The sequence below is a fragment of the Peribacillus sp. TH14 genome (genome assembly GCF_016651145.1).
Lineage (GTDB): Bacteria > Bacillota > Bacilli > Bacillales > DSM-1321 > Peribacillus > Peribacillus butanolivorans.
Genome location: NZ_JAEKEK010000001.1, coordinates 1,844,241 through 1,901,911, shown reverse-complemented (window position 1 = coordinate 1,901,911; position 57,671 = coordinate 1,844,241). Strand labels below are relative to the sequence as shown.

Below are 57,671 nucleotides of genomic sequence, written 5' to 3'. Positions count from 1 at the left end.
AAAGCTAGCTGGTAAAACCCGAGTTTGGGAAGGAGGTAAAATATAATGGTCATGACAGATCCTATTGCAGATATGCTTACTCGCATCCGTAATGCGAATATGGTTCGTCACGAAAAACTAGAAGTTCCTGCTTCAAAGATCAAGAAAGAAATTGCTGAGATCTTAAAGCGTGAAGGCTTCGTACGTGACTTTGAATTAATCGAAGACAACAAACAAGGTATCATCCGTATCTTCTTAAAATACGGTGCAAACAACGAACGTGTTATCACTGGTCTAAAACGTATCAGCAAACCTGGTTTGCGTGTATATGCAAAAACTGGAGAAGTACCACGCGTTTTAAACGGTTTAGGTATCGCAGTTGTTTCTACTTCTCACGGAGTTTTAACTGACAAGGAAGCTCGCTCTAAACAAGTTGGCGGAGAAGTTTTAGCATACGTTTGGTAATACATTTTCACAAGAATGGAGGTGCACAATATGTCTCGTATAGGTAAAAAACCTATTGAAATCCCTGCAGGTGTAACAGTTACTGTTAACGGAAGTGAAGTAACTGTAAAAGGACCTAAAGGTGAATTATCTAGATCATTTAGTCCTGATCTTACAATCGTTGTTGAAGAGAACGTGGTAACTGTTACACGCCCGTCTGACGAGAAGACTCACCGTTCTTTACACGGTACTACTCGCGCACTTATCTCTAACATGGTTGAAGGTGTATCAAAAGGATTTGTAAAATCACTTGAACTTATTGGGGTTGGGTACCGTGCGCAAAAGCAAGGTACTAAGCTTATCCTTAACGTAGGATATTCTCACCCTGTAGAAATAGAACCAGAAGCTGGTGTTGAAGTCGAAGTTCCTTCTAATACAAAAGTAATTATTAAAGGTGCTAGCAAAGAACGTGTAGGAGCTCTTGCAGCTAATATCCGTGATGTTCGCCCACCTGAACCGTATAAAGGTAAAGGTATTCGTTACGAAGGCGAATTCGTTCGTCGTAAAGAAGGTAAAACTGGTAAGTAATGCCGCATAAGTAAACGAAAGGAGTGACGTAAATGATTACGAAGCTTGATAAAAATGCTACTCGTCAGAAAAGACATGCACGTGTGCGTGCAAAGCTTTCTGGAACAGAAGCTCGTCCTCGTTTAAATGTGTTTCGTTCAAACAAACACATTTACGCACAATTAATTGACGATGCAAAAGGCGTAACATTAGCAAGTGCTTCAACTCTTGATAAAGAGATCGGTATCGAAGCTAGTAGCAATGCTGAAGCAGCTCAAAAAGTTGGCGAACTTATTGCGAAACGTGCTGTTGAAAAAGGTTTCAAAGCTGTGGTATTTGACCGCGGTGGTTACCTCTTCCATGGTCGTGTTAAAGCATTGGCTGACGCTGCTCGTGAAAACGGCTTAGAATTTTAATGGATAAGGAGGGACATAAACAGATGCGTAGCATTGATCCTAATAAATTAGAACTTGAAGAACGCGTAGTTACAGTAAATCGTGTAGCTAAAGTTGTTAAAGGCGGACGTCGTTTCCGTTTCACTGCACTAGTAGTTGTAGGTGATAAAAACGGTCATGTTGGATTTGGTACTGGTAAAGCTCAAGAAGTTCCGGATGCAATCCGTAAAGCTATTGAGGACGCTAAGAAAAATCTAATTACTGTACCAATGGTTGGAACTACAATTCCTCACCTTGTGAACGGACGCTATGGCGCAGGTCACATTCTATTGAAACCAGCTTCTGAAGGTACAGGAGTAATTGCTGGTGGTCCTGTTCGTGCGGTACTTGAATTAGGCGGAGTTAGCGATATCTTGTCTAAATCACTAGGTACTAACACACCTATTAATATGGTTCGCGCAACAATCGAAGGATTGAAGCAATTGAAACGTGCTGAAGACGTAGCTAAGTTACGTGGAAAATCAGTACAAGAACTGTTAGGATAAGGAGGGAAATCAAATTATGGCTAATAAATTAGAAATTACCCTCACTCGCAGCTTGATTGGTCGTCCTGAAGATCAACGTGTTACAGTTAACACTTTGGGTTTACGTAAAATGCATCAAACGGTTGTTCATGATGATAACCCTGCGATTCGCGGTATGATTACCAAAGTTGCTCATCTTGTTACTGTAAAAGAACAATAAAATAATTTTTAACTTAACAAGGAGGTGCCAACATGAAACTTCATGAGTTAAAAGCTGCAGAAGGTTCTCGTAAAGAACGTAAACGTAAAGGTCGCGGTATTGGATCTGGTAACGGTAAAACAGCAGGTAAAGGTCACAAAGGACAAAACGCTCGTTCCGGCGGCGGTGTACGCCTTGGATTTGAAGGGGGACAAACTCCTCTATTCAGACGTTTACCTAAACGTGGATTTACCAACATTAACCGTAAAGACTATGCTATCGTGAATCTTGATACGTTAAATCTTTTCGAAGACGGTACTGAAGTAACACCAGCTCTATTACTTGAGACTGGTATTGTAAGTAAAGAAAAAGCAGGAATCAAAATTCTTGCAAAAGGAAGCATTGAGAAAAAGCTTACTGTTAAAGCTCACAAATTCTCTTCTACTGCTAAAGAAGCTATCGAAGCTGCTGGCGGTAATACAGAGGTGATCTAATGTTTCGCACGATCTCCAATTTTATGCGCGTGGGTGAAATAAGGAATAAGATTATTTTTACCCTTCTAATGTTAATCGTCTATCGCATCGGTACATTTATTCCTGTGCCGCATGTGAATGCCGATTTTCTCGCTGCACAGGACCAGCTAAGCGTCATAGGTCTTTTAAATACCTTTGGCGGCGGGGCACTTCAAAACTTCTCTATTTTAGCGATGGGTATTATGCCGTATATCACGGCATCTATTATCGTTCAACTATTACAGATGGATGTTGTACCAAAGTTCACTGAATGGTCTAAACAAGGAGAAGCAGGGCGCCGTAAATTAGCTCAATTCACGCGGTACTTCACTATTATACTCGGATTTATCCAAGCTTTTGGTATGTCTTATGGGTTCAATAATATGTCAGGTGGCCAATTGATTGAAAATCCTGGAATTGCAACATACTTGCTTATTGCGACTGTCTTAACGGCAGGAACAGCTTTTCTTTTGTGGTTAGGAGAGCTGATCACTGCTAAAGGTGTAGGTAATGGGATTTCTATCATAATCTTTGCTGGTATCGTGGCTAGTTTGCCAAATACGGCAAACCAGATCTACGCACAACAGTTCGAAAATGCTGGAGATCAATTATTTTTACGAATAATAACTATTGTCCTTATTGTTTTAGCAGTATTAGCAATCGTGGTTGCTGTTATTTTTATTCAGCAGGCATTGCGTAAAATTCCTATTCAGTATGCCAAGCGTGCTGCGGTAGGTCGTACACAAATGGGTGGCCAGTCTACACATTTACCATTGAAAGTAAATGCTGCGGGGGTTATTCCGGTAATCTTTGCAATGGCATTTCTTATCACCCCAACTACAATCGCTTCTTTTTTTGGAAAGAACAGTGTTACTAGTTGGATTACAGAACATCTTGTTTATACCAATCCAATTGGTATGATCATATATGTTGCTCTTATCATTGCTTTTGCGTATTTTTATGCATTCATTCAGGTTAATCCTGAACAAATGGCTGAGAATTTGAAAAAGCAAGGTGGCTATGTGCCAGGGATTCGTCCAGGTAAGAGTACACAAGAATATTTAACACGTGTTTTATACCGTCTAACGTTTGTTGGTTCTATATTCTTAGCAGTCATCGCCGTTTTACCGGTATTTTTCATAAAGCTTGCTGATCTTCCTCAATCTGCACAGATTGGTGGAACTAGTTTACTAATCGTTGTAGGGGTAGCCCTTGATACGATGAAACAGCTAGAGTCACAACTTGTGAAAAGACACTATAAAGGTTTTATAAAGTAATGAGTTTTGGGAACAACATGTTCCCTTTACCCATTATAGAGTTTGAGGGGGAAGAAAATTGAATCTAGTGTTAATGGGTCTGCCGGGTGCTGGTAAGGGTACTCAAGCCGAACAAATCGTAGAAAAATATAATATCCCTCATATTTCTACTGGAGATATGTTCCGAACAGCTATCAAAGATGGAACAGAATTAGGTCTAAAGGCAAAATCATTCATGGACAAAGGCGAATTGGTACCTGATGAAGTTACCATCGGCATTGTACGTGAGCGTTTAAGCAAGGAGGACTGCCTAAAAGGATTTTTGCTTGATGGATTCCCACGTACTGTGGCACAAGCAGAAGCACTTGAAAGCATCCTTACTGATTTAGATCGCAAAATAAATTTTGTCATTAATATCGATGTGGATAAAAGCATCTTAATGGAAAGATTGACAGGACGTCGTATTTGCAAATCATGTGGTGCGACATATCATCTTGTATTCAATCCTCCTGCTAAAGATGATGTATGCGACCGCTGTGGCGGAGAATTATATCAACGTGCTGACGATAATGAAGAAACGGTTCAAAATCGCTTAGATGTGAATTTGAAACAAACTAAGCCACTTCTTGATTTCTACGGAGAAAAAGGATACTTGGTAAACATTAACGGACAGCAAGATATTAATAAGGTATTTGAAAACATTGATGTGTTACTTGGTGCTTTGCAAAATTAATCATCGTATTGATTTATGAAATTCATACCATTTTTACAACTTACTAGTTAAACTTGGTGCATTCCTTTAATACAAAGGGTATAATGGATTTCGCTAGAGCATTCTCACATTTATTAATCAGGTTCTTGTACTTGGTATTCCCTGAATTGGGCGATTACTTTATAAGTAATCTTCATGGACATATCCGGTCGGCAAAATTGATGAAGAAATGCAGTGACTCTATTAGGATTCCTAAAGAGTCATGATATAGAGGGTTGAAAGAAGCTATGTCAGGCGTGCGCCTTTCAAACATCTCCCATGCTATTCAAACCTATGTCGAGACTAATTGCTTCTCTATTTTGAGAGTATGTCGGTCACGGAATCGGTCAAGACTTACATGAGGACCCATAAATTCCTCATTTCGGTCCAACTGATAAAGGTCCTCAGTTAAAGCCTGGTTCTACAAAATGGTGAATACTTGATGCAGAATTGTATGACTTTTGAGGATAATTGGACTGGAGTAATGTTGACGGAAAGATGTGTACCTTTAATAGGTTCACGCATAGAGAAGGGAGAATCACTTTAATGGCGAAAGATGATGTAATTGAAGTAGAAGGCACAGTACAAGAGACTTTGCCAAATGCAATGTTTAAGGTAGAATTAGAAAATGGTCATACTGTTTTAGCTCATGTATCCGGTAAAATTCGTATGCACTTTATTCGCATTTTGCCTGGAGATAAAGTTACGGTTGAGCTTTCCCCGTATGATCTAACTCGCGGCAGAATCACATACCGGTTTAAATAATCCGGTTACGCTCCGATCTGTATAAGGAGGTTAGATAGCAATGAAAGTCAGACCATCAGTCAAACCAATCTGCGAAAAGTGTAAAGTTATCCGCAGAAAAGGTAAAGTTATGGTTATTTGCGAAAACCCTAAACATAAACAAAAACAAGGCTAAATAGAAGGAGGTGCACTCAAGCATGGCACGTATTGCTGGAGTAGATATTCCCCGTGACAAACGTATTGTTATCTCATTAACATATATATATGGTATTGGAAAACAAACAGCGATTAAAGTTCTTGCAGAAGCTGGTGTTTCTGAAGAAACTCGCGTTCGTGACTTAACGGAAGACGAATTGAACAAAATTCGTGATATCATTGACAAGTTAAAAGTAGAAGGCGACCTTCGTCGTGAAATTTCCCTTAACATTAAACGTCTAATGGAAATCGGTTCTTACCGTGGTTTACGTCACCGTCGTGGACTTCCTGTTCGTGGACAAAATACAAAAAACAATGCTCGTACGCGTAAAGGACCTCGTCGTACTGTAGCTAACAAGAAAAAATAATTAGTAAAGGAGGTTACTTTTCATGGCACGTAAAACTAATACACGTAAACGTCGTGTGAAAAAGAATATAGAAACTGGTATTGCACATATTCGTTCAACATTCAATAACACAATCGTTACGATCACTGACTCTCATGGTAATGCTATTTCTTGGTCAAGTGCTGGAGCTTTAGGTTTCCGTGGATCTCGTAAATCTACGCCATTCGCTGCACAAATGGCTGCTGAAACAGCTGCTAAAACATCAATTGAACATGGTATGAAAACTCTTGAAGTTACAGTTAAAGGACCTGGTGCTGGACGTGAGGCTGCTATTCGTGCACTTCAAGCTGCTGGCCTAGAAGTAACTGCAATTAAAGATGTAACTCCAGTTCCACATAACGGATGCCGTCCACCAAAACGTCGCCGTGTTTAATTTTTCTGTATAGATTTTGTATTCCTGTCAATAATGGGATATAATACTAAGTTTGCGTTCTTACAGAAGATTAATTTTCAGTTGTTGCGCACAGCGGGAACGTATACATGGGGAATTTCGGTTTAAGTGACATGTTTACTTACCGGGGTTTTGACGTTTTGAAGGAGGGTTTATTGATGATCGAAATAGAAAAACCAAAAATCGAAACGGTTGAAATCAACGACGATACCAAATTCGGTAAATTCGTCGTAGAGCCACTAGAGCGTGGGTATGGTACTACATTGGGTAACTCCTTACGTCGTATCCTTTTATCCTCACTCCCAGGTGCTGCTGTCACAGCTATACAAATTGATGGAGTGCTACATGAGTTCTCAACAATTGAAGGCGTCGTAGAGGATGTTACATCTATCATTCTTAATGTGAAAAAACTAGCTCTAAAGATTTACTCTGATGAAGAGAAGACGCTAGAAATTGACGTTCAAGGTGACGGAGTCATTACGGCTGCTGATATCACTCATGATAGTGATGTAGAAATTCTTAATCCGGATTTATATATTGCTACAATCGGTAAAAACGGTCATATGCGTATGCGTTTATCTGCACGTCGCGGCCGCGGCTACACTCCTGCTGTTCAAAACAAGAGAGAAGATCAGCCAATTGGTGTAATTCCAATCGATGCTCTTTACACTCCAGTTTCACGAGTATCTTTCCAAGTTGAAAATACACGTGTTGGACAGTTGTCTAACTTTGACAAGTTAACGTTCGATGTTTGGACTGATGGCAGTACGGGTCCGCAAGAAGCGGTAGCACTTGGAGCTAAGATTTTAACAGAGCATTTAAATATCTTTGTTGGGTTAACTGACGAAGCTCAAAATGCTGAAATCATGGTTGAAAAAGAAGAGGATCAAAAAGAAAAAGTTCTTGAGATGACGATCGAAGAATTAGACCTTTCTGTTCGTTCTTATAACTGCTTGAAACGTGCTGGAATCAATACCGTTCAAGAGCTTGCTCACAAAACGGAAGAAGATATGATGAAAGTTCGTAATCTAGGCCGTAAATCACTTGAAGAAGTGAAAGCGAAACTAGAAGAATTAGGCTTAGGTCTTCGTAAAGACGACTGATAACATGGCGGAATCATCCATTATGTTGTGAGCCTTGTAATAGACACACAATATAGAACTTCAACAAAGGAGGGAATCTCTAATGGGTTACAGAAAGTTAGGACGCACTAGCGCACAACGTAAAGCATTACTTCGTGATTTAGCTACGGATCTTATTATCCATGAGCGCATTGAAACTACTGAAGCACGTGCAAAAGAATTACGTTCTGTAGTAGATAAAATGATCACTCTTGGTAAACGTGGTGACTTGCATGCACGCCGTCAAGCTGCAGCATTCATCCGTAACGAAATCGCTGACGCTGAGAATGGTACAGATGCCCTTCAAAAGCTATTCAGTGACGTTGCTCCACGTTATGAAGAACGTCAAGGCGGATACACTCGTATCATGAAAGTTGGTCCACGCCGCGGTGACGGTGCACCAGTCGTGGTTATTGAATTAGTTTAATAACAACGATGAAAAAGGGCAGGACAAATGAATATACTCACTTGTTCTTTGCCCTTTTTCTTTTTTTATAGAAATTCTGTTTTTTTAGAAATTCGCATTGAGTGTTACGATGGCTGGCGGAACCTGTTCTACAGGGAGCCTTCACGTCTAGCTCAAGCATCCCTTCCCGCTTTTTATAAGCGATTATAAGATAACCTGTTTTTCGTAACAGGCCCGCTGTAAGTCGCTCTTAATTTACCGAAAATTCTTTCGGTGGAAGGGGTGCGACGTTTTTTTATATTTTCAGAAGAATAAATACTGATATTTCATTGTTTATTTATGTTAATTCAGCAGAGTTAAGATAAGATGAGTGCAGTCGAGGATGAGGAGGGCCACATGGGGAAGAAGCTGGTTTCTTTAGAGAATATTATTTTTAGATATGAGGGTCAGTCTCGAAACGCCTTAGATGATGTTTCTTTTGATATTTATCAAGGGGAGTGGCTTGCGATCGTTGGCCATAATGGTTCCGGCAAGTCGACATTAGCGAAGTTATTGAATGGTCTTCAGTTCGCCCACTCAGGTACGATTATGATTAATGATCAAATATTGACGGAAGAAACCGTTTGGGATGTACGCCAGAAAATTGGCATGGTTTTTCAAAATCCAGATAATCAATTTGTAGGCACTACAGTTCAGGATGATGTGGCTTTTGGTTTAGAAAACGCCGGTGTTTCTCAGCAGGTTATGGTGGAGCGTGTTCATGGTGCGCTGAATAAGGTTAAAATGAATGCCTTTCTTAATCAAGAGCCGCACCATCTATCCGGCGGTCAAAAGCAACGAGTGGCCATAGCAGGTGTCATTGCCTTACAGCCAGATATCATCATCTTAGATGAAGCAACCTCTATGCTTGACCCAAGAGGCCGTGAAGAAGTGCTTGAAACTGTGAGAGAATTAAAACAGGAAAATGAGATTACAGTTATATCGATTACCCATGATCTTGAGGAAGCTGCGAAAGCTGATCGTATGATAGTCATGAATCAAGGTCAGTTATATCGCGAAGGGCCTCCTCAAGATATTTTTGAATTAGAGGAAGAATTAATAGCTCTTGGTCTAGATATTCCCTTTTCGGTAAAACTAACTAAAGAGTTGCAAAAAAATGGTGTTCGTGTTGTGAATGGGCATTTGACAGAGGAAGAGTTGGTGAAGGATTTATGCGAATTACACTCGATGATGTAGAATACCGCTATCAGGTCAATACTCCCTTTGAACATCTAGCCCTTCATGATGTTAATATTTCAATGGAATCGGGAACCTATACTGCAATAATAGGCCATACAGGCTCAGGTAAATCAACGTTACTGCAGCATTTAAATGCTCTTTTAAAACCGACTAAGGGGCGAGTCTTCATTGGAGACCGGACGATAGAAGCCGGAAAAAAAGAAAAGTTATTACGGCCGATTAGACAAAAGGTCGGTATTGTTTTTCAGTTTCCGGAACACCAGCTATTTGATGAAACCGTTGAAAAGGATATATGTTTCGGGCCAATGAATTTTGGGGTTTCTGAAGTAGAAGCTAAGAAATTAGCAAGGAAAGCCATTGTACAAGTTGGACTAAGTGAGGATATCCTGGTAAAATCTCCATTCGACTTATCCGGTGGTCAAATGCGACGGGTAGCCATAGCAGGTGTACTGGCTATGGAACCTGAAGTATTGGTACTAGATGAGCCTACAGCCGGACTTGATCCACGAGGACGGAAAGAGATTATGGATATGTTTTATGATTTGCATAAAGTTCGCGGCATTTCAACGATTCTGGTGACTCATAGCATGGAGGATGCAGCTAAGTATGCGGATGACATCGTTATCATGCACCAGGGTACGGTGTTCAAAAAAGGAACTCCTCAGGAGATTTTTTCCCAACCTGAGCAGTTGCTAGAGCTTGGTCTGGATGTACCTGATACGGTCCGTTTTCAACTCAAGCTTCAGAAGGAACTAGGTGTTCGTTTTGATCACCCTTGTCTTAATATCGGGGATTTAGCGATAGAAATCGATAAAGCGATGAAACGGGGGAACCGCTAATGCTGGATAAAATGATTATCGGGCGTTATGTCCCTTCTGACTCTGTGATGCATAAAATGGACCCGAGGGCTAAGCTACTCTTGGTATTCCTGTTTGTCTGTGTCGTTTTTTTGGCGAATAATGTCGTTTCATACTCTTTGCTTGCTGTATTTACTGTAATGTTGATTAGTCTTTCTAAGATTCCGCTTCGCTATCTTTATAATGGATTAAAACCTATCTTTTTCTTAATCGTCTTTACATTCTTACTGCATATCTTGTTTACGAAAGAAGGAGAAGTCCTTTTTAAATATGGCTGGTTTGAAATTTACGAAGGTGGCTTGATTCAAGGGTTATTTATATCCTTAAGGTTTACCTTACTAATTCTGGTTACGTCTCTATTAACGTTGACGACAACCCCGATATCCATTACTGATGGAATGGAGGAGTTGTTGGGGCCCTTAAAAAAATGGAAGATGCCGGTTCATGAACTAGCATTGATGATGTCCATTGCCCTTCGATTCATTCCAACGCTAATGGAAGAAACCGAAAAAATCATGAAGGCACAAACAGCAAGGGGAGTTGACTTTTCATCAGGTCCAATAAAGGATAGGGTTAAATCGATAGTACCGCTGCTTGTCCCATTATTTGTGAGCTCGTTCAAACGGGCAGAAGAATTGGCAACAGCCATGGAATCCAGAGGATACCGTGGTGGGGAAGGCCGTACAAAATACCGTCAATTAAGTTGGAAGACTAGTGACAGCCTGTTGATGGTCTCTCTATGTGCTCTTGCGGTCATGTTATTTTTATTACGTTCATAATAAGGAAGAGTACTATATGCCAAAATATAAATGTGTGATTGCTTATGATGGCACAGATTTCGCTGGTTATCAGGTGCAACCTGAGAAACGAACGATACAAAGTGAATTTGAGGAAGTCCTAGCCAAAATGCATAAGGGTGAAATTGTAAAAGTGACAGCTTCAGGCCGGACAGATTCAGGGGTTCATGCAAAGGGTCAGGTCATTCATTTTGAATCACCCCTTACATTTCCTACTGAAAATTGGGTAAAGGCGTTCAGCGCCCTTCTTCCAAGCGATATCGTCGTTTTGGAAGTCGATATTGTGTCTGCAGATTTTCATGCAAGGTTCCATACGACTGGCAAGGAGTACCGATATATTATTGCCCGTTCAAAACTGCAGGATCCGTTTCAACGCAATTACGCCTATCATTATCCTTATTCATTAGATGAAAAGGCAATGAGGGAAGCAATTTCCTATTTAATAGGGACCCATGACTTTACAAGTTTTTGTTCGGCAAAAACAGAAGTGGTCGATAAAGTCCGAACTATTCAAGAAATGGATTTTAATGAGACTGATGGATTTATGGTTTTTCGCTTTGTTGGAGAAGGCTTTCTGTATAATATGGTGCGTATCTTAGTTGGGACGCTTCTAGAAGTCGGGAGGGGCAAAATAGCACCTCAAGATATAATTGGGATATTGGACAAGAAAGACCGCAGTTTTGCTGGGAAAACAGCACCAGGTCATGGACTGTATTTATGGAAAGTATTTTACAAATAAAAATATTTTAAGTGTGATACCAGTTTTTTTACAAGTGACAAAATGGTTAAGATCAATAGTAAAGCGGGTTGAGGCGATACTGATCTTTTCGCTGACTTGTAGAAAGTGTTTTATAGACAACTTATCCTAGTGTAACATTCCCTTGACAATGAAACTGGGAGAAGTTAATATAATATGGTATGTATTTTAATCCCACGATAAGCCCCGGAAGTTTATTGTGATTGAAAATAAATATAAAAAATTAAAAAGTTTTTTAGGAGGTTAACCATGCGTACGACATTTATGGCGAAAGCTAATGAAGTAGAACGTAAATGGTATGTGATTGACGCTGAAGGCAAAACTTTGGGTCGCCTTTCTACTGAAGTAGCATCCATCTTACGTGGTAAACATAAACCAACTTTTACACCAAACATTGACACTGGTGATCATGTAATTTTGATCAATGTTGAAAAAATCCATTTGACTGGTAAAAAATTGACTGACAAAATTTATTACCGTCACACTATGCATCCAGGCGGTCTTAAAACTAGAACTGCTCTTGAAATGCGTACAAACTACCCTGAGAGAATGCTTGAACTTGCTATCAAAGGTATGCTTCCAAAGAATTCTCTTGGTCGTCAAATCTATAAAAAATTACACGTATACGCTGGAGCTGAGCACCCACACGCTGCTCAACAACCAGAAGTATACGAATTACGCGGATAATTACTAAGGAGGTTACTATCTTGGCACAAGTTCAATATTATGGTACTGGTCGCCGTAAGAGCTCAGTAGCTCGTGTACGTTTAGTACCAGGCGAAGGTCGCATCGTTATTAACGGTCGTGACATTAATGAATATATTCCTTTCGCAGCATTACGTGAAGTTGTTAACCAACCACTAGTTGCAACAGAAACTACTGGAAATTACGACGTTCTTGTAAACGTTAGCGGTGGTGGATACACTGGTCAAGCTGGAGCAATCCGTCACGGTATCGCTCGTGCATTGCTTCAAGTTGATCCAGAATTCCGTCCAGCTCTTAAATCTGCTGGTTTACTAACTCGTGACCCACGTATGAAAGAACGTAAAAAATACGGTCTTAAAGGCGCACGTCGTGCACCTCAGTTCTCAAAACGTTAATTCTATTACCGTTTCAAAGGCTCTCAACCATTTTGGTTGGGGGTCTTTTTTTTGTATAAAATTTTTTGCCCACACGTATTTCATCACTATCATAGCTCAATGTACCTTTGGGGCTCTCCTGTCTGCTCTATTAAGTAGTCTGTAAGGTGTTTATAGGAGTTCATTGTAATTTGAATATCCAGATGACCTAACCGCTCTTGAGCCTCTTTTATACCTGCACCAGCTTCAAATAAAAGGGAAGCATGTATAGTAATGGGGTAAAGTTCTTTATGCTTTTCAAAAATTACAGATACTTATCATAAAAGTAAGCCAAGCATTGAAATTTTGACTTTAAAATGATATCTCCCCCACTACTCTAAATTTGGGTGCATTGATCTACTCGGCTCTTTTTGTCTTTCTAAAGGTCTTAAACTAAAAAAAATTTGCACTTTCATAAAATATGGATAAATTTTAGATTATATGGAAAAAGCTTATCACTTTCTCTGTGGTGATTGACTATTGATTTGCTGAAACATATCGTTAATGTGAAGAAAAGTAGAAGAAGGCGATTGTACATGAAAACTGGTATAGGCATGATATTGGAGCAACGAATATAGCGATTGACTTTGTACAAGAGGATGGAGACGTCCTACCAGCACATGAATTTCCGACCCAAGTAAAATACCAGGTTATACGCTACCAACTTGAGTGTATCGTGTGTAAAAGAATTCAATGCAACAATTCCTAACCATTACAGGAATCGGTATAGGTGCTCCGGGTCAGCTAGATTCGAAACAAGTGAAGGTACTAAATCCACACAATCTAAATCGTGGCATGGTTATCCTATAGTACAAAATATTGATAGCGCTTTCCTAATGCCGATCTAGCTATTCAAGTATTAAATCCTTAGCTGTTCGTATTAGGTGGTGGTGCCATCATCGAACAGCCAGCATTTTATTAATGGCTAGTAGAAAATAACCAATTACCTTTTACACCAAGATAGCTAATTACTGAAGTTAGAAAAAGCGTCATGGTACATTGACGGGAATAAAGGGTGCTGCGGCTACTATCCTGTCGAAGGATTTGAGATATAGGAGGGAAACAAAATGGAATTTAAGACTACTGCGCATATTATTTCTCACTCCCACTGGGATCGGGAATGGTATATGCCTTTTGAAAAGCATCGGTACCACTTAGTGAAGTTGATGGATACACTTATCGATTTGTTTGAAAAGGGGGAAGATTTTCAGAGCTTTCACTTGGATGGACAAATGATTATTTTAGAAGATTATTTCCAAATTCGTCCTGATAAAAAAGAATTGATTAAGAAGCTAGTACAAGAAAAAAAGCTTCATATCGGTCCTTGGTATGTGTTACAGGACGCATTTTTAACAAGCTCGGAAGCGAATGTCAGAAATATGTTGTATGGGTTACAAGCTGCAAAGGAATACGGTGTTGTGTCAAAGGTAGGGTACTTCCCAGATACATTTGGCATTTACGGTCAAGCACCTCAATTGCTTCAGCAAGCTAATATTAAAACTGCTGCGTTTGGGAGAGGTGTAAAACCAACCGGATTTAATAATATGGTGAGCGATGCGAAAACATTTGAATCGCCATATTCAGAACTTAAGTGGAAGTCGCCAGATGGATCGGCGGTGCTTGGTGTTTTGTTTGCGAATTGGTATTCAAACGGCAATGAAGTACCAGTGGATAGAGAGAGTGCGAAAAAATATTGGGAAACAAAACTAGCTGATGCTAAGAAATATTCTTCAACACCAAATCTTCTTTTCATGAATGGTTGTGATCATCAGCCAATTCAAGTGGATATAGGAGAAGCAATCAAGGTGGCTGAAGAACTTTTTCCAGATATCACGTTTGTACACTCTAATTTTGATGATTATATGGAAGTACTTCAGGAATCATTACCAGAACAACTCCAGACGATTACCGGTGAACTGCGGAATCAACGTACAGATGGGTGGTCAACTCTTGTAAATACAGCCTCTGCCCGCATCTATTTAAAGCAGATGAATCAAAAGTGTCAAACACTTTTAGAAAAAGTGGCTGAGCCACTATCCGTTTTTTCCTATTTTCTTGGTCATGAATATCCACGTGATTATTTACGATATGCATGGAAAACTTTGATGGAAAACCATCCACATGACAGTATTTGCGGTTGTAGTGTAGATGAAGTACATCGAGAAATGGTAACTCGTTTTGAGAAGGTTCAGCAGACTGCATCAACTATTATCGAGGAGAAGGCCAATGAAGTTGTATCTCATATTTCAACGAAACAAAGTGTTGTTGATGAGGATATGATTCCAGTTGTTGTTTTTAACACATCAGGAAATACACGAGATGTGGTTATCGAAAAGGAAGTTGAGCTAGAAAAAGTCTATTTTTCAGATATGCCTTTTTCAGAGATTCCAGATTTCCTTGGTTCGAAGGATTTACTTGATATTAATTTGGTTGATAAAAGTGGTAAGGCACATGTTTGTAAAACAAAGGACATTGGTACCCGTTTTGGATATGAGTTACCAGGAGATGGTTTCCGACGTCCCTATTATGCAAGAATTATCAAATTAACATTCCTAGCTCAATCTCTTCCGGGCTATGGATATAAAACATTTTATATCAAACCGGCCAAGGGAACGAAGTTGAATGAACAGCCATCGATTAATCAATGTGCTCGTGAATTGGAGAATGAATTTGTTCATTTGTTTGTTCATGAAAATGGTTCGTATACATTGACTGACAAACAGACTGGGAAAGTATTCGAAAATCTAGGAATCTATGAAAATAGCGGGGACATTGGTAACGAATATATGTTTAGGAAGCCAAATGGTGAAGTTCCACTTACAACGAAAGATTTGAAAGCGGAGATAAGAGTAGTTGAAGACCATTCATTACGTTCCGTTATAGAACTTGTTCATGAGTGGAAGATTCCAAAAGAGGCTGATGAACAATTTCAACGAGAAAAGGAACTATTAGTTTGGCATAAGGACCGGCTATCAGGTCGATCTTCTGAAAATGTAACAATTCGTTTAACTACTCATATTCAGTTAGATCAAAAAGCGAAGGGGCCTTCTGTTAAGGTTACAATTGAAAACCAAGCAAAGGATCATCGTCTACGTGTTCTTTTTCCAACTAATCTAAGTACGAATGAACACTATGCAGACAGTATTTTTGAAGTGGCAAAACGTCCTAATATACCTGAAAGAGAGTGGGACAATCCTAGTTTCGATCATCACCAACAGGCTTTTGTAAGTGTAACAGATGGAAAGCATGGGATGACAATTGCGAATAAAGGATTACATGAGTATGAAATCCTTGAGGAACAACAAACAATAGCCGTTACGATTCTCCGTTCAACTTCTGAGTTAGGGGATTGGGGTCTATTTTCAACACCAGAGGCTCAATGTATTGGAACGTACCAAGCAGAATGGATGGTTATCCCTCACAAAGGTACAGTGGTTGAGTCAGAAGTATTCAAAGAGGCGTATGACTTCCAAGTGCCTGTGATTGCTGTACAAACAGATGTACATGAAGGGTTACTTCCAACCGAAAAGACATTTTTTACTTGGGAAGGTAAATCATTAGCAATCTCTTCTATCAAATTAGCGGAGGAAAGAGATGATGTAATTGCTCGATGGTTTAACACATCTGAAAAAGAAACAAGGGTAATTGCTCAACCAATGCAAGGTACAAATAGCTATAAGAGTACTATCGTTGAGAATGTGAAAGAGCCGTTTGAAAATTCGCAAATTCAAGAAAAAGTAAAACCGTTTGAAATTATTAGCCTTGGTTGGCAAGTGAAGGAGTGAAGGTAATGAACACTGAGAAAACAATCCCACAATCACTATCTTATTTAATCGAAAAGGTGAAGAAGAATTTCCCTGAAGATAAAAAGCTTCATGAGATGTTTGAACAATGTTTTGTTAATACGTATGAAACAACACTAAAGCCACAAGAAGATGGAACAACATTTGTCATTACAGGTGATATACCAGCTATGTGGTTAAGAGATTCAGCTGCCCAAGTACGTCCATATTTACTTGCTGCTGAAAAGGACGAAGAAATGGCGAAATTAATTGAAGGTGTTGTTCGTCGTCAAATGAGCTATATCGTTCATGACCCATATGCAAATGCATTCAATGAAACCGCTAATGGAAAAGGCCATCAAGATGATAAAACTGATATGTCCCCAATGACATGGGAACGTAAATATGAAATTGACTCACTTTGCTATCCAATTCAGCTTTCTTATCTTTTGTGGAAATCAACTGGAAGAACGTCCTACTTTGATGACACATTTGTAAAAGCATTGAACAAGATTTTGCATGTCTGGAAAGTGGAACAAAATCATGAGGATGAATCACCATATAGCTTTGAAAGAATGGATGTAAGACAATCAGATACTCTGAACAGGGATGGGAAAGGATCTAAAACTGTGAGAACAGGAATGACTTGGAGTGGATTTAGACCAAGTGATGATGCTTGTTTATATGGTTATTTAGTACCTGCAAATATGTTTGCGGTAGTAGTGCTAGGTTATGCATCAGAGATTTGTAGAGAAGTTTTAAAGGATGAAAGTCTTGCAAAGCAATGTGAGCAACTAGCTTCTGAGATAAAAGCAGGAATAGAAGAATATGCAGTGTTAGAACATCCGATTTATGGAGATTTATATGTCTATGAAACGGATGGAATGGGAAGATATCATCTTATGGATGATGCGAACATCCCTAGTTTACTAGCGGCTCCCTATCTGGGCTGGTGCCAATTTGATGATAAAACCTATCAGAATACTCGCGGCTTTTTATTAAGTAGAGATAATCCTTACTTTTATGAAGGAAAAGTGGCCAATGGAATTGGGAGTCCTCATACACCCGATCATTATATATGGCATATTGCATTAGCAATTGAGGGGATGACATCTACAGATGCTTCTGATAAAAAGAGAATTTTGGAAGAGATGAAGCAATCGGATGGCGGAACTGGATTTATGCATGAGGGCTTTAATTCAGACCAACCAGAAGAATTTACGAGAGAGTGGTTCTCATGGGCGAATTCGATGTTTAGTGAATTTGTATTAAGTTTATGTGGTTTTGCAGTTAAAGGTAGTCCGCTTTATAAAAAGCTACAAGAAAACAATATCTAAGTTAAGACACAGTACCGCATCTTGGTTGTTACAGAGGATGGATAAAATGATCTTACTAACAGGGGTGGGAATTTGTTGAAAATAAGCTATGGTCTTGTCACTGCGTTCTTAGGTTTGCTTTTAGTTTGTGTACTTCCGATTACGGGTTTTGCAAAACAGCCGGAATCATCTTATTGGTATCCTGAAACATTATTAAAGTGGAGTCCAGAAAATGATTCTGATGCTGTATATAACAAAAGTACTGTTCCATTAGCTGATAGAGAAGTTGTTTTCAATGTGAATGAAACATCTCAGTCAGAAGCTAAATTGGTTGCATTATCGGCATTAAATTCCAACACAAGCGGGGTTCCATCTCAAGGCGGAAATAAATTTTTTGCAAATACATTTAGCTACTGGCAGTACGTTGATTTAATGGTGTATTGGGCGGGTTCTGCTGGAGAAGGAATTATTACTCCTCCAAGCGCTGATGTGATTGATGCTTCTCATAAAAATGGCGTTCCAATCTTAGGTACTATTTTCTTTCCTCCAATAACGTACGGAGGACAAGCGAAATGGGTAGACCAAATGCTTACACAGCGTGAGGATGGGTCATTTCCTGCTGCTGACAAACTTTTAGAGGTTGCTAAATATTACGGATTTGACGGCTGGTTTATCAACCAAGAAACAGCAGGTGGAAATAATGAGACTGCACAAAAAACGAAAAAGTTTTTAAAATATCTACAAGGCAATAAGCAAGAAGACATGCACATTATGTGGTATGACTCAATGGTAGAAAACGGATCAATTAACTGGCAAAATCACTTAACAGATCGTAATAAAATGTTCTTACAAGATGGTAATGACAGAATTTCCGACAGTATGTTTTTAAATTTCTGGTGGACGAATCAACAATCTTCTCATGATAAGGCATTGGAAATTGGTAGAAGTCCATATGACCTATATACTGGCATTGATGTAGAAGCAAATGGAACTAAGACAAACATTCCTTGGAATGGCATTTTCCCAGAAGGACAAAAACCTTTGACTTCCTTAGGGATTTACCGTCCAGACTGGGCTTTTAAAACAACTGAAACAATGGAAGCGTTCTATCAGAAAGAACAAGAATTCTGGACTGGAAAAGCTGGGGATCCTCGCAAGACTGGTGAAAATGGAAACTGGAAAGGGATGGCTCACTATTTTACTGCAAAAACGGTAATTCAAGAGCTTCCGTTTGTAACACATTTTAATACAGGTAGTGGGAAATTCTTTGCAGTAGGTGGTTCTACACAAAGTATAAAAGAATGGAATAACCGTAGTTTACAAGATATTTTACCAACATGGCGCTGGTTAAAGGATAGCAAAGGGGAGCCTCTAAATGTTGATTTCGATTGGGATACAGCATTTTACGGTGGTAGCTCTTTGAAGGTTTATGGTAACCTAACGAAAAAAAATGCGACACATGTGAAGCTTTATAAAACGAATCTACCAGTTGAAAAGGATACTGAGATTTCTGTAACTTACAAAACTGATGTGAAAAAGCCTAACATGAAGCTTGGTGTAAGCTTTGTGGATCAACCCGATGATTTTGTGTTTTTTGATGTGAAGAAAAAGAGTCGAGATCAATGGATGGAAGAAACATTTAAATTAAACAAATATAAGGGAAAAAAAATTGCAACTATTTCTCTATTCTTCGAGAGTGATGATGCAATAAAAGATTATCAAATCAACATCGGAGAAATTAAAGTTACAAATAAACATAACGATAAAGAGGTCCCAGCTATACCAACGAAAGCTAAGGTGAAAAATCCAACTTTCTCGAAGGGACTATATGCTGATTTAGATTTATCATGGGAGTCAGTGGAAGGTGATATTCAGCATTATGAAATTTATCGCGACCTTCCTAAAGGTAAAAAAGAATTTATCGGAGCAGTTCCAAACGATGCATACTACATTTCGAATTTACGAAGAAGTGGTAAGGAAACAGCAACTACCCTAGAAATCGTAGCTGTAACTACTGATTTTGTTCGAGGTAAAGCTGCGAAGGTAATGTTTAAATGGCCTGCATACCCACAACCAAAGGCAGACTTTAGCGTAAGTCAAACAGTCGCAGCACCAGGTGAAGAAATCCAATTTTTCAACAATTCATCTGAAGCGACAGAAGAAGTTGAATGGCAGATTGAAGGTGGTACACCTTTAGTAAGTACTGAGAAAAATCCAGTTGTAAGGTATGAAGAAGAAGGAGTGTACTCAGTTACCCTAATCGCTAAAAATAGCGAAGGGGAGGATGTCCTTACAAAAGAGGGATTTATTACAATTTCAAAGGATGCAAAAAACATTACTAACGTTGCACTGGACAAAACTGCAACTGCTAGTGGACAATGCGCCCCTTCTGAAGGACCAAAGTACGCGATTGATGGAATCGTGACGAATAATAGTAAATGGTGTGCAATTGGTGCAAATCATTGGTTAGAAGTCGATTTCGGTGAGGCGTTTCATCTATCAAAGTTTGTTGTCAAACATGCTGAAGCGGGTGGAGAGCCAGCCGCCTTTAATACGAGGGCATTCACGATCGAGGTAAGTCTTGACGGTGAAAATTGGACGAACGCAGTAACTGTCACAAATAATACAGATGCTATCTCAGAACATGCCATTACAACGACAGAAGCTCGATATATTCGCTTTTCTGTCCAACAACCAACTCAAGGTGGAGATCAAGCAATTAGAATATTTGAAGTCGAAGCATATGGATATTAAGTAATATGATAATCGGAAAGGGGTTTTTCCCCCTTTCCTTTTATCATATTGGTAGGGGATGAAAAACATGGGGAGAATGTTACAAGAAGTAAGTGAATGGATCGTTAGGTTAGTATGGACGAATATTCTTTGGTTTGTATTTATTGTAGCTGGATTAGGTGTTTTTGGGATTATGCCGGCGACTGTTGCTTTATTTGCTGTTACACGAAAGTGGAAGATGAAGGACCTGGATGTTTCCTTATTGAAAACATTTAAAGAAACCTTTAAAAAAGAGTTTGTCCGTTCAAATTGTATTGGGCTGATTTATGCAGTAATTGGCTTTTTTTTATATGTCGATTTAAGAATTGCTGAAAGCATGGAAGGAACGTTTTCCGTTATTCTTTATGTCTTTATTAGCTTTATCATTCTTTTATATTTGAATGCTATTGTTCACTTTTTCCCTCTGTATGTACATTATCATTACTCAATAAAGGATTACATAAAACAATCATTTATTATTTCACTTATTAGTCCTTTTTCTACATTAATGATTTGTATTGGTTTGTTTTTTATTGGCTATTTAATCACGAATATGCCGGGACTTATACCATTTATTTCAGGTGTACTACCTGCATATTGGATTATGAATGTTTGTATAAAAAGGTTTAAAACTCTAGAACAACAGCAATCACAAGTAAATGAACATATGAAGATCGAGGAAAGTATAAATTAATATAAAAATGGGGGATTTATATGTTTTTAGTAGAAAGAAAGCTAGAAGCAAGAATACAAGAATTGGCGCAGTACCGCTATCGTGATGGAATTGAGATTGGTCAGTTTAGTACGATTGAGGATGAGGGTGTAGTAGGCACATATCCTCCTATAGAAAAGGGTGAATCGACTTTACAACTAAGAGACCAATGGACGGGGCGAGACCGGTATCTTTGGCTACATGCAGATGTTCAACTTCCGACGGAATGGGCAAATAGAAAAGTAGTTGGTTTATTTGACTTTGGACGTACAGGCGGAGGAAATAATTCTGGATTTGAATCATTATTATTCTTAAATGGGAATCCATACCAAGGTGTTGATTCTAACCATCAGGAAGTATTTTTTCCACCAACCGAAATAGGAAACACTGTTCAATTAGATTTCAGACTTTGGTCTGGACTTGAAGGTGGTGGAGAGCCAAAGGAGCAAATTTATACACTTGAGATGGCCCAATTGGCTTGGTTAGACGAGGCTGTAGATGATTTATATTATACATCCCTAGCAGCGTGGCAAACAATTAAAGAACTTGGTGATGACCGACCAGAAAAACATGCAATTATAAAAGCGTTGAATCAAGCTTTTATGAAAATAAATTGGAGTAAACCAGGTAATGAAGCATTTTTTAGTAGTTGTGAGATTGCTAGTGTGGAATTAAATAAAAGTCTTAACGAAATCGAAAAACATCATCCTGTGACCATTCATTGTGTTGGTCATACACATATTGATGTTGCATGGCTATGGCGTTTAAAACATACACGTGAAAAGGCTGCTCGATCTTTTTCTACTGTTTTAAGATTAATGGAACAATATCCTGAATATTATTTTCTCCAAACACAGCCACAGTTATATGAATATATTAAAGAAGACTACCCAGAAATCTATGAAAATATTAAAAAGCGTGTAAAAGAAGGTCGTTGGGAAACTGAGGGTGCAATGTGGTTAGAAGCAGATTGTAATATTCCAAGCGGGGAATCACTAGTGAGACAAATTTTGTACGGGAAGGAATTCTTTAAAAGGGAATTTGAGGTAGATTGCAAGTATCTATGGCTGCCAGATGTATTTGGGTATTGCTGGGCACTTCCACAAATTTTGAAAAAGTCAGGAATCGATACATTTATGACCACTAAAATAAGTTGGAATCAGTACAATCGTATGCCAAATGATACTTTTAAATGGCGTGGAATTGATGGGACAGAAATCCTAACTCATTTTGTAACCACTCCTGAACCTTGGAATTCGGAAGATTCATGGTTTTATACATATAATGGGCTGATTACCGCAAAGACTGTAAACGGTACATGGAATTCATACCGGAATAAAGATGTTAACCAAGATTTACTTCTTTCCTATGGGTATGGTGATGGGGGTGGAGGAGTCAATCGAGAGATGATAGAGCTTCGTCGCAGATTTGAGAATATGCCAGGACTGCCAAAAGTAAAAACGACAAAAGCTGGAGAGTACTTCCAAAAGTTACACGAAAATATTGAGAATTCAAATGAGTATGTCCACACTTGGGACGGTGAATTGTACCTTGAATACCACAGGGGGACCTATACAAGTCAAGCATATACAAAACGAATGAATCGTAAACTCGAGTTGAGTTATAGGGAGTCGGAATGGTTGTCTGTGTGGAACTCTCTAATGTCTTCATGGGCGAAATATCCTAAGCAACAGCTTGATGAAGGTTGGAAGATTATTTTGCGAAATCAATTCCATGATATTATTCCTGGTTCATCCATTAAGGAAGTATATGAAGATGCAAAAGTGGAATATAAACAAGCAGAAGATATACAACTCGAAATTGATCAGAATAATTTCAATGAGTTTATTGAACCTAAGCATGGAACGTATACAGTCTTCAATGCAACTAGTTGGCAAGATCAACAAAGTGTATTCATCCCATACGATCAAACGAATGATGTGGTTGGAGGATGGACATCAGGTTCAGGTGAAATTCTAAATAGCCAACGAACTGAAAATGGTTGGTTAGTTGAATTAGAGGAGACCAAACAATTTGGTGCAGTAGAAATTCAATTCAAACAAGATCCTATGGTAGAAAATAAAACACCATTTCTTATTAAGGGAATGTTGTTAGAAACACCTTTTTATCAAGTTGAATGGAATAACTCCCTGCAACTGACTCGTATATTTGATAAGGAAGCTAGGCGTGAAGTAATAGCACAACAGGAAAAAGGAAACACCATTCAAATTTTTGAAGATAAACCATTAGCACACGATGCGTGGGATATTGATTTGTATTACCAAGAAAAAATGGAGGAAATCCGTGATGTAGTATCAAGTGAAGTTGTTGAAAATGGTCCGCTTCGTATTGTCATCCGGACGAAATGGAAGTATCAAAATTCTTTGGTTGAACAAGATATGATTTTCTATGCTCAAAATAGACGTATTGATTTTAAAACAAAAGTGGATTGGCATGAGCAACGTAAGTTAATGAAGGTAGCATTCCCAATTGATATTCGTTCTACCGAAGCAACTTATGATATTCAATTTGGTAATGTTAAGAGACCGACACATTGGAATACGAGCTGGGATATGGCACGATTTGAAACAGTTGGACATCAGTGGGCAGACCTTTCTGAAACAGGGTACGGAGTGAGTTTGTTAAATGATTGCAAATACGGGTATGACATTAAGGACCAAACGATTCGCTTATCCTTGCTAAAAGCAGCAATCTACCCTGATCCAACCGCAGATCAAGGAGAACACGAGTTTACGTATTCACTGCTACCTCATCAGGGAGATTGGAGAGTTGGGCAAACAGTAAAGCAAGCTTGGTTTTTAAATAATCAATTGAAAGTAGTAAAAGGTGGATTTTCACCAGAAGAAAGCTCGTTTATGAATCTGAATAACGATCATGTTAAGGTCGATGCGATAAAGAAAAAAGAGGGTGATGACGCAGTAATTATTCGCCTTCATGAGTATGAAGGGCGACGCGGAAATGTCTTGATTGAATTCCCAAGAAACGTTAAAGAATGGTATGAAACAAACTTGATGGAACAAGTTGATAGCAAGAAACAAACCGAACAAATCGACTTAGAAATAAAACCGTATGAAATTAAAACAATACTAGTCTATTTTCATGATGAAATAAGATAATACATTATAAACTATTTATCCCACTGTCGGGCAGTGAATCAACTTCACTTTCCGGCAGGAAATACAGTAAAATAGTAGTTGAGTTAGTAAATCTGCAGGGAAGGATATAAGGGATGTTCTTGAGTTAGTAAGTCATCATGGGAGGATATAAAGGATGTTCTTGAGTAATATAATAAGGAGGCGGCTAACGAATAAGGTGTTTAGCAAAATTTTAATCACTTATTCCGTAACAATCCTTCTTACAATGTTTCTATTACTACTTGTATTATCACGCTATTATACAGAAGTTATTATTCAGAAAGAAATGGACGCAAGTACAGAAACACTAGAAAGGGTCGAATCTTATCTCCAGCAAAAAGATGAGCATGTACAATATGTTATGCAAGAATTATATTTAAAAACAGATCTGATTTATAATGATATTGCATTTGCATTACAGCATGATTATGATTCATATCTTGCGTATCGACTAGATAAGTACAGTGAAAACTCTTCATTTATTCCGAACAACCTTAATACATTTTTCCAAGCGTATTTTAGTCAAGACCCTGATATCAATGCAGTGCGTTTAAAAAGTGCAAGCCCCGGTACAGAGTATGAATATATAAATAGCCACTATAGATGGAATAAATATATGGATAGGAGAGAGCAAAAGAAAGGGACTCAGGAAGATATAGCTGTTCATCCTCAAGACTTGCAACTTAAGCAAGTTGAGTGGGAGCAAGAAAGGAGTATCTTCAACAATATTCAAATATCTCGTTCCATTAATGATCCTGCGACCCTTAAGAAATTAGGGGATCTGACGGTTTTTTATGATACAGCGGGAATTCAAGATTTGATTCGTTTGAGGAAATCCCAATTTAAAGGAACAGTTCATATTTTTCAACGTAATGGGGATTATCTTTACTCGTCAGACGATGGTACCATTCCAGTACCATTGAAAGATATATCATTTGAAACGAGCTTTAAGAAAATAAAGTGGAAGGGAAAAAACTACTATATTAATACATTGGCTGATGACCACAGGGGCTACTTATATGTAGGTTTCATGCCTGAGGATGATATTAAGAAAATAACGATTGTTCATAGGTATATGTTATTATCTACAGTTTTACTTTCCTGTATAGCAATTGCTGTAACCTATTTTGCGATGAGATCTTATTCTAGAAGAATTAATAAAATAGAAACTGCCATTCACGAAGTTCGAGATGGAAACTTGCAAATTAGAATACCTGATAGTAGAGAAAAAGACGAGTTAACAGCCATATCAGAAAGTTTCAATGATATGTTAGATGATCTAAACATGTATATTAAAGATGTATATGTTTTAAATATCCGCCAAAGAGAGGCTGAAATGAAAGCGCTTCAGTCACAAATTCAGCCGCATTTTCTATATAATACATTGGAAGCTATTCGCATGAAAGCTATAGCTGACGGATCTAAACCAACTAGTAATATGATTTATAGTTTAGGACAATTATTTCGTTATTCTTTAAGTAGTAAAGAAATCGTTCAAATTTCTGATGAAATCCAACATGTTAAGGAGTATATAGGTCTAAATCAGATTAGATATTCTAACCGCTTACACGTAACGTACGAGATTCCAGAAAATTGTTTAGACGAAAAAATTCTCAAATTTACCCTTCAACCCCTTATTGAAAATTATTTGATTCATGGCTTCCGAAAAGAAACAAATAATAATGAATTACTAATAAAAGTTCAAAGAATTCATCGGGAAATAGAAATAATAATAAAAGACAATGGGAGAGGTATTCCAATAGATAAACTATTGGCTATTCAAACTAAATTATTAGAAGGAACTACCACCTCAGAGGGCTCAATCGGGCTGAGTAATGTTCATCAAAGAATACAATTAAAATACGGACAAAATTATGGAATTCAGATTAGTAGTAATGAAGGAGAAGAAACTATTGTAGAAGTTAGAATTCCAGCAGCTAGGAGGGAACAGATATAACATGTATAACGTATTTTTAGTAGATGATGAACCATTTATTATTGAAGGCATGAGAGCATTGGTACCTTGGGAAGATTATGGACTAAAAGTTGTTGGTGAAGCTTCTAATGGTAGTGAGGCTATTAAAAAGTTAGAAACGTGTCATGTTGATATATTATTAACTGATATAATGATGCCCATAATGGATGGATTAGAGTTAATTAGTACGTTGAAAGAACGTCATCCTAATACAAAATATATCGTTTTATCTGGATACGAAGAATTTGAATATGTGAAAAAGGGTATGAAGCTAGGAATCGAAAATTATCTTTTAAAGCCTGTCAATGAGCAAGAACTCATTTCAACATTGGAAAATAGTATAGAGAAACTTGAGAAATCTACAAATAATGAGGAAGCCTATACTATTTTAAGAGATAATACGATTTGGCGATGTCTTAATCAAGACATCGATGCAAAAGAATGGCGTGAAAGAGTAGAGTTGTATAGTTTGGAGTTCGATGGTCAGAATCTAGCTGTTGTTTTAATGCAAATATCAGATGGCGAACATGAAAACTCTTCCTTTTTTAGAAAAAGAGTAGAGGAGTTATTTCAGTCTGTCTGTATTATTAATCCAGATGGCGAACTTATCCTTTTAGTTTCGTTTAATTGTGAAGATGGCCTTAAGAAAAAACTAGATGAATTGAACATGCTATTTGCTGGATATGTTTCTGGAAAGTATCATATTAATGTTGGATCATTTGTTTGCTCCACAAGTGAATTGTATAAGAGCTATCAACGTGCAAAAGAGTTATCTAGCTATCGATTAGTACTCAAAGAAAGTGGACTCATAACAGATGAATTAACAAAGCAGTATACGCAAGCAAGCCTTTCTACTTCGAATGAATTGGATGATCTAAAGAGATATATTGTTGGCTCAGAACAGGAAAAGGCGTTTTTGTGGATCAAAGGTGCCTTCGATGAGATTAATAAATCTACTAAAAAGGTTGCTCCAACTATTATTAGAGGGTTCGCTATTGAAATAGTTACGTCTATCCAAAAAGATGTATCATCACATGCAAATGATCAAACAGTAGGTATTGTAAAGCGAATCTTAGAGGCCTATTCAATTGGAATTTTAGTTGACATTCTTATTGATTTTATCGAAGGAATTTTTAGAACATTGGAACAAAAGCCGGAGCATCGAAGTCCTATTATTCAAAGCGTGGTGCAATATATTCAAGAACATTTTTATGAGGAACTTTCTTTGAAAACATTAAGCTATAAATTTCATATAAATTCGATTTACTTAGGACAACTTTTCCAGAAAGAAACTGGCTTAGTTTTCTCTGAGTATATTAATCATTTAAGACTCGAAAAAGCAAAGCAATTGTTGAGAGGGACACATTTAAAGGCTGGAATAATTGGAAAACAAGTTGGCTATTCGGATTCTGCTTATTTTTATAAACAGTTTAAGAAGGCGGTGGGGATTACACCATCAGCATGGAGAACAATGAATATCAAATCTTGATATCCCGTTATTCGGGATTTTTTTTGTTTTGAGGAGCGTCTCTGATCCTAAAAGAATCAAAAAATGATGAAAAATGCTGTATTAACTATCGAATGTTTAATAAGTACAGTAAATCTTAATATTGTTAACTTTATACATTTTTTACTTTTTCTTAATATAGAGATGTAAGGGTTTTCAATATAAGGGAGGAGGGGCTTTGTGAATCGTATCAAGAGTTTTTTCCAAGATGTTTATAAGAATCGTGTGTGGCTCCTCATGGTTTTACCAGGAACCATTTGGCTATTGTTATTTTCATATCTTCCGATGTTTGGAACTGTCATTGCCTTTAAAAATTTCCGATATGATCCGAATGGTTTTTTTGCAAGTATCCTAAATAGTGAGTGGGTTGCCTTTGAAAACTTCAAGTTTTTATTTAATACAAATGACGCCTGGATCATTACAAGAAATACGGTTCTATATAATTTAGTCTTTATCGTTGTTGGGCTTATATTAGCAGTGTTTGTGGCAATTGTTCTAAGTGAGCTCGCAAATAAGAGATTGTCTAAAATTTACCAAACAGGAATGCTGTTTCCACACTTTTTATCATGGGTTGTTGTTAGTTATTTCGTATTCACGTTTCTAAGCGTGGATAGAGGTCTACTTAATAATATACTTCTATGGTTTGGAGTAGAAGACCCTATATCGTGGTATAACGAAGCAAAATATTGGCCTGTTATTATCGTTCTAACAAGTATGTGGAAGGGCGTTGGTTATGGAAGTATTGTTTATTTAGCAGCTATAGTTGGGATTGATAAAAACTATTACGAAGCCGCTATGATAGATGGTGCAAATAAGTGGCAACAAATTCGTAATATTACGATTCCGATGATAACACCGCTCATTGTTATTTTAACCATTTTAAACGTTGGTAGAATTTTTAGTGCAGACTTTGGTCTGTTTTTTCAGGTTCCTCGTGATTCAGGTCCGTTATATTCAGTAACAAACGTTATAGATACTTATGTATACCGAGGGATAACGACAATGGGGGACATTAGTATGAGTACTGCCGCTGGTCTTTACCAATCAATTGTTGGATTTGCATTAGTAATGCTGACAAATTATCTTGTTCAGAAGGTTGATAAAGAATATGCCCTATTTTAAAAAAACGAGAGAGAAAGGAGGGTGGCCGCAGTTTTGTGGCAAAATACAATGATAACAAATCAAAATAGCTCTCAACCTACTCCATTAAATAAAGGGAATGCTCAAAACCAAGTGAATCAACCAAACAAAAAAAGTAAGCGTAAGAAAAAGTACACACCACATGGTCTAAGTGGGTTTCCTAATCTTTTAATGAACATTTTGTTAGGGTCATTTTCTATAATGTGTATCTTTCCATTTCTATATGTAATCGTCATCTCTTTAACTGATGAAAAAACCTTAGCGCGAAATGGATATCAGCTTCTACCTGAAATATGGAGTTTTGAAGCATATCGATACTTGTGGCAAATGAAGGATCAATTACTTCAATCTTATACTATAACGATTGTAGTAACGGTGCTTGGTACACTTGTCAGTGTAATAATGATTTCTTTATATGCCTACGCTATTTCTAGAAAGCAATTCAAATATCGCGGTTTCTTTACTTTTATTGCATTCTTTACAATGCTTTTTAGTGGAGGACTAATTCCTTTCTATATAGTAGCAACACAGTTTTTACATCTACGTAACTCTATTTGGGCATTGATATTACCACTTGCAATGAATGCATTCTACATTCTAATTATGAGAACCTTTTTCCAAAGGTCTGTACCTGAATCCATTTTGGAATCGGCTAGAATTGATGGAGCAAGTGAATTACGAATCTTTGTCAAAATTGTTGCTCCACTTTCATTACCAGGTCTTGCAACTATTGCCCTTTTTAGTACATTGGGTTACTGGAATGATTGGTTTAATGCACTGTTGTTCATTGATGAACCGCACTTGGTGCCACTGCAATCAATGCTGATGAAAATTGAAAACAACATAGAATTTTTAAGGCAAAATTCGTTAGCAGGCGGTATACAAAATGATTTATTAAGTGCAATACCTCAAGATGCTGCAAAAATGGCAATGGTTGTTATTTCAACTTTGCCAATAGCAATTGCATATCCATTTTTCCAAAAATACTTTGTTAGTGGATTGACAATCGGTGGGGTTAAGGAATAATTGCTTTTTGAAATAAACAAATAAAAGGGGGGAGTTAAAATGAATAAGAAGTTAGCTATTATTCTAGTACTCTTATTAAGTTTATCTACATTTTTAGCTGCATGTAGTGGAGGGAATTCAGATAAAACGAGCGGAAGTAAAGCTGGTGAAGAAAAACCTTATGAAATTACGTGGTACACGATTGGGACACCTCAAAAAGATGTCGATAAAGTAATGGAGGAAGTAAGTAAATACACGAAAGAGAAAATTAACGCAACCGTTAAAATGAGACAAATTGACTGGGGCGATTATGATCAAAAAATGCAAGTTATGATTGCTTCAGGTGAATCATTTGATATTGCCTATACTGCAGGTGGAAACTATGTGTTAAATGCACAAAAAGGAGCATTTAAAGACCTAAATGAACTTCTTGACACACATGGAAAAGAATTAAAAGCAACAATTGATCCAGCGTACTTAGAAGGGGCTAAAATTGATGGAAAGCTTTACGGTATTCCTTCTAACAAAGAAGTAGGTCAGCAAAGTGTGTACGTATTTAATAAGGATATAGTCGATAAATACAATATGGATATTTCAAGCATTAACTCTTTAGAAGACTTGAAACCTTTATTGCAGACAGTTAAAGAAAATGAGCCAGACTTTACACCAATTGCAACTTTCAAACCGTATTTACCATTTGATTATGTATTAGAAGATGAATTGCCGTTTGCGTTTCCTCTAGAAGGAGATAAAGGAAAGGTAGTTAATATCTTTGAATCAGATATTATGATGGAAACGTTAAAAACAATGCACGAATTCTATAAAGCTGGTTATATAAAAGCGGATGCAGCAACAAGTACAGATCCATGGCCGTTAGAGGTACAAAACTGGTTCGTACGTAAAGAAATGTACCAGCCATATGCGGAATTAATATGGTCTCGTTCTGCAGGTTATAATGTAGCCGTTCAACCAATGCATGATCCGATTACATTTAACAACTCTGTAACAGGGGCTATTCAAGCTATCTCAGCAACTTCCAAACATCCAGAGAAGGCTATGGCGTTCTTAAATCTATTAAATACAGATCCATACCTTCGTAATTTAATTGATAGAGGTATTGAAGGTGTGCATTATGAAGAGGTCGATAACGGTAAAATTAAAGACCTTCCAGCTCGTGTAGAAAGCTACAACATGCCAAGTTACTCTCTAGGAAACCATTTCATTCTTAAGTTATATGAAAATGATCCTGAAGATAAATGGGATGCGTTCAAAAAATTCAATGATGCTTCTGTTCAAGCACCAACCTTAGGTTTCTATTTTGATACAAATCCTGTTCGTACAGAGATCGCAGCAATTGCAAACGTTGCGAATGAATATGCACCTCCGCTATTAACTGGCAGTGTTGACCCTGAGGAATATCTACCAAAGGCTAATAAGAAGTTTAAAGAAGCTGGATTAGATAAAGTGCTTGCAGAAATTCAAAAACAATATGATGAGTGGAAGAAAAATAACTAATAGATCTCATTCAGGAGGCAAAGTCGGAAACTTAATTTTCCGACTGCTTTCTTTTAAGGGAAGGCAGGATTGAAAATGAGTACAGAAGTAGAAAAGAATATTTACATGTTTCCGAAAGACTTTTGGTGGGGATCTGCATCATCTGCAACACAAATGGAAGGATTTTCAGGGGCAGATGGTAAAGGGAAGAATATATGGGACTACTGGTATGAAACAGAACCGAATCGTTTTTACCAGGGTATTGGACCTAATAACACTTCACTGTTTTATACGAATTTTATTGACGATATTCAGCTCATGAAAGAAACGGGACATAACAGTTTTCGATTTTCTATCTCGTGGTCCCGCATGTTTCCAAAGGGGCGTGGAGAAATAAATCCAAAGGCGATTGACTTTTATAATACCGTCATTAACACCTTACTAGAAAATGAGATTGAGCCTTTTGTGAATCTCTATCATTTTGACATGCCTATGGCTATGCAAGAAGAGGGTGGTTGGGAAAGCCGCTCAGTAGTTGATGCGTATGTGGAATATGCGTCTACTTGTTTTGAGAACTTTGGAGACCGTGTGATGAAATGGTTCACACATAATGAGCCAATCGTACCTGTTGAATGCGGTTATTTATATGGACATCATTATCCAGCATTTTGTGATTTTGGAAAGGCTGTTCAAGTTGGGTTCCATTCTGTATTAGCCTCCGCAAAAGCAATTAAGGCATACCATGATAAAGAGCTAGGAGGAAAAATTGGAATTATACTGAATGTTACTCCCTCGTATCCAAGGAGTAATCACCCTGCTGACTTAGATGCTGCTGAAAAAGCGGATTTGCTATTTAACCGTTCCTTTCTAGATCCATCAGTCAAAGGCACTTTTCCTGAGAAACTAATTGACATGTTGCGGGTAGAAAACTTTTTACCTAAGTATTTAACTGAAGATTTGGATATTATTCGTGAAAATACAGTTGACCTTTTAGGGATTAATTACTACCAACCACGAAGAGTTAAGGCGAAGGAAAACATCCCAAATCCAAATGCTCCATTCATGCCAGAACGGTACTTTGATAATTATGACATGCCAGGGAAAAAGGTGAACCCATACAGAGGCTGGGAGATTTATGAAAAGGGTGTCTACGATATTTTAAAAAACATCCAAGAAAACTATGGGAATATTGAATGTTTCATATCGGAAAGCGGTATGGGAGTTGAAGCAGAAGAACGCTTTAAGGATGAGAGTGGAATGATTCAGGATGATTATCGAATTACCTTTTACGAAGATCATTTAAAGTGGATACATAAAGCACTAAACGAAGGTGCCAATGTAAAAGGGTATCATGTATGGACATTTATGGATAACTGGTCATGGTTAAATTCATATAAGAACCGATACGGACTAGTAGAAGTAGATTTAAATAGAAACTTCAAGCGCACAATCAAGAAATCAGGTAAATGGTACAAAGAATTATCTGAAAACAACGGTTTTTGATTATTAGAAGAGCGCTACTAAGCATTTGTTCTATCAGAATATCACGAAGGAAGTGAAGGGAATGGACAAGTATCTTCTTGGCATTGATTTGGGTGGAACAAACTTGAGAATTGCCGTTGTGACATTGGAAGGCAAACTTATAGAAGAGGTCAATGTAAAAACGGAAAGTGACAAAGGACCACATCATGTCATCGATAACATGATTAAAATATGCGAGGGGCTGTTACAGAAAAGAAAAATTGAAGCAATAGGAATCGGAGCTCCGGGTCCTTTAGATTCAAAGCAAGGTATTATTTTAAGCCCTCCCAATTTACCTGGGTGGGATGAGGTTCCTTTAGCTCTAATGTTAGAAAAAGCTTTAGAGAAAAAAGTAGTGCTCGATAATGATGCCAACGCAGCTGCTTTAGCGGAAGCAACGATTGGGGCAGGCAAAGGAAAAGAATCTGTTTTTTATATGACGATCAGTACAGGAATCGGCGGAGGATATGTATATCGCAATCAGTTGATTCAAGGTGCTAATTTCTGTGCGGGGGAAGTTGGCAACATGATGGTTAATCGAGATGGTCCAACGCATTATATTCTGAATATTGGCTCTTTGGAATCTTTGGCAAGCGGTACAGCTGTGCATCGTCTCGGAAAAGAAAAGTTAGGTATAACAGGACATGCGGGAGAAGTGTTTACTTTGGCGATGAACGGCCAGCAAGAAGCGGAAGCGATAGTTGATACCATGCTAACTTATTTGGCAAAAGGAATCTCCAATATTGTTCATACAATTGACCCGCACATGATTGTGTTAGGCGGGGGGGTCATGCAATCAAGAGAGTATATAATGCCGATTCTTCTTGAAAAAGTAAATGATTACTTATATCCACAGTTACGTAATAGGGTACAAATTGAATGTGCCTCGTTAGGAACAAAAGCTGGTGTTATCGGCGCGGCTCTGTTGACACAGCAAGCATAGTTCCAGTAAGTGAAGGGGATGACAATGAAAGCTTACATGGTGTTTGATTTTGGCGGAACTTATATAAAGTATGCGGTAATGGATGACAAATCAAAGAAACTGGAATGCGGGAAGATTCCAACTCCTAAAGAAGGATTAGATATATTTTTAGATCACATTACCGAAATAGTTAAACATTATTCGGAGTCATTTGAAATTCAAGGTATCGCTTTAAGTTCGCCCGGTGCCGTAGACGTGGAAACAGGGTTTATTGGTGGGGCAAGTGCAATTCCCTTTATACATGGAGTAAACATGACAAGCTTACTAAAGGAACGAACAGGTCTGGAGGTGTCAGTTGAAAATGATGCAAACTGCGCGGCTTTGGCAGAAGGTTGGTTAGGTGCAGCGAAGGAAACTGATTTCTACATTTGTATTGTAATTGGTACAGGAATTGGCGGGGGAATTGTGATTAACCAATCTATTTTACGTGGAGCTACCCTTCACGGAGGTGAGTTTGGGTACATGATAATGGGAGAATCATGTAAGAGCCCTCTACAATCAACTTGGAGCAAAGTTGCATCGACAAATTCACTTGTAGAAGAAGTCGAAATGAGAAAATCTCTAGTAAGGGGAACGTTGGACGGAGAAGAAATATTTCGATTGGCGGAAGCAGGAGACTCCATTGCGAATGAATGCATTGCCAACCTATATAAGAAGCTGGCAATAGGAATCTATAATTTGAAGTATGTACTAGATCCTAACAAGATCCTAATTGGCGGGGGAATCAGCAAGCGACCGGATGTAATTGAAGGCATAAATAATAAATTGGCACAATTGAAGGATGATATCTCTACATTGGATATTACGGTTGAAGCTTGTAAATTTGATAACGATGCAAACTTAATTGGAGCCTTATTTCATTTCTTGAATCGGAAATAGGGAGTATTTTACAAAAATGATATTCTCTTTTACTTATACTAATAAAGAAAGGAATAGAAAAATGAATGATACACCATTATTTTTAAAACCGGTTTTTCAAGAACGTATTTGGGGTGGAACAGCTCTTTATGACCGTTTTGGCTATGAAATCCCATCAGCAATTACAGGAGAATGCTGGGCAATTTCTGCCCATCCAAACGGCCTGAGTCTTATTGAAAATGGTAAGTTTCAAGGTAAATCATTAAAAGAAGTATGGGAAAATCACCATGAGTTGTTTGGAAACTATAAGAGTGAGAAATTTCCGCTTCTTATAAAGATTTTGGATGCGAATGAAGAATTGTCTGTACAAGTACATCCAAATGATGATTATGCCAACGAGCATGAAAATGGCGAGTACGGTAAAACGGAATGTTGGTACATCATTGATTGTGATCAAGATGCTGAATTAGTGTTTGGACATCATGCTAAAACAAAAGAAGAAGTACGAGAAATGATTCAAAGTGGAAATTGGGAGAGGTTTTTACGTAAAGTTACCATTAGACCTGGTGATTTTTTCTACGTACCAAGTGGAACCGTTCATGCCTTATGTAATGGGACGTTGGTGTTAGAAACACAACAAAGCTCAGATACAACATACCGAGTTTATGATTATGACCGTATAGATAATCAAGGGAGTAAACGTGAGCTGCATTTAGAAAAAGCAATGGGCGTCATTAATGCACCTCATATTGATACCAATATCGCTCCTAAAATAGAAAAGCGAGAAGGTGTAGAAGTTACAAAGTTTGTACAAAATCACTTTTTCTCTGTTAATAAATGGGATGTGAATGGAGAAGCGACATTTCAGCAAAATCAAGCGTTTATGCTTGTAAGCATCATCGATGGGGAAGGAAGATTGTTGAAAGGCAGTGAAGGTTACACAATAAGAAAAGGAGCTCATTTTATTTTGCCGTATAAATATGGTGAATTTATCTTAAAGGGGAATATGAAGCTTATTGTATCACACACTTAGACCTCATCCGGCTCTGTTGCGGAAAACGATTAATAGAAACATAGATTCACTTTGCACCACGTTCCAGCTTTAAAAAGAGACGTAAGTTTTACCATCTATCTTTTTATTGGTTTCTGTCATACACGGAAAAAAGAATTGCAGAGAGCTGTGTGAGTATGAAAAATTCAAATTTCTTCTGCTATCTTGCTTGCATCTGTGTCCTTCTTTTAAGCGGCTGCTGGAATCAACATTATTTAAAAGATACCGACGGAAAAATATTAAATTATCCGAACTTCTAACGGATGAAGTTAATGATGCAATTAAATAAATCTGAAAATTCTGACATTGTTCAAGTTGGGATACATATAATGGCTTTACATCATGATGCTTGGGTGGGATAATATTCCAATGTTAACTTTAATGTAAAAGTAAATGCTGGATTTTTCAAACATAGAATTACTTATTAACCAGTTGAAGATCCTTTAAGAATACAAAGCTATTGTTAGGTAGTGGAAAGCATGAATGAAGTACAGGGGACTTATAAAAGAGTTTTAGCGACGCTAGCAGTGAGCGACCCGCGGTGGCAAGGATAGCCTCGAGAAGCAACCCGAGAAGCAAGTTACCGGAGGATAGTTATACTTCATATAGAAGAAGGAGAACGCCAATTGAAAGACATGGCTGGATTAATAGAAAGGTCGATCTCTGTCTCTATTGCGTTGCCTCATATTCTTCCTATATTAATCGCTGAATTTTTGAAACTTAACCCTAATGTACATATTAGCCAGTATTTGGCTTCATCCACTGGGATGAAAAAACAACTAGAGAATGTCGAAGTCGACCTTTGTATTTCAATGAGTCCTATTTATGGAGACGACATTGAATGGATGCCCTTATTAGAAGAAGAGATTTTTTTATCGGTACCACCAAGCCATCACTTAGCAAAGCAAAAATCCATTGCTCTTCAGGAAGCAGCAAATGAGGCCTTCATCAGCAGAACGTCAGGGTACGGATTCCGGGACGTTACGGATAAGTATTGCAGGGAAGCGGGCTTTGAACCTTACACCCCAATTGAACTAGAAGAAGCAGGAGCAATACTCCGACTTGTAGAAATGGGAATGGGTGTTTCATTCACGCCTCAATTGTCTTTATTACGCCAATCAATGCCGAAACCGTTCAGATTCCAATCACCTATCCGAATTGCAAACGAACGATTGGGATAGCATGGAAAAAAACTCACTATCTCTCTCAAGCTGCAATAGATTTCCGGGAATTCACCTCTGGCTTTTTTAAACATGAAGTAAGTAAATATTTCTATCTATAAAGTCTTAATAAAAATAAGGTGGCAGGCATTACATCCAAGACGGTGTTGCCTGCCTTTTTCAACATGGATGGTAGAGGATTGCCTCCTTAATCTAAGGGGAGTCTTATTACATGCTTCTTTTAAACAAAAGAACGTAAAAATAAGGTCTGAGGTACAAGTCGTCCACTTCAGTCTTCAAATGTTAATTTTGATATTATTGGCGTTTATAAACATATCTAAAACTATCCTCATTAATTATTGCCAACTGTATAAATGAATGGTTCATGATAGAACGCAAAAACTACATATTACTTGGGAAATAATTTGGGAAATGGGGTCTGACCCCGGAGGTGATATGATGGCTGTGATTTTAGGTTTACAGGAGATGCAAAGGGAGAGGCAGTTGAAGTTTGAGCGAAGGTTACTTAGGGAACTTTCAATCGAGGATATGAAGGTGAGGATTCAGCGTTACTTTGGACAGGATTTCATGGAGGTGTTGGAGGAAGGCTATTTTGATGTTGCCATTGAGGCCTATTTATTGGGAGCTAACTATAGTAAGTTTGGCTATTATGGTGAGTCGGAGGATGATGTAAGGGCTCGGTGCTGGAGGGAAGAGAAATTTTTGATTGATACCCTTTTTAATTTTATTTTGTATTGGCGGGAAGTAACGGCAAATAACGCTTTCAATGAAGGTTTGTTTTATTGCTGTGAAGGGTTTGTAGGTGAATGGTGGATGGACGGCTTTAAGACGGGTGAAAAGCGATATAAAATGAAGTTGCACTAAGAAGGAGTGAAGTATCCATTCTTTGTTCTAATTCCATGGTTTGTCCCATACTTTTAGATATAGGGACTTGTGGAAGGAGAACGTTCATGCGTAGTAAGCTAAAATATACAGGAATCGCGATGGGATTGTTTATCCTTTTTTTAATTGTAACTTTCAAATTTGTTGAAGATGATTCTTGGGACTCCTGGAACCTTCCCTTGGCAGGTAAGGTAATCGTTTTGGATGCTGGACATGGAGGAATGGATGGCGGGGCAAATGTGCAAAAGGTAATGGAAAAAGAAATTGCCCTTTCTGTTTCGTTAAAGGTTAGGGACTATTTACAGGAACAGGGTGCCCTTGTCATTATGACTCGTGAGAAAGATGAAGATCTGGCACAGGGGGATACAAAAGGGATCCGTCAGCGAAAACAGGAAGACCTGCGAAATCGGGTTGAAATGATTAATGATTCAGAAGCGGATTTATTTTTAAGTATTCATTTAAATTCTTTTCCGTCAGCATCATCAAAAGGTGCTCAAACATTTTATACGAAAAGGTTTGAGGAAAATGAACAGGTGGCAAAGTTTATTCAGACTGAAATCATAAGAAACCTAGAAAATACAAAGCGAGATGCAAAAACGATTAATAATGTGTATTTGATGAATTATACGAAGAAACCAGGGGCGCTTGTTGAAATTGGCTTTCTTTCTAATACGGAGGAAAGGGAACGCCTTATCAGTGATGGGTATCAAGAAAAGATTGCAAGTTCGATTTATATGGGGATTTTACGGTATTTCACAGAGGAAAAACTTTCAGATGAAGAGTGATTCTCTAGTTCGGGTCTTGTATGGTACAAGGCCTTTTTATTATTGAGATAAAAGTCATGTGCTCATTTAAAGGGCAGATAATAAGCTTTATTTAAGTGATATGGTATACTTAAATGGGAAAATAAAACGAATTCAAAGGGGTGCTCGACTTGTTAACTGAAGAGAAAGTACTGAATTTATTAAAGGATCTTAAAGACCCTTTTCTACATAAAAGCCTTGAAGAAACAAATGGAATCATTGAAGTGAAAATAAAGCCTGAAAAAAATCATGTAAGCGTTAAGCTTGCCATTGCAAAAACAGGGACTGCCGAGCAAATGCAAATGCAAACAGAAGTGGTAAACTTGCTGAAAGAAGGCGGGGCAGAATCTGTAGGGATTCGTTTCACAGAACTTTCTGAAGAAGAGTTATCCAAGCATCGTGAAAATATACCACAGGATGAAGTGGATCAAGGTTTACTTGGACCGAATAGCAAGACGCAATTTATTGCGATTGCTAGTGGTAAAGGCGGAGTTGGTAAATCAACGATTTCAGTGAACTTTGCTACTTCACTTGCACGACTTGGTAAAAAGGTTGGACTTGTGGACGCTGATATTTATGGTTTTAGCGTACCAGATATGATGGGGATTACAAAAAGGCCGGTGGTGCGTGGGGAGAAAATTATTCCTGTGGAACGTTTTGGTGTTCAGGTTATCTCAATGGGATTCTTTGTAGAAGATAACGCGCCTATTATCTGGAGAGGGCCAATGCTAGGAAAGATGCTGAACAGTTTCTTTAACGAGGTAGAATGGGGAGAGTTAGATTATTTAGTCCTTGATTTACCACCGGGTACAGGCGATGTTGCGTTGGACGTGCATACAATGCTACCTTCATGTAAGGAAATTATCGTAACGACACCGCATCCAACTGCAGCCTTTGTTGCAGCAAGAGCGGGCGCGATGGCCATCAAGACTGAACATGAAGTCATTGGTGTCATTGAAAACATGTCGTTCTTCGAGAGTAAAACGACAGGTGAAAAAGAATATGTATTCGGTAAAGGCGGCGGTGCGAAGCTTGCAGATGAACTACGTACAGAAGTCTTAGGGCAGCTTCCTTTGCAACAGCCAGATTGGAACGAAGAAGATTTTGCACCTTCTATTTACGCAGCAGACCATAGATTAGGCAGAATTTATGAAGATATTGCTAAAAAAGTCATTGAAAAGTTGCAATAAAAATAAAGGCTGATTCCAATTGGAATCAGCCTTTTGTTATTCTTTGTCTTTTTTCTCAGTTTTATCACCTGATTCCGCCTTTGTTGCCTTTTCAGCTGCTTTTGTTACAGCTTGATCCAATCTTTCTTGGATCTTCGCTTGAACTAAAGGACTATCCATAGTTTCTATGATAACTTCTTTATAAATGGCCCGCATGTCTTTAGTCTTCAGTAACTTATTCATTTCTTTTTCCAAATCTGGGTCTTTTAAAATTTCAATAAGCATTCCGCGATACTGAGGGTCATTGGTTAATTCTTTCAATACCTTTTTGTGTTCGTCTTTTAAAGCTTTAGCATAGGCAGAGGTAAATTCAGGATCTTTAAAGGTCTTTTTCCAAAATTCCTTCCCTTTATCTGAAGTGACCGTATCTTCAATGGATTTCTTAATGATCTCTGAGTCCATAATAAGTTCAGTTTTTGTTTTCTCATCAGAAATGATATCCTGGATGGCCTTTTTACCATCGTCTGTTTTTAAAATATCGACGACCATTTTCTTTGTCTCTTCATACTCATTTTTATCTGCGCTTGCTCCATTCTGCGCACAACCGGAACAAACGAGTAAGAATGACGTGAAAAGCAAAGCAACTCCCACTCTCATACGCAGGGCCCCTTTCATCCTTCTTATTGTTAATATGGTTCCAATCGACGATATTATTCCCTTGTAGAATAAGTGGATTTTTCCAAATTTGGTTGGTACAATTAAGGAAATGAAATAGAAATGTATGGAGGAAAACAATGAACAGCCGTAATTTAGTTAAATTGTTTTTAACAACATTGCTTATCGGTGGTGTAACGGGCGGAGTTGTAGGGTTCTTAGCTCGTTGGAATGAGTTTAAGCCTTATTTTTCTTCTTTTGAAATCAGTGCCATTCTTTCAACGTTTTTATGGTTATTCGGTGTCGGATTAATTTTTAGTGTCATAAGCCAAGCTGGTTTTTTTGCCTATTTAACGATACATCGTTTCGGTCTAGGGATATTTAAAAGTGCTTCCTTATGGAATGCAGTACAACTCGTACTTATTCTTTTCGTTGTATTTGATCTAGTCTATTTACGATATCTTAATTTTGGTTCAGGTGAGGGGATTAGTTCCTACATTGTGTTAGCTTTGGTTGTATTAGCCGCAGCGTTGATTACGGCCTATTTTAAAATGAAACAAACAAATAAACAGTCATTTATTCCGGCGATGTTTTTTATGGTTGTGGCCACAGTATTAGAGTGGGTACCTGTACTAAGTTCTAATGATGAAGGCTGGCTCTACTTCATGCTGTTTCCATTACTAGTATGCAATGCTTATCAATTATTGGTTTTAAGCAAATTAATCGATCGTTCACAAAAAGAATTAGCCAGTAAAAAAACACGGATGCAAACTAAAGCAAAGGGAAAGAAATTAAAAGCAGGAGAATTAGGGAAGTAGGTAAAAGTGGCTAACCTTATTGGAAAGCGGAATACATAAGAAATTCTACATACAAAAAACTGCGTCCTAAAGGTTAAGCATGACCCTTAGTACGCAGTTTTTTATGTTTTTGTGTTCTAGTAAATGATGTTACCGGATTTCTTCACTGCTTGCTGATGAATTAGAGATCATCTCAGAAACGTTTACGAAGTTTAAATTTTTGGAGCGAAGTTCATCTATTAGTTCTGGCAATGCTTTATTAGTTTGTTTTGCTGAGTCTGAAGCGTGTAATAAGATGATATCACCCTTTTGAGCCTTGTTAACGTTATGAACAATTCGATCAACGCCTGGGTTAGTCCAATCCTTTGAATCGATACTCCAATGAACCACAGTATAGCCGAATTTTTCACTAATTTTCAGGAGGCGCTTATCAAAGTGTCCGGTGGGCGCACGTAAAAGCTCGATATTTTTAACATTTAGTTTTTTAAAAGCTTCCTGTGCTTTTGAAATATCACGGATGATTTCTTGGTCATCCAGATCGGAATAATCTTTGTAATCGTATCCGAGCATTCCGATTTCATAGCCTTCTTTTTCAATTTCATCCACTATGTCAGGGTGACGCTCTGCCCAAGATCCGGAAAGGAAGAAGGTGGCGGATTTAATCTTTTCTTTTTTCAATGTCTCTAAAATCGGGGCTGCTTTTTCATCGCCCCAGCCAATATTGAATGTGACGGCTACATTCTTTTCCCCTTTATAAACCGCTTTTGGTCCATCTTCGGTAGAAAAAACAGGTGAATGAAGAATGTTTTGTACAAAAAGGAACCAAGCGGTAAAGAGTGCCGTAAGTAAAATTAACGAATAATGTTTGATGTTCTTTGCCTGGAGCACCATGAAAAATTTCATTAATCCATCCCCTTGTCCAAAGGTCTTGTTTTCATATTTATGCAGAGGCTGTTCCGTTATGCAAAAAAATCAATATAAAAATTCATAAAATTAAGATGAATGGGGAAAAATGACTGATGGAGGTGTGAGTTATGCTTGGCTTATTGATTAATGAAAAAGAAAAGAAGGAATTAGAGTACCTCTTAAAAAGAGAGATGGATGAAATATTATTTGATTTACAAGATGATAGAATCGATTGCATAGTTAAAAGAGCTATAAATGAAAAATATAATATCCTTTTCAGATTGTTTAAAAGGCTAAGTACAGAAAAGGAATGCCTTATTTATATGAAAGTAAAAACAAACTTTAATGAGAAGAATTAGTCCTGATTTTTAAAAGTGAATTAAATTTAAAAAATCTATTGACTATTAATTTATACGCTGGTATATTATAAAAGTTGTTCGCAAGATAATAGCTTTTAAAAAAGAACAAAAAAAACTTTTTTAAAAAAAGTTATTGACGAAGCAGAGATAAGATGTTAAGATATTAAAAGTCGCTAAGAGATAAAGCGAAACATATTGCTCTTTGAAAACTGAACAAAACAAAGCGCCAACGTTAATTTTTTTAAGTGAGCACACACTATCAAAAAAAGCAAAATGAGCAAGTCAAACATTTCTTCGGAGAGTTTGATCCTGGCTCAGGACGAACGCTGGCGGCGTGCCTAATACATGCAAGTCGAGCGAATCGATGGGAGCTTGCTCCCTGAGATTAGCGGCGGACGGGTGAGTAACACGTGGGCAACCTGCCTATAAGACTGGGATAACTTCGGGAAACCGGAGCTAATACCGGATACGTTCTTTTCTCGCATGAGAGAAGATGGAAAGACGGTTTTGCTGTCACTTATAGATGGGCCCGCGGCGCATTAGCTAGTTGGTGAGGTAATGGCTCACCAAGGCGACGATGCGTAGCCGACCTGAGAGGGTGATCGGCCACACTGGGACTGAGACACGGCCCAGACTCCTACGGGAGGCAGCAGTAGGGAATCTTCCGCAATGGACGAAAGTCTGACGGAGCAACGCCGCGTGAACGAAGAAGGCCTTCGGGTCGTAAAGTTCTGTTGTTAGGGAAGAACAAGTACCAGAGTAACTGCTGGTACCTTGACGGTACCTAACCAGAAAGCCACGGCTAACTACGTGCCAGCAGCCGCGGTAATACGTAGGTGGCAAGCGTTGTCCGGAATTATTGGGCGTAAAGCGCGCGCAGGTGGTTCCTTAAGTCTGATGTGAAAGCCCACGGCTCAACCGTGGAGGGTCATTGGAAACTGGGGAACTTGAGTGCAGAAGAGGAAAGTGGAATTCCAAGTGTAGCGGTGAAATGCGTAGAGATTTGGAGGAACACCAGTGGCGAAGGCGACTTTCTGGTCTGTAACTGACACTGAGGCGCGAAAGCGTGGGGAGCAAACAGGATTAGATACCCTGGTAGTCCACGCCGTAAACGATGAGTGCTAAGTGTTAGAGGGTTTCCGCCCTTTAGTGCTGCAGCTAACGCATTAAGCACTCCGCCTGGGGAGTACGGCCGCAAGGCTGAAACTCAAAGGAATTGACGGGGGCCCGCACAAGCGGTGGAGCATGTGGTTTAATTCGAAGCAACGCGAAGAACCTTACCAGGTCTTGACATCCTCTGACAACCCTAGAGATAGGGCGTTCCCCTTCGGGGGACAGAGTGACAGGTGGTGCATGGTTGTCGTCAGCTCGTGTCGTGAGATGTTGGGTTAAGTCCCGCAACGAGCGCAACCCTTGATCTTAGTTGCCAGCATTCAGTTGGGCACTCTAAGGTGACTGCCGGTGACAAACCGGAGGAAGGTGGGGATGACGTCAAATCATCATGCCCCTTATGACCTGGGCTACACACGTGCTACAATGGATGGTACAAAGGGCTGCAAACCTGCGAAGGTAAGCGAATCCCATAAAGCCATTCTCAGTTCGGATTGTAGGCTGCAACTCGCCTACATGAAGCCGGAATCGCTAGTAATCGCGGATCAGCATGCCGCGGTGAATACGTTCCCGGGCCTTGTACACACCGCCCGTCACACCACGAGAGTTTGTAACACCCGAAGTCGGTGAGGTAACCTTTATGGAGCCAGCCGCCTAAGGTGGGACAGATGATTGGGGTGAAGTCGTAACAAGGTAGCCGTATCGGAAGGTGCGGCTGGATCACCTCCTTTCTAAGGATAAATACGAGAGCGCTTTTGTTTTGTTCAGTTTTGAATGAGTAATTCATTCAGATACGAAAGATCTCATCACGTTGTGATGAAGTTTTTTCTTCTTTGTTCCTTGAAAACTAGATAATAGATAGAAGGCAATTAATTTTTTCAAAGCATCAGTAAGATCTTTTTTAACGGTTAAGTTAGAAAGGGCGCACGGTGGATGCCTTGGCACTAGGAGCCGATGAAGGACGGGACTAACACCGATATGCTTCGGGGAGCTGTAAGTAAGCTTTGATCCGGAGATTTCCGAATGGGGAAACCCACTGTTCGTAATGGAACAGTATCTTTACCTGAATACATAGGGTACTGAAGGCAGACCCGGGGAACTGAAACATCTAAGTACCCGGAGGAAGAGAAAGCAAATGCGATTTCCTGAGTAGCGGCGAGCGAAACGGAATTAGCCCAAACCAAGAGGCTTGCCTCTTGGGGTTGTAGGACACTCAACATGGAGTTACAAAGGAACGGGGTAAATGAAGTGATCTGGAAAGGTCCGTCAAAGAAGGTAAAAACCCTGTAGTTGAAACTTCGTTCCCTCCTGAGTGGATCCTGAGTACGGCGGGACACGAGAAATCCCGTCGGAAGCAGGGAGGACCATCTCCCAAGGCTAAATACTACCTAGTGACCGATAGTGAACCAGTACCGTGAGGGAAAGGTGAAAAGCACCCCGGAAGGGGAGTGAAATAGATCCTGAAACCGTGTGCCTACAAGTAGTCAAAGCCCGTTAATGGGTAATGGCGTGCCTTTTGTAGAATGAACCGGCGAGTTACGATTTCATGCGAGGTTAAGTTGATAAGACGGAGCCGCGACGAAAGCGAGTCTGAATAGGGCGAATGAGTATGAGGTCGTAGACCCGAAACCAGGTGATCTACCCATGTCCAGGGTGAAGTTCAGGTAACACTGAATGGAGGCCCGAACCCACGCACGTTGAAAAGTGCGGGGATGAGGTGTGGGTAGCGGAGAAATTCCAATCGAACCTGGAGATAGCTGGTTCTCTCCGAAATAGCTTTAGGGCTAGCCTCAAGATGAGAGTATTGGAGGTAGAGCACTGATTGGACTAGGGGCCCCCAACGGGTTACCGAATTCAGTCAAACTCCGAATGCCAAATACTTATTCTTGGGAGTCAGACTGCGAGTGATAAGATCCGTAGTCGAAAGGGAAACAGCCCAGACCACCAGCTAAGGTCCCAAAGTATACGTTAAGTGGAAAAGGATGTGGAGTTGCTTAGACAACCAGGATGTTGGCTCAGAAGCAGCCATCATTTAAAGAGTGCGTAATAGCTCACTGGTCGAGTGACTCCGCGCCGAAAATGTACCGGGGCTAAACGTATCACCGAAGCTGTGGATTGACACCGTATGGTGTCGATGGTAGGAGAGCGTTCTAAGGGCGTTGAAGTCAGACCGGAAGGACTGGTGGAGCGCTTAGAAGTGAGAATGCCGGTATGAGTAGCGAAAGAAGGGTGAGAATCCCTTCCACCGAATGCCTAAGGTTTCCTGAGGAAGGCTCGTCCGCTCAGGGTTAGTCGGGACCTAAGCCGAGGCCGAAAGGCGTAGGCGATGGACAACAGGTTGATATTCCTGTACCACCTATACATCGTTTGAACGATGGGGGGACGCAGAAGGATAGGGTAAGCGCGCTGTTGGATATGCGCGTCCAAGCAGTTAGGCCGGAAACGAGGCAAATCCCGTTTCCATTAAGGCGGAGCTGTGATGGCGAGGGAAATATAGTACCGAAGTTCCTGATTCCACAGCCGCCAAGAAAAGCCTCTAGTGAGATGTAAGGTGCCCGTACCGCAAACCGACACAGGTAGGCGAGGAGAGAATCCTAAGGTGTGCGAGAGAACTCTCGTTAAGGAACTCGGCAAAATGACCCCGTAACTTCGGGAGAAGGGGTGCTTTTTAGGGTGAATAGCCCGGAAAAGCCGCAGTGAATAGGCCCAGGCGACTGTTTAGCAAAAACACAGGTCTCTGCGAAGCCGCAAGGCGAAGTATAGGGGCTGACACCTGCCCGGTGCTGGAAGGTTAAGGGGAGAGGTTAGCGCAAGCGAAGCTTTGAACCGAAGCCCCAGTAAACGGCGGCCGTAACTATAACGGTCCTAAGGTAGCGAAATTCCTTGTCGGGTAAGTTCCGACCCGCACGAAAGGTGTAACGATCTGGGCACTGTCTCAACGAGAGACTCGGTGAAATTATAGTACCTGTGAAGATGCAGGTTACCCGCGACAGGACGGAAAGACCCCGTGGAGCTTTACTGCAGCCTGATATTGAATTTTGGTACAGCTTGTACAGGATAGGTAGGAGCCTGAGAAGCCGGAGCGCTAGCTTCGGTGGAGGCGTTGGTGGGATACTACCCTGGCTGTATTGAAATTCTAACCCGCGCCCCTTATCGGGGTGGGAGACAGTGTCAGGTGGGCAGTTTGACTGGGGCGGTCGCCTCCTAAAGAGTAACGGAGGCGCCCAAAGGTTCCCTCAGAATGGTTGGAAATCATTCGTAGAGTGTAAAGGCACAAGGGAGCTTGACTGCGAGACCTACAAGTCGAGCAGGGACGAAAGTCGGGCTTAGTGATCCGGTGGTTCCGCATGGAAGGGCCATCGCTCAACGGATAAAAGCTACCCCGGGGATAACAGGCTTATCTCCCCCAAGAGTCCACATCGACGGGGAGGTTTGGCACCTCGATGTCGGCTCATCGCATCCTGGGGCTGTAGTCGGTCCCAAGGGTTGGGCTGTTCGCCCATTAAAGCGGTACGCGAGCTGGGTTCAGAACGTCGTGAGACAGTTCGGTCCCTATCCGTCGCGGGCGCAGGAAATTTGAGAGGAGCTGTCCTTAGTACGAGAGGACCGGGATGGACGCACCGCTGGTGTACCAGTTGTCTTGCCAAAGGCATAGCTGGGTAGCTACGTGCGGACGGGATAAGTGCTGAAAGCATCTAAGCATGAAGCCCCCCTCGAGATGAGATTTCCCATAGCGCAAGCTAGTAAGATCCCTGAAAGATGATCAGGTTGATAGGTCAGAGGTGGAAGCGTGGCGACATGTGGAGCTGACTGATACTAATAGATCGAGGACTTAACCACGCTTTAAAAAATGAAATACCTTCTTATTATCTAGTTTTGAAGGAATGAAAATTTCTTCAAAAAAATGAATATAGTCTGGCAATGATGGCGAAGAGGTCACACCCGTTCCCATTCCGAACACGGAAGTTAAGTTCTTCAGCGCCGATGGTAGTTGGGGGTTTCCCCCTGTGAGAGTAGGACGTTGCCAGGCTATTCATTTAAAATCTTTAAATGAGTATTAGGAAACATTATATTATTCCGCAGTAGCTCAGTGGTAGAGCATTCGGCTGTTAACCGAACGGTCGTAGGTTCGAGTCCTACCTGCGGAGCCATATGCTTCCATAGCTCAGTAGGTAGAGCACTTCCATGGTAAGGAAGAGGTCAGCGGTTCGAATCCGCTTGGGAGCTTCCCAATCTATCTATTATCATAAAATATCGGCCCGTTGGTCAAGCGGTTAAGACACCGCCCTTTCACGGCGGTAACACGGGTTCGAATCCCGTACGGGTCACCATTATATACTTATTAGTCCGGAGGATTAGCTCAGCTGGGAGAGCATCTGCCTTACAAGCAGAGGGTCGGCGGTTCGATCCCGTCATCCTCCACCATTTTATTTTAAAAATATTTGCCGGTGTAGCTCAACTGGTAGAGCAACTGACTTGTAATCAGTAGGTTGGGGGTTCAAGTCCTCTTGCCGGCACCATTTACAACCATATATTGCGGAGGGGTAGCGAAGTGGCTAAACGCGGCGGACTGTAAATCCGCTCCTTCGGGTTCGGCAGTTCGAATCTGCCCCCCTCCACCATTTTAATAAAAACCTGTGGATCAGTTATATATTCTCTGTAAAAGGGAAATATATGATTACCACCTTTTTATTTTGTTGAATATTAATTATACATATTATATATTGGGCTATAGCCAAGCGGTAAGGCAACGGATTTTGATTCCGTCATGCGAAGGTTCGATCCCTTCTAGCCCAGCCATTTGCGGAAGTAGTTCAGTGGTAGAATACAACCTTGCCAAGGTTGGGGTCGCGGGTTCGAATCCCGTCTTCCGCTTACTATATATTTATTCCTTTAGGGGCCTTAGCTCAGCTGGGAGAGCGCCTGCCTTGCACGCAGGAGGTCAGCGGTTCGATCCCGCTAGGCTCCACCATCTAACTACATACACTAAAACTTACGTCTTAAGCCGATTACGGCTTAAGACTTTTTTTATTTTAAATATCTAACTTTTATTACTTTTACCTTCTAATAAGAGAACGGTTCAATTAGGGATTTTAAGACAAAGAGTAAATACGGTAAAAAAGCTAATTAGCTGCATCTTTATACATATAAATGTTCAGTTGAACCACTAGGCATATAAGATATAAAATGGTAGAAAGGGGGAATTATATGTCTATTCAGAAAATTTCCATTATCGGTCTACCTATGGATCTTGGTCAGGCGAGACGAGGGGTGGATATGGGACCGAGTGCAATCCGCTGTGCAGGGATTGTCGAACGGCTTGAACGATTAAAAATAGAAGTTGAGGATTTAGGAGATATAGTAGTAGGACGCCCTGAAAATGCACAGAAATCTGGTACAAATTTAAAAAACTTATCGCTAGTTGCTAAGGGAAACATTCAATTAGCAACAAGAGTAGATAAAATTATACAAGGCGGATCATTCCCGCTCGTTCTTGGGGGAGACCATTCGATAGCCATCGGAACACTCGCAGGGGTTTCGAAGCACTATGAAAATGTAGGTGTAATTTGGTATGATGCACATGGAGATTTAAATACGGAGGAAACTTCACCATCAGGGAATATACATGGTATGCCTCTAGCTGTCAGTATGGGGCTTGGCCATCCCGATCTAGTCAATATTCATGGTTCAACTTCTAAAGTAAAACCAGAAAATATCGTAATTATCGGGGCACGTTCATTAGATGAAGGTGAAAAAGAATTAATACATGAAAAAGGGATTAAAGTGTTTACAATGCATGAAATTGACCGAATGGGTATGGCTAGAGTCATGGAAGAGTGTATAGATTATTTAAGAGAAAGAACAGATGGTGTTCACCTTTCTTTGGACCTGGATGGAGTAGATCCCGCGGATGCGCCTGGGGTAGGAACACCGGTAATTGGTGGTATTAGTTATCGTGAGAGTCATTTGGCTATGGAAATGCTGGCGGAGTCTGAGTTAATTACATCAGCTGAATTTGTTGAGGTAAACCCTATTTTAGATGAACGTAATAAAACCGCAATCGTTGCCGTGGCCTTAATGGGCTCGCTATTTGGAGAAAAGCTAGTATAACTGATAAAATAAAAGAAACAGTAACCAGCTTGTGTTAGGTTACTGTTTTTTATATGCTAGAAGACGTAAGTTGATTTTTCAGGATGGTTTTATAATATCTATATTTATATGGTTGTAATCTCAGCTCCATATTCACTTTAGAGCACATCGGTCGATTTGGCTTCCATTTTTAGTTAAATGGAAGTATTGATTGATCAAAACATCTAGTTTACTGCTTACTTCAATAACTTCATTATCAACCATCGAGGAGCGGGAAGCTAAAATTATCATTTTCTGTCTGTATAGTTCAATATGATCTAAAATTTGTTCAGCAGTCATACAGCGATTCACTCCCTTAGGTTTTACAATTTTTAATTATATAGCCTTGTTTTTTTTTTCTTAAACATAAATTGTAAAACTTTGTTAAAATTAAAGTAATAAATTTTGAAACCTTTTAGCTTACGATTCGTAATAATCGTATAGCCGCATGAGCGGGGGTAAAAACCGGAAAATGGATGCACTCATTAAAGAGAGAATTAATCAAGTATTAAAGGGAGACCATAATGCATTTGGGGAAATTGTCGAACTATACAAGGACAAAGTTTTCCAGATATGTTTTAGGATGCTCGGAAACAGGCAAGAAGCAGAAGATTTGGCACAAGAGGCCTTTGTTAGAGCCTTTGTGAATATTCGTAGTTTCAATATACAAATGAAATTTTCTACGTGGTTATACCGTATTGCGACGAATCTTTGCATTGACCGTCTTCGTAAGAAAAAGCCGGATTACTATTTGGATGCAGAAGTTAGTGGAACTGAGGGATTGAATATGTATTCCCAAATTGCATCAGATATGGCAAAGCCCGAGGATGAAGTTGAATCTTTAGAACTTCAGGAAACCATTCAAGTAGAAATTATGAAGTTGCCGGAGAAATATCGGTCGGTAATCGTATTGAAGTACATTGAAGAATTATCGTTAAAGGAAATCAGTGAAATACTTGATTTGCCAGTCGGCACGGTTAAGACGAGAATACATCGTGGTCGGGAAGCCTTGCGTAAACAACTACGCCATTTATAAAAAGAAGGTGAGAAAAATGAACTACCATGAGGAAATCATTGATTATATGCATGATTATTTAGATGAGGACATCAAACCAGAGCATAAAGAAGCTTTACGTGATCACTTGCATACTTGTGCTGAATGCCGGGATTATTTTCATGAAATGAAAAAGGCAGTCGCTCTTGTACAAAGTACCTCCCATATTAAGGCTCCAGATGACTTTACAGCAAGGGTAATGGCTCAATTGCCAAAGGAAACGAAAACAACGGGTGCCAAGCGTTGGTTAAAAAGCCATCCTTTTATGACGGCAGCAGCCGTGTTCATTGTATTGATGACAGGTTCTCTTTTTTCCACATATAATCAGGACGAACATTTTTCAGTTTCCAAGCAATCTAATTTATTAGTCGAAGGAGAAACGGTGATTGTGCCTGCAGGTGAGACCGTTGAGGGGAATGTGGTAGTTCAAAACGGTAACATTCGAATTGAAGGTGAAGTGAAGGGAGATGTGACGGTCATTAATGGACATAATTATATGTCTAAGGCGGGGAATGTGACCGGAAGCATCCATGTTATTGACCAAGCTTTTGAGTGGATGTGGTACAAAATTAAGGATACCGCAACGTCTGTGCTTCCTATTAAAGAGGAAAAAGGGAATAAGGAGTAAGATGAGCTGAGCGAATGCATCGTTTTCAATATACGGTGCCATCGCTCAGCTTTACTTTGTAAAAGGAGGGGATTTTTTACTTCATTAGACCTTAACATGTAACTTTATCACACTAGTTTTAGAAGTATTATTTAAAAAATGGTATACTATTAAGGTTATTACATAACGATTGTTATTGTTATTTGGAGTAATACTGACTGGAGGAAACAACATGTCTTTATCCAATTTGAATGTTTGGGACTATGTAGTAAATTTCATTGATATTCTCCTTGTTTGGTTTGTGATATATAAATTGTTAACTATTATTCGAGGCACGAAGGCTATACAGCTGCTCAAAGGAATTTTTGTAATAGTCATTGTAAAAAGCTTAAGCAACCTGTTTGGTTTCAATACACTTGGATGGTTAATGGCACAAGTCATGAATTGGGGAGTACTGGCGATTCTTGTCATTTTTCAACCTGAACTGAGGAGAGCGCTTGAACAATTAGGACGTGGGAAGCTCTTTACAAGAGGTAGCGTTCCAGAAGAGAACCAGCAAGAGCGTTTAGTAGAAGAAATATTAAAGGCGTCCACTTATATGGCGAAAAGGCGAATTGGAGCCTTGATTACGATTGAAAAAGGAACGGCACTGGGCGATTATGTTGAAACAGGGATTCCTCTAAAGTCCTATATTTCTTCAGAGTTGCTTATTAATATCTTTATACCTAATACGCCGCTCCATGATGGTGCAGTGATTTTACAAAATAACCAGGTGGCAGCTGCAGCTTGCTATCTGCCTTTATCAGAAAGTCCGTTCATTTCAAAAGAACTTGGTACTCGGCATAGGGCAGCTATTGGTATGAGTGAAGTGACGGATAGTATTACAATCGTTGTATCTGAAGAAACGGGAGGAATCTCTGTTACTAAAAATGGAGAACTGTTCCGAGATTTGAATCAAGAGTCATTTAGGGCAATGCTTACTAGTGAACTGGTAGTGGAAAATATCAAAACAACTTCCTCGAGTATCTGGAATTGGAGGGGGAAGAAAAATGGATAAATATACCAATAGTACATGGTTTATGAGAATTGTTGCTTTTGCTTTGGCAGCTCTGTTATTCATCTCCGTTAATTTTGAGATGGAGTCAGATAAAAAATCTCTTGGTTTATCTACTGCCCCTGAGATTAGTACGGAAACCATTGAAAATGTACCGGTTGAAGTGTACTATGACCGTGAAAATTTGGTGGTGAGCGGAGTACCAGAAACGGTGGATGTTACTTTAAAGGGAGCTAAAAGCCTACTGATAAGTGCAAAAAACCAAAGAGACTTTAAAGTATATGTAGACCTTTCTGATCCTGAAATCTCGATGGGAGACAGAACTGTTACCTTCAAAATAAGCGATTTAAACGAAAAGTTAGTGGCGACAATCGAGCCTGAATATGCAGAAGTCAATGTTCAGGAACGAGTGACGAAGGAATTCTCCGTCGAAGCAGAATATAATAATTCTTTACTTGAAGAGGGTTATACCGCTGGACAGCCAACAGTCAACCCTAAAACTGTTAAAATAACTGGGGCTAAAGATGTAATTGAACAAATTTCCTATGTTAAGGCAAATCTTGAAATAAGTAAGGGTCTTAACGAAACGATGAACGGCAAGGCGACAGTAAAAGCTCTTGACCGGGACTTAAACAAGTTGGATGTTACGATTGAACCTGCTTCAGTTGCAGTGTCACTAAAAGTTAGTATCCCGTCGAAAACGGTAACCATTGCACCTAAGCAAACTGGAAAAGTAAAGGACGGCATCCGTATTAAGAGTATAAGTGTCGATCCAAAAGAGGTAATCCTTTATGGGTCAGAAGCCAGCCTTGAACAAATAAGCGAAATAAATCTCCCTGTTAATATTTCCAAAATTGATGGAGATGCCGAATTGGAATTGGATCTTACTAAACCAGAAAGTGTACAAAAAATGTCCTTGGGTAAGGCAAAGGTCAAAATTAATACAGAAAAAATTGATGTAGAAGATGAGAATGTAGAGGATGTAGAGGCAGTCGAAGAAGTCGAAAAAGTCGAAGAAGAGGTAGTTGAAGAGGATGAACCACCTGCCATCGAGACTAAAACTTTCACCAATTTAAAAATAGAACCTGTAGGTATACAGGAAGACCAAGAAGCCGAATTGGAATCCGATGTAGCAAGCATTACTTTGCGTGGGAAAGCGGATGATTTGAAAGAAATAACTAAAAACGACATTACTCTTACAGTAGATGTGAGTAATTTAGATGAAGGTATACATGATGTAGAACTGGTAGTAAAAGCGCCTGCAGGAGTGAATTGGGAACTAGATTCAAAAACGGCTAAGGTCTCTATTACTCAAAAAGACGAAGAAGAAACATAACCTTCCTTTAACATCATTTAATTTAGTAACGATTCGAAGAAGGAGCGATAAAAAGATGGGTAAATATTTTGGAACAGACGGAGTTAGGGGTATAGCGAATAGCGAATTAACACCGGAGTTGGCATTTAAACTAGGCCGTTTTGGCGGCTACGTTCTTACTAAAAATACAGAAAAACCTAAAGTGCTGATAGGACGCGATACACGTATTTCAGGTGAAATGCTGGAAGGTGCACTAGTTGCTGGTCTATTATCTATTGGGGCTGAAGTTATGCGTCTTGGTGTAATTTCAACACCAGGAGTTGCTTATTTAACAAAGGCGTTAAGTGCTGAAGCAGGCGTTATGATTTCTGCTTCACATAATCCGGTTGCAGATAACGGTATTAAATTCTTCGGTCCGGATGGTTTTAAGCTATCGGATGATCAAGAAGCGGAAATTGAAACATTGTTAGATTTAGAAAAAGATGAACTTCCACGTCCGGTAGGCGGAGATTTAGGCCATCTAAACGACTATTTCGAAGGTGGACAAAAGTATCTCCAGTACTTAAAGCAATCAGTCGATGAAGATTTTACAGGCATTCATGTTGCGCTTGATTGTGCACATGGCGCGACATCATCCTTGGCTATGCATTTGTTTGCGGATCTAGATGCAGATATCTCTACAATGGGGGCATCGCCCAATGGCTTGAACATCAATGATAAGGTAGGTTCCACGCACCCTGAAGCACTTGCTGAATTCTTAAAAGAAAAAGGGGCCGATGTTGGACTTGCCTTCGATGGTGACGGCGACCGCATCATTGCCATAGATGAAAAAGGAAATATAGTTGACGGCGATCAAATTATGTATATATGTGCGAAATACTTGAAAGAAAACAATCGTTTGAAACAGGGGACTGTGGTTTCTACAATCATGAGTAACCTAGGTTTTTATAAAGGTCTTGAGGAGCACGGAATACAAAGTGCCCAAACAGCAGTGGGCGATCGCTATGTTGTAGAAGAGATGCGAAAAGGCGGCTACAACCTTGGCGGTGAGCAATCCGGGCATATTATCTTCCTGGACTACAATACGACAGGGGATGGCTTATTGACAGGCTTACAGCTTGTAAACATTATGAGTGAAACACAAAAACCCTTATCAGAGCTTGCAAATGAGATGAAAAAATATCCACAGACGCTTATCAATGTTAAAGTGACTGACAAGCATGCTGTAACTGATAATGAAAAGGTGCAGGAAGTCATTAAAGATGTTGAGGCAGAAATGGAAGGAAACGGGCGTATATTGGTTAGACCATCTGGAACTGAACCTCTTGTCCGTGTTATGGCTGAAGCACCAACTGTAGAAGAATGCAATCGTTATGTTGATCGCATCGTCTCTGTGGTGAGAGCGGAAATGGGAATAAACGAATAACTAATCATATGCATAAAAGGAACAGAATATCCTTTTATGCATATTTTTATAAAGAAGTGTTTTTTCATTGGTTAAGGTAACAAAGAATTGACCTATGTCCCTTTTGTAAGGTATGATTATCCTGATTTAAAACATATTTTGTTTAAAGGAGGGTAGGCAGGGAGAAAAGGAAATACAAAAGCGCCTGAACTAAGCTTGGTCGAGAATGGCTTAGTTGACGAGGAGGAGGTTTATCGAATGATCGGCGGATACCTCCCGGCTGAAGTGCACAGCCGCAGTAATTTCAATCTTAAAACAGTAGGGCAACTTACTGCACAAAGGATTGGAAATGCACAAAGGGAAAAAAGGCTATAAGCATTTCCTTTATAAAAATAAATATCAGAGATGAGGGGGCAGGGATGCCCCCGTGCATTCCTGTTCCCTCGAATCGGTTGGAGGAACAGAAATTATGTGTGGAATTGTTGGATATATTGGACTTAATGATGCGAAAGAAATTCTATTAAAAGGTCTTGAAAAGCTTGAATACCGCGGTTACGATTCTTCAGGGATTGCTGTCAAAAATGATTCAGGTGTGACAATCTTTAAGGAAAAGGGACGAATTGCAGACCTCCGTGGAGCTGTGGATGAAAAAACTATTGCACATACTGGAATAGGTCATACGCGCTGGGCCACTCATGGTGTGCCAAGTCGTGATAATGCTCATCCTCACCAAAGTAATTCAGGTCGCTTGACTTTAGTTCATAATGGGGTCATTGAAAACTATGCGATTCTAAAACGGGAATATTTGAAGGATGTTGCTTTTAAAAGTGAGACAGATACGGAAGTCATCGTTCAACTTATAGAGAAGTTTGTAAACGATGGTATGGAAGTAGAAGAGGCGTTCCGTCAAACACTCACTCTTTTAGAAGGCTCATATGCCATTGCCCTTTTAGATGCTGAAAATGATGAAACCATTTTTGTCGCAAAAAATAAAAGCCCGCTGCTAATTGGTGTAGGGAAAGACTTTAACGTTGTCGCTTCTGATGCAATGGCTATGTTGCAAGTCACAGATCAATTCCTTGAACTGATGGATAAAGAAATGGTTATAGTGACAAATGAAGAGGTAACGATTAAGAATCTTTCTAACGAAGAAGTTTTTCGTGAGCCATTCACTGCTGAACTGGATGCGAGTGATATTGAAAAAGGTACGTATCCTCATTATATGCTTAAAGAAGTCGACGAGCAGCCTGCTGTCATACGTAAAATTATTCAAGCTTATCAAAATGAAGAAGGCAAACTGGCAATCGATTATAGTATTGCAGAAGCAGTAACTGAGGCTGACCGTATCTATATCGTCGCTTGTGGAACTAGCTATCATGCAGGCTTGATTGGTAAGCAATTCATCGAAAAAATGACTGAAATTCCGGTTGAAGTCCATGTAGCATCGGAATTCACATACAACATGCCGATATTATCGAAAAAACCGCTTTTCATCTTCATATCCCAAAGTGGAGAAACTGCGGATAGCCGTGCGGTATTAGTGGCAATTAAAGAGCTTGGTCATAAAGCATTAACCATTACAAACGTACCGGGCTCTACATTGTCACGTGAAGCGGATTATACGCTCTTGCTGCATGCTGGCCCTGAAATTGCAGTTGCCTCTACAAAAGCTTACACAGCTCAAGTAGCTGTATTGGCTATATTAGCAAATGTTTCTGGACAATTCCGTAACCTAGAGTTTGATTTCGACCTTGTTAAGGAGCTTGGAATTGTTGCGACAGCAATGGAAGCTCTATGCGATTCGAAAGAAGAGATGGAAGCTATTGCCCATGAATATTTGTCTGTTACAAGAAACTGCTTCTTCATCGGCCGGTCCCTTGACTACTATGTTGGTCTTGAAGGGGCGCTTAAGCTGAAAGAAATCTCTTACATCCAGGCAGAAGGCTTTGCTGGTGGTGAGCTTAAACATGGAACAATTGCCTTGATTGAAGAAGGTACACCTGTTATAGCTCTTGCTACGCAAGCAGGCGTCAACCTAAGCATCCGTGGTAATGTCAAAGAAGTCGTTGCCCGTGGTGCTAACCCATGCATTATTTCTATGAATGGGTTGGAAGAAGAAGATGATCGCTTTGTCATCCCGGAAGTGAACGAACTATTAACACCCCTTATCTCTGTTATCCCGATGCAACTCATTGCGTACTACGCTGCCTTGCACCGCGAATGTGACGTGGATAAACCACGTAATCTTGCGAAAAGTGTAACGGTTGAGTAAGCTGGAATGAATATAACGTGCCTTATGTAGTTTTGAAATAAAGTT

General features: G+C 39.4%; 51 protein-coding genes, 9 tRNA genes, 3 rRNA genes and 1 pseudogene (1 of these 64 only partly in view). 61 read left to right on the top strand and 3 right to left on the bottom strand.

The annotated features are described in order from the left end of the window. The 40 genes and pseudogenes from JFU50_RS09180 to JFU50_RS08990 all read left to right on the top strand — a co-directional run. Nucleotides 1-15, top strand: partial view of a type Z 30S ribosomal protein S14 gene (locus tag JFU50_RS09180; protein ID WP_034304998.1) — the end only. The gene continues 171 nt to the left of window position 1, outside the view; only the last 15 of its 186 coding nucleotides appear in the window; its start codon lies off the left edge, out of view; it ends in the stop codon at nucleotides 13-15. Nucleotides 16-45: 30 nt separating this feature from the next. Next, a complete protein-coding gene (gene rpsH, locus JFU50_RS09175) occupies nucleotides 46-444 on the top strand; it encodes a 30S ribosomal protein S8 (RefSeq protein WP_053349057.1) in 399 nt (132 codons plus the stop codon). Between the two features lie 30 nt (nucleotides 445-474). Then, nucleotides 475-1,011, top strand: a complete 537-nt coding sequence (rplF, locus tag JFU50_RS09170; RefSeq protein WP_053349056.1) for a 50S ribosomal protein L6 — start codon at nucleotides 475-477, stop codon at nucleotides 1,009-1,011. Between the two features lie 32 nt (nucleotides 1,012-1,043). Beyond that, nucleotides 1,044-1,406: a 50S ribosomal protein L18 gene (rplR, locus tag JFU50_RS09165; protein ID WP_053349055.1), complete on the top strand. Its 363-nt coding sequence runs from the start codon at nucleotides 1,044-1,046 to the stop codon at nucleotides 1,404-1,406. A gap of 23 nt (nucleotides 1,407-1,429) precedes the next feature. After that, entirely contained in the window at nucleotides 1,430-1,930 is a 501-nt protein-coding gene (gene rpsE, locus JFU50_RS09160; RefSeq protein WP_034304987.1) for a 30S ribosomal protein S5, read from the top strand. A 16-nt stretch (nucleotides 1,931-1,946) separates the two neighbouring features. Then, a complete protein-coding gene (gene rpmD / locus JFU50_RS09155) occupies nucleotides 1,947-2,129 on the top strand; it encodes a 50S ribosomal protein L30 (protein ID WP_053349054.1) in 183 nt (60 codons plus the stop codon). Between the two features lie 32 nt (nucleotides 2,130-2,161). After that, nucleotides 2,162-2,602, top strand: coding sequence for a 50S ribosomal protein L15 (rplO, locus tag JFU50_RS09150; RefSeq protein WP_053349053.1), 441 nt, complete (start codon nucleotides 2,162-2,164; stop codon nucleotides 2,600-2,602). Beyond that, nucleotides 2,602-3,897: a preprotein translocase subunit SecY gene (secY, locus tag JFU50_RS09145; protein ID WP_053349052.1), complete on the top strand. Its 1,296-nt coding sequence runs from the start codon at nucleotides 2,602-2,604 to the stop codon at nucleotides 3,895-3,897. Before rplO ends, secY begins: the two co-directional genes overlap by 1 nt. A 58-nt stretch (nucleotides 3,898-3,955) precedes the next feature. Next, a complete protein-coding gene (locus JFU50_RS09140) occupies nucleotides 3,956-4,609 on the top strand; it encodes an adenylate kinase (RefSeq protein WP_201188204.1) in 654 nt (217 codons plus the stop codon). 169 nt (nucleotides 4,610-4,778) lie between these two features. After that, nucleotides 4,779-4,996, top strand: a pseudogene (locus JFU50_RS30700) (M24 family metallopeptidase); the annotation flags it as partial. A gap of 177 nt (nucleotides 4,997-5,173) precedes the next feature. Then, complete coding sequence (gene infA / locus JFU50_RS09135; protein ID WP_028390440.1) at nucleotides 5,174-5,392, top strand: translation initiation factor IF-1; 219 nt, start codon at nucleotides 5,174-5,176, stop codon at nucleotides 5,390-5,392. A 40-nt stretch (nucleotides 5,393-5,432) separates the two neighbouring features. Next, nucleotides 5,433-5,546 (top strand): 50S ribosomal protein L36, encoded by a 114-nt coding sequence (gene rpmJ, locus JFU50_RS09130; RefSeq protein ID WP_003156543.1) that lies wholly within the window; start codon nucleotides 5,433-5,435, stop codon nucleotides 5,544-5,546. 22 nt (nucleotides 5,547-5,568) lie between these two features. Next, nucleotides 5,569-5,934, top strand: a complete 366-nt coding sequence (rpsM, locus tag JFU50_RS09125) for a 30S ribosomal protein S13 (RefSeq protein WP_053349050.1) — start codon at nucleotides 5,569-5,571, stop codon at nucleotides 5,932-5,934. A 22-nt stretch (nucleotides 5,935-5,956) separates the two neighbouring features. After that, nucleotides 5,957-6,346 carry a 30S ribosomal protein S11 gene (gene rpsK / locus JFU50_RS09120; RefSeq protein ID WP_028390438.1) on the top strand — a complete coding sequence of 130 codons (390 nt, stop codon included), beginning with the start codon at nucleotides 5,957-5,959 and terminating at the stop codon, nucleotides 6,344-6,346. Between the two features lie 176 nt (nucleotides 6,347-6,522). Continuing rightward, nucleotides 6,523-7,467 carry a DNA-directed RNA polymerase subunit alpha gene (locus JFU50_RS09115; RefSeq protein WP_053349049.1) on the top strand — a complete coding sequence of 315 codons (945 nt, stop codon included), beginning with the start codon at nucleotides 6,523-6,525 and terminating at the stop codon, nucleotides 7,465-7,467. An 82-nt stretch (nucleotides 7,468-7,549) separates the two neighbouring features. After that, nucleotides 7,550-7,912 (top strand): 50S ribosomal protein L17, encoded by a 363-nt coding sequence (gene rplQ / locus JFU50_RS09110; RefSeq protein ID WP_056521835.1) that lies wholly within the window; start codon nucleotides 7,550-7,552, stop codon nucleotides 7,910-7,912. A 375-nt stretch (nucleotides 7,913-8,287) separates the two neighbouring features. Beyond that, a complete protein-coding gene (locus JFU50_RS09105; RefSeq protein ID WP_056521838.1) occupies nucleotides 8,288-9,127 on the top strand; it encodes an energy-coupling factor ABC transporter ATP-binding protein in 840 nt (279 codons plus the stop codon). After that, entirely contained in the window at nucleotides 9,103-9,969 is an 867-nt protein-coding gene (locus JFU50_RS09100) for an energy-coupling factor ABC transporter ATP-binding protein (RefSeq protein WP_056521841.1), read from the top strand. The genes JFU50_RS09105 and JFU50_RS09100 overlap by 25 nt, the downstream gene beginning before the upstream one ends. Beyond that, nucleotides 9,969-10,766, top strand: coding sequence for an energy-coupling factor transporter transmembrane component T family protein (locus JFU50_RS09095; RefSeq protein ID WP_201222457.1), 798 nt, complete (start codon nucleotides 9,969-9,971; stop codon nucleotides 10,764-10,766). Before JFU50_RS09100 ends, JFU50_RS09095 begins: the two co-directional genes overlap by 1 nt. A 16-nt stretch (nucleotides 10,767-10,782) precedes the next feature. After that, complete coding sequence (gene truA, locus JFU50_RS09090; RefSeq protein WP_201222456.1) at nucleotides 10,783-11,523, top strand: tRNA pseudouridine(38-40) synthase TruA; 741 nt, start codon at nucleotides 10,783-10,785, stop codon at nucleotides 11,521-11,523. A 267-nt stretch (nucleotides 11,524-11,790) separates the two neighbouring features. Next, nucleotides 11,791-12,228: a 50S ribosomal protein L13 gene (gene rplM / locus JFU50_RS09085; RefSeq protein ID WP_034304960.1), complete on the top strand. Its 438-nt coding sequence runs from the start codon at nucleotides 11,791-11,793 to the stop codon at nucleotides 12,226-12,228. 20 nt (nucleotides 12,229-12,248) lie between these two features. Further along, entirely contained in the window at nucleotides 12,249-12,641 is a 393-nt protein-coding gene (rpsI, locus tag JFU50_RS09080) for a 30S ribosomal protein S9 (protein ID WP_053349043.1), read from the top strand. A 1,085-nt stretch (nucleotides 12,642-13,726) separates the two neighbouring features. After that, the gene (locus tag JFU50_RS09075) at nucleotides 13,727-16,444 is read left to right on the top strand and encodes an alpha-mannosidase (RefSeq protein ID WP_201222455.1); all 2,718 of its coding nucleotides are present in this window, start codon (nucleotides 13,727-13,729) and stop codon (nucleotides 16,442-16,444) included. Nucleotides 16,445-16,449: 5 nt separating this feature from the next. Continuing rightward, complete coding sequence (locus tag JFU50_RS09070) at nucleotides 16,450-17,778, top strand: glycoside hydrolase family 125 protein (RefSeq protein ID WP_201188210.1); 1,329 nt, start codon at nucleotides 16,450-16,452, stop codon at nucleotides 17,776-17,778. 75 nt (nucleotides 17,779-17,853) lie between these two features. After that, nucleotides 17,854-20,511 (top strand): endo-beta-N-acetylglucosaminidase, encoded by a 2,658-nt coding sequence (locus JFU50_RS09065; RefSeq protein WP_207196239.1) that lies wholly within the window; start codon nucleotides 17,854-17,856, stop codon nucleotides 20,509-20,511. 67 nt (nucleotides 20,512-20,578) lie between these two features. Next, entirely contained in the window at nucleotides 20,579-21,223 is a 645-nt protein-coding gene (locus JFU50_RS09060) for a YesL family protein (RefSeq protein ID WP_201188212.1), read from the top strand. A 20-nt stretch (nucleotides 21,224-21,243) separates the two neighbouring features. Further along, entirely contained in the window at nucleotides 21,244-24,378 is a 3,135-nt protein-coding gene (locus JFU50_RS09055; RefSeq protein ID WP_201222454.1) for an alpha-mannosidase, read from the top strand. 304 nt (nucleotides 24,379-24,682) lie between these two features. Beyond that, nucleotides 24,683-26,353, top strand: a complete 1,671-nt coding sequence (locus JFU50_RS09050; RefSeq protein WP_201188215.1) for a sensor histidine kinase — start codon at nucleotides 24,683-24,685, stop codon at nucleotides 26,351-26,353. A gap of 1 nt (nucleotide 26,354) precedes the next feature. Beyond that, on the top strand, nucleotides 26,355-27,860 hold the full coding sequence (locus JFU50_RS09045) for a response regulator transcription factor (RefSeq protein ID WP_201188217.1): 1,506 nt from the start codon (nucleotides 26,355-26,357) through the stop codon (nucleotides 27,858-27,860). Between the two features lie 255 nt (nucleotides 27,861-28,115). After that, nucleotides 28,116-29,000, top strand: coding sequence for an ABC transporter permease (locus tag JFU50_RS09040; RefSeq protein ID WP_053349096.1), 885 nt, complete (start codon nucleotides 28,116-28,118; stop codon nucleotides 28,998-29,000). 189 nt (nucleotides 29,001-29,189) lie between these two features. Further along, nucleotides 29,190-30,044, top strand: a complete 855-nt coding sequence (locus JFU50_RS09035) for a carbohydrate ABC transporter permease (RefSeq protein WP_053349095.1) — start codon at nucleotides 29,190-29,192, stop codon at nucleotides 30,042-30,044. A 39-nt stretch (nucleotides 30,045-30,083) separates the two neighbouring features. Beyond that, on the top strand, nucleotides 30,084-31,538 hold the full coding sequence (locus JFU50_RS09030) for an ABC transporter substrate-binding protein (protein WP_201188219.1): 1,455 nt from the start codon (nucleotides 30,084-30,086) through the stop codon (nucleotides 31,536-31,538). Between the two features lie 75 nt (nucleotides 31,539-31,613). Continuing rightward, the gene (locus JFU50_RS09025; RefSeq protein WP_201222452.1) at nucleotides 31,614-33,020 is read left to right on the top strand and encodes a glycoside hydrolase family 1 protein; all 1,407 of its coding nucleotides are present in this window, start codon (nucleotides 31,614-31,616) and stop codon (nucleotides 33,018-33,020) included. Nucleotides 33,021-33,081: 61 nt separating this feature from the next. Further along, the gene (locus JFU50_RS09020; RefSeq protein WP_201188223.1) at nucleotides 33,082-33,981 is read left to right on the top strand and encodes an ROK family protein; all 900 of its coding nucleotides are present in this window, start codon (nucleotides 33,082-33,084) and stop codon (nucleotides 33,979-33,981) included. A gap of 24 nt (nucleotides 33,982-34,005) precedes the next feature. Further along, nucleotides 34,006-34,899 carry an ROK family protein gene (locus tag JFU50_RS09015; protein WP_201222451.1) on the top strand — a complete coding sequence of 298 codons (894 nt, stop codon included), beginning with the start codon at nucleotides 34,006-34,008 and terminating at the stop codon, nucleotides 34,897-34,899. Between the two features lie 61 nt (nucleotides 34,900-34,960). After that, entirely contained in the window at nucleotides 34,961-35,911 is a 951-nt protein-coding gene (gene manA / locus JFU50_RS09010; protein ID WP_201222449.1) for a mannose-6-phosphate isomerase, class I, read from the top strand. 653 nt (nucleotides 35,912-36,564) lie between these two features. Further along, a complete protein-coding gene (locus JFU50_RS09005) occupies nucleotides 36,565-37,110 on the top strand; it encodes a LysR substrate-binding domain-containing protein (RefSeq protein WP_242485473.1) in 546 nt (181 codons plus the stop codon). 438 nt (nucleotides 37,111-37,548) lie between these two features. Next, nucleotides 37,549-37,974 carry a DUF2521 family protein gene (locus JFU50_RS09000; protein WP_201188230.1) on the top strand — a complete coding sequence of 142 codons (426 nt, stop codon included), beginning with the start codon at nucleotides 37,549-37,551 and terminating at the stop codon, nucleotides 37,972-37,974. Nucleotides 37,975-38,060: 86 nt separating this feature from the next. Beyond that, a complete protein-coding gene (cwlD, locus tag JFU50_RS08995; protein WP_201188232.1) occupies nucleotides 38,061-38,777 on the top strand; it encodes an N-acetylmuramoyl-L-alanine amidase CwlD in 717 nt (238 codons plus the stop codon). A gap of 149 nt (nucleotides 38,778-38,926) precedes the next feature. Beyond that, nucleotides 38,927-39,985 (top strand): Mrp/NBP35 family ATP-binding protein, encoded by a 1,059-nt coding sequence (locus tag JFU50_RS08990; protein WP_201188234.1) that lies wholly within the window; start codon nucleotides 38,927-38,929, stop codon nucleotides 39,983-39,985. A gap of 36 nt (nucleotides 39,986-40,021) precedes the next feature. On the opposite strand, the gene gerD is transcribed toward JFU50_RS08990, so the two are convergent. Continuing rightward, nucleotides 40,022-40,621, bottom strand: a complete 600-nt coding sequence (gene gerD, locus JFU50_RS08985; protein WP_201188235.1) for a spore germination lipoprotein GerD — start codon at nucleotides 40,619-40,621, stop codon at nucleotides 40,022-40,024. A 137-nt stretch (nucleotides 40,622-40,758) separates the two neighbouring features. On the opposite strand from gerD, the gene JFU50_RS08980 reads away from it, so the two are divergent. After that, nucleotides 40,759-41,436, top strand: a complete 678-nt coding sequence (locus JFU50_RS08980; protein ID WP_201222445.1) for a KinB-signaling pathway activation protein — start codon at nucleotides 40,759-40,761, stop codon at nucleotides 41,434-41,436. A 129-nt stretch (nucleotides 41,437-41,565) separates the two neighbouring features. Here JFU50_RS08980 and pdaB read toward each other — a convergent pair whose 3' ends face one another. Continuing rightward, nucleotides 41,566-42,318, bottom strand: coding sequence for a polysaccharide deacetylase family sporulation protein PdaB (gene pdaB / locus JFU50_RS08975; protein ID WP_201188237.1), 753 nt, complete (start codon nucleotides 42,316-42,318; stop codon nucleotides 41,566-41,568). A gap of 131 nt (nucleotides 42,319-42,449) precedes the next feature. Between pdaB and JFU50_RS08970 the strand changes: the two genes are divergently transcribed. The 14 genes from JFU50_RS08970 to rocF all read left to right on the top strand — a co-directional run bounded on the left by JFU50_RS08970 (nucleotide 42,450) and on the right by rocF (nucleotide 49,901). Next, the gene (locus JFU50_RS08970; protein WP_201188239.1) at nucleotides 42,450-42,680 is read left to right on the top strand and encodes a hypothetical protein; all 231 of its coding nucleotides are present in this window, start codon (nucleotides 42,450-42,452) and stop codon (nucleotides 42,678-42,680) included. Between the two features lie 291 nt (nucleotides 42,681-42,971). Continuing rightward, nucleotides 42,972-44,521: ribosomal RNA gene (locus JFU50_RS08965) — 16S ribosomal RNA — on the top strand. Nucleotides 44,522-44,696: 175 nt separating this feature from the next. Further along, a 23S ribosomal RNA gene (locus tag JFU50_RS08960) occupies nucleotides 44,697-47,630 on the top strand. A gap of 74 nt (nucleotides 47,631-47,704) precedes the next feature. Then, a 5S ribosomal RNA gene (rrf, locus tag JFU50_RS08955) occupies nucleotides 47,705-47,820 on the top strand. The 16S, 23S and 5S rRNA genes sit together here with 9 tRNA genes alongside, the layout of an rRNA operon. Nucleotides 47,821-47,866: 46 nt before the next feature. Then, a tRNA-Asn gene (locus JFU50_RS08950) sits at nucleotides 47,867-47,941 on the top strand. A gap of 3 nt (nucleotides 47,942-47,944) precedes the next feature. Continuing rightward, nucleotides 47,945-48,017, top strand: a tRNA-Thr gene (locus JFU50_RS08945). A gap of 29 nt (nucleotides 48,018-48,046) precedes the next feature. Beyond that, nucleotides 48,047-48,121: transfer RNA gene (locus tag JFU50_RS08940), tRNA-Glu, on the top strand. Between the two features lie 18 nt (nucleotides 48,122-48,139). Continuing rightward, a tRNA-Val gene (locus JFU50_RS08935) sits at nucleotides 48,140-48,215 on the top strand. 19 nt (nucleotides 48,216-48,234) lie between these two features. Further along, a tRNA-Thr gene (locus JFU50_RS08930) sits at nucleotides 48,235-48,310 on the top strand. An 18-nt stretch (nucleotides 48,311-48,328) separates the two neighbouring features. Then, nucleotides 48,329-48,412, top strand: a tRNA-Tyr gene (locus tag JFU50_RS08925). A gap of 103 nt (nucleotides 48,413-48,515) precedes the next feature. Beyond that, a tRNA-Gln gene (locus tag JFU50_RS08920) sits at nucleotides 48,516-48,590 on the top strand. A 3-nt stretch (nucleotides 48,591-48,593) separates the two neighbouring features. Next, nucleotides 48,594-48,665: transfer RNA gene (locus JFU50_RS08915), tRNA-Gly, on the top strand. Between the two features lie 21 nt (nucleotides 48,666-48,686). After that, nucleotides 48,687-48,762, top strand: a tRNA-Ala gene (locus JFU50_RS08910). Nucleotides 48,763-48,998: 236 nt separating this feature from the next. Continuing rightward, a complete protein-coding gene (gene rocF, locus JFU50_RS08905; RefSeq protein ID WP_201222443.1) occupies nucleotides 48,999-49,901 on the top strand; it encodes an arginase in 903 nt (300 codons plus the stop codon). Between the two features lie 132 nt (nucleotides 49,902-50,033). On the opposite strand, the gene JFU50_RS08900 is transcribed toward rocF, so the two are convergent. Continuing rightward, entirely contained in the window at nucleotides 50,034-50,219 is a 186-nt protein-coding gene (locus JFU50_RS08900; RefSeq protein ID WP_098176662.1) for an aspartyl-phosphate phosphatase Spo0E family protein, read from the bottom strand. Between the two features lie 172 nt (nucleotides 50,220-50,391). Between JFU50_RS08900 and sigW the strand changes: the two genes are divergently transcribed. The 6 genes from sigW (at nucleotide 50,392) to glmS (ending at nucleotide 57,626) form a co-directional block, all read left to right on the top strand. Beyond that, complete coding sequence (gene sigW, locus JFU50_RS08895) at nucleotides 50,392-50,955, top strand: RNA polymerase sigma factor SigW (protein ID WP_098176663.1); 564 nt, start codon at nucleotides 50,392-50,394, stop codon at nucleotides 50,953-50,955. Between the two features lie 16 nt (nucleotides 50,956-50,971). Further along, nucleotides 50,972-51,601 (top strand): anti-sigma factor family protein, encoded by a 630-nt coding sequence (locus tag JFU50_RS08890; protein WP_201188245.1) that lies wholly within the window; start codon nucleotides 50,972-50,974, stop codon nucleotides 51,599-51,601. Between the two features lie 211 nt (nucleotides 51,602-51,812). Further along, nucleotides 51,813-52,637, top strand: a complete 825-nt coding sequence (cdaA, locus tag JFU50_RS08885) for a diadenylate cyclase CdaA (protein WP_056525977.1) — start codon at nucleotides 51,813-51,815, stop codon at nucleotides 52,635-52,637. Then, nucleotides 52,630-53,970 (top strand): CdaR family protein, encoded by a 1,341-nt coding sequence (locus JFU50_RS08880; RefSeq protein WP_201222441.1) that lies wholly within the window; start codon nucleotides 52,630-52,632, stop codon nucleotides 53,968-53,970. The genes cdaA and JFU50_RS08880 overlap by 8 nt, the downstream gene beginning before the upstream one ends. A gap of 55 nt (nucleotides 53,971-54,025) precedes the next feature. Continuing rightward, nucleotides 54,026-55,375 carry a phosphoglucosamine mutase gene (gene glmM / locus JFU50_RS08875; RefSeq protein WP_056525971.1) on the top strand — a complete coding sequence of 450 codons (1,350 nt, stop codon included), beginning with the start codon at nucleotides 54,026-54,028 and terminating at the stop codon, nucleotides 55,373-55,375. A 448-nt stretch (nucleotides 55,376-55,823) separates the two neighbouring features. Continuing rightward, on the top strand, nucleotides 55,824-57,626 hold the full coding sequence (gene glmS, locus JFU50_RS08870) for a glutamine--fructose-6-phosphate transaminase (isomerizing) (RefSeq protein ID WP_201222439.1): 1,803 nt from the start codon (nucleotides 55,824-55,826) through the stop codon (nucleotides 57,624-57,626). Nucleotides 57,627-57,671 lie beyond the last annotated feature (45 nt).

Coding starts and splice junctions, on each gene's coding strand:
- manA (WP_201222449.1), top strand. CDS start 34,961: ATGAATGATACACCATTATTTTTAAAACCGGTTTTTCAAGAACGTATT.
- secY (WP_053349052.1), top strand. CDS start 2,602: ATGTTTCGCACGATCTCCAATTTTATGCGCGTGGGTGAAATAAGGAAT.
- JFU50_RS09095 (WP_201222457.1), top strand. CDS start 9,969: ATGCTGGATAAAATGATTATCGGGCGTTATGTCCCTTCTGACTCTGTG.
- rplQ (WP_056521835.1), top strand. CDS start 7,550: ATGGGTTACAGAAAGTTAGGACGCACTAGCGCACAACGTAAAGCATTA.
- JFU50_RS09030 (WP_201188219.1), top strand. CDS start 30,084: ATGAATAAGAAGTTAGCTATTATTCTAGTACTCTTATTAAGTTTATCT.
- JFU50_RS09020 (WP_201188223.1), top strand. CDS start 33,082: ATGGACAAGTATCTTCTTGGCATTGATTTGGGTGGAACAAACTTGAGA.
- JFU50_RS09060 (WP_201188212.1), top strand. CDS start 20,579: ATGGGGAGAATGTTACAAGAAGTAAGTGAATGGATCGTTAGGTTAGTA.
- JFU50_RS08970 (WP_201188239.1), top strand. CDS start 42,450: ATGCTTGGCTTATTGATTAATGAAAAAGAAAAGAAGGAATTAGAGTAC.
- rpsH (WP_053349057.1), top strand. CDS start 46: ATGGTCATGACAGATCCTATTGCAGATATGCTTACTCGCATCCGTAAT.
- pdaB (WP_201188237.1), bottom strand. CDS start 42,318: ATGAAATTTTTCATGGTGCTCCAGGCAAAGAACATCAAACATTATTCG.
- rpmJ (WP_003156543.1), top strand. CDS start 5,433: ATGAAAGTCAGACCATCAGTCAAACCAATCTGCGAAAAGTGTAAAGTT.
- JFU50_RS09075 (WP_201222455.1), top strand. CDS start 13,727: ATGGAATTTAAGACTACTGCGCATATTATTTCTCACTCCCACTGGGAT.
- cdaA (WP_056525977.1), top strand. CDS start 51,813: ATGTCTTTATCCAATTTGAATGTTTGGGACTATGTAGTAAATTTCATT.
- glmM (WP_056525971.1), top strand. CDS start 54,026: ATGGGTAAATATTTTGGAACAGACGGAGTTAGGGGTATAGCGAATAGC.
- rpmD (WP_053349054.1), top strand. CDS start 1,947: ATGGCTAATAAATTAGAAATTACCCTCACTCGCAGCTTGATTGGTCGT.
- JFU50_RS09115 (WP_053349049.1), top strand. CDS start 6,523: ATGATCGAAATAGAAAAACCAAAAATCGAAACGGTTGAAATCAACGAC.
- JFU50_RS09015 (WP_201222451.1), top strand. CDS start 34,006: ATGAAAGCTTACATGGTGTTTGATTTTGGCGGAACTTATATAAAGTAT.
- rpsM (WP_053349050.1), top strand. CDS start 5,569: ATGGCACGTATTGCTGGAGTAGATATTCCCCGTGACAAACGTATTGTT.
- JFU50_RS09050 (WP_201188215.1), top strand. CDS start 24,683: ATGGACGCAAGTACAGAAACACTAGAAAGGGTCGAATCTTATCTCCAG.
- JFU50_RS09005 (WP_242485473.1), top strand. CDS start 36,565: ATGGCTGGATTAATAGAAAGGTCGATCTCTGTCTCTATTGCGTTGCCT.
- rpsE (WP_034304987.1), top strand. CDS start 1,430: ATGCGTAGCATTGATCCTAATAAATTAGAACTTGAAGAACGCGTAGTT.
- JFU50_RS09100 (WP_056521841.1), top strand. CDS start 9,103: ATGCGAATTACACTCGATGATGTAGAATACCGCTATCAGGTCAATACT.
- cwlD (WP_201188232.1), top strand. CDS start 38,061: ATGCGTAGTAAGCTAAAATATACAGGAATCGCGATGGGATTGTTTATC.
- rocF (WP_201222443.1), top strand. CDS start 48,999: ATGTCTATTCAGAAAATTTCCATTATCGGTCTACCTATGGATCTTGGT.
- rpsK (WP_028390438.1), top strand. CDS start 5,957: ATGGCACGTAAAACTAATACACGTAAACGTCGTGTGAAAAAGAATATA.
- JFU50_RS08880 (WP_201222441.1), top strand. CDS start 52,630: ATGGATAAATATACCAATAGTACATGGTTTATGAGAATTGTTGCTTTT.
- JFU50_RS09035 (WP_053349095.1), top strand. CDS start 29,190: ATGAACATTTTGTTAGGGTCATTTTCTATAATGTGTATCTTTCCATTT.
- JFU50_RS08980 (WP_201222445.1), top strand. CDS start 40,759: ATGAACAGCCGTAATTTAGTTAAATTGTTTTTAACAACATTGCTTATC.
- JFU50_RS09000 (WP_201188230.1), top strand. CDS start 37,549: ATGGCTGTGATTTTAGGTTTACAGGAGATGCAAAGGGAGAGGCAGTTG.
- JFU50_RS09105 (WP_056521838.1), top strand. CDS start 8,288: ATGGGGAAGAAGCTGGTTTCTTTAGAGAATATTATTTTTAGATATGAG.
- JFU50_RS09025 (WP_201222452.1), top strand. CDS start 31,614: ATGAGTACAGAAGTAGAAAAGAATATTTACATGTTTCCGAAAGACTTT.
- JFU50_RS09070 (WP_201188210.1), top strand. CDS start 16,450: ATGAACACTGAGAAAACAATCCCACAATCACTATCTTATTTAATCGAA.
- JFU50_RS08900 (WP_098176662.1), bottom strand. CDS start 50,219: ATGACTGCTGAACAAATTTTAGATCATATTGAACTATACAGACAGAAA.
- truA (WP_201222456.1), top strand. CDS start 10,783: ATGCCAAAATATAAATGTGTGATTGCTTATGATGGCACAGATTTCGCT.
- glmS (WP_201222439.1), top strand. CDS start 55,824: ATGTGTGGAATTGTTGGATATATTGGACTTAATGATGCGAAAGAAATT.
- sigW (WP_098176663.1), top strand. CDS start 50,392: ATGGATGCACTCATTAAAGAGAGAATTAATCAAGTATTAAAGGGAGAC.
- JFU50_RS08890 (WP_201188245.1), top strand. CDS start 50,972: ATGAACTACCATGAGGAAATCATTGATTATATGCATGATTATTTAGAT.
- JFU50_RS09040 (WP_053349096.1), top strand. CDS start 28,116: ATGGTTTTACCAGGAACCATTTGGCTATTGTTATTTTCATATCTTCCG.
- gerD (WP_201188235.1), bottom strand. CDS start 40,621: ATGAGAGTGGGAGTTGCTTTGCTTTTCACGTCATTCTTACTCGTTTGT.
- rplR (WP_053349055.1), top strand. CDS start 1,044: ATGATTACGAAGCTTGATAAAAATGCTACTCGTCAGAAAAGACATGCA.
- rplO (WP_053349053.1), top strand. CDS start 2,162: ATGAAACTTCATGAGTTAAAAGCTGCAGAAGGTTCTCGTAAAGAACGT.
- JFU50_RS09055 (WP_201222454.1), top strand. CDS start 21,244: ATGTTTTTAGTAGAAAGAAAGCTAGAAGCAAGAATACAAGAATTGGCG.
- infA (WP_028390440.1), top strand. CDS start 5,174: ATGGCGAAAGATGATGTAATTGAAGTAGAAGGCACAGTACAAGAGACT.
- rplF (WP_053349056.1), top strand. CDS start 475: ATGTCTCGTATAGGTAAAAAACCTATTGAAATCCCTGCAGGTGTAACA.
- JFU50_RS09045 (WP_201188217.1), top strand. CDS start 26,355: ATGTATAACGTATTTTTAGTAGATGATGAACCATTTATTATTGAAGGC.
- rplM (WP_034304960.1), top strand. CDS start 11,791: ATGCGTACGACATTTATGGCGAAAGCTAATGAAGTAGAACGTAAATGG.